This is a genomic window from Acidovorax sp. BoFeN1, assembly GCF_003345135.1.
GTDB classification, from domain to species: Bacteria; Pseudomonadota; Gammaproteobacteria; order Burkholderiales; family Burkholderiaceae_C; genus Acidovorax; species Acidovorax defluvii.
This window is the reverse complement of sequence record NZ_QOZT01000016.1, coordinates 1-56590: the sequence shown is the minus strand read 5'-3', so window position 1 is coordinate 56590 and position 56590 is coordinate 1. Positions and strand designations below refer to the sequence as shown.

48 protein-coding genes are annotated in these 56590 nt (G+C 65.3%); 19 read left to right on the top strand and 29 right to left on the bottom strand.

What is annotated here, in order from left to right; genetic code table 11:
- A partial coding sequence (locus tag DTW89_RS06320; RefSeq protein ID WP_147277633.1) for a DUF3108 domain-containing protein occupies positions 1-755 on the top strand: 755 nt, incomplete at its 5' end.
- A 210-nt stretch (positions 756-965) separates the two neighbouring features.
- Entirely contained in the window at positions 966-1262 is a 297-nt protein-coding gene (locus tag DTW89_RS06315) for a BTH_I0359 family protein (protein WP_024813163.1), read from the top strand.
- Between the two features lie 71 nt (positions 1263-1333).
- Here the strand turns inward: DTW89_RS06315 and DTW89_RS06310 are convergent, their stop codons facing one another.
- The 16 genes from DTW89_RS06310 to DTW89_RS06235 all read right to left on the bottom strand — a co-directional run bounded on the left by DTW89_RS06310 (position 1334) and on the right by DTW89_RS06235 (position 22093).
- A complete protein-coding gene (locus DTW89_RS06310; RefSeq protein WP_114655315.1) occupies positions 1334-2401 on the bottom strand; it encodes an AbrB family transcriptional regulator in 1068 nt (355 codons plus the stop codon).
- Between the two features lie 125 nt (positions 2402-2526).
- Positions 2527-3114: a hemerythrin domain-containing protein gene (locus DTW89_RS06305; protein ID WP_114655323.1), complete on the bottom strand. Its 588-nt coding sequence runs from the start codon at positions 3112-3114 to the stop codon at positions 2527-2529.
- An 8-nt stretch (positions 3115-3122) separates the two neighbouring features.
- Positions 3123-3536: a ribonucleotide reductase subunit alpha gene (locus DTW89_RS06300; RefSeq protein ID WP_114655314.1), complete on the bottom strand. Its 414-nt coding sequence runs from the start codon at positions 3534-3536 to the stop codon at positions 3123-3125.
- Positions 3537-3571: 35 nt separating this feature from the next.
- Positions 3572-4243, bottom strand: coding sequence for a nitroreductase family protein (locus DTW89_RS06295; protein ID WP_114655322.1), 672 nt, complete (start codon positions 4241-4243; stop codon positions 3572-3574).
- Positions 4244-4258: 15 nt separating this feature from the next.
- Positions 4259-5590, bottom strand: a complete 1332-nt coding sequence (locus DTW89_RS06290; protein WP_236637052.1) for an NnrS family protein — start codon at positions 5588-5590, stop codon at positions 4259-4261.
- A complete protein-coding gene (locus DTW89_RS06285) occupies positions 5587-8019 on the bottom strand; it encodes an adenosylcobalamin-dependent ribonucleoside-diphosphate reductase (protein ID WP_114655312.1) in 2433 nt (810 codons plus the stop codon). Before DTW89_RS06285 ends, DTW89_RS06290 begins: the two co-directional genes overlap by 4 nt.
- Before the next feature lie 56 nt (positions 8020-8075).
- A complete protein-coding gene (locus DTW89_RS06280) occupies positions 8076-8756 on the bottom strand; it encodes a carbonic anhydrase (RefSeq protein WP_024813170.1) in 681 nt (226 codons plus the stop codon).
- A 24-nt stretch (positions 8757-8780) separates the two neighbouring features.
- The gene (locus tag DTW89_RS06275) at positions 8781-9719 is read right to left on the bottom strand and encodes a peptidylprolyl isomerase (RefSeq protein WP_024813171.1); all 939 of its coding nucleotides are present in this window, start codon (positions 9717-9719) and stop codon (positions 8781-8783) included.
- A 25-nt stretch (positions 9720-9744) separates the two neighbouring features.
- Entirely contained in the window at positions 9745-10479 is a 735-nt protein-coding gene (gene narI, locus DTW89_RS06270; protein ID WP_114655311.1) for a respiratory nitrate reductase subunit gamma, read from the bottom strand.
- Positions 10476-11177 carry a nitrate reductase molybdenum cofactor assembly chaperone gene (gene narJ / locus DTW89_RS06265; protein ID WP_114655310.1) on the bottom strand — a complete coding sequence of 234 codons (702 nt, stop codon included), beginning with the start codon at positions 11175-11177 and terminating at the stop codon, positions 10476-10478. The genes narI and narJ overlap by 4 nt, the downstream gene beginning before the upstream one ends.
- A 20-nt stretch (positions 11178-11197) precedes the next feature.
- On the bottom strand, positions 11198-12721 hold the full coding sequence (gene narH, locus DTW89_RS06260; protein WP_114655309.1) for a nitrate reductase subunit beta: 1524 nt from the start codon (positions 12719-12721) through the stop codon (positions 11198-11200).
- Between the two features lie 20 nt (positions 12722-12741).
- Positions 12742-16542: a nitrate reductase subunit alpha gene (locus DTW89_RS06255; protein WP_114655308.1), complete on the bottom strand. Its 3801-nt coding sequence runs from the start codon at positions 16540-16542 to the stop codon at positions 12742-12744.
- Positions 16543-16576: 34 nt separating this feature from the next.
- Complete coding sequence (locus DTW89_RS06250) at positions 16577-17989, bottom strand: NarK family nitrate/nitrite MFS transporter (protein ID WP_114655307.1); 1413 nt, start codon at positions 17987-17989, stop codon at positions 16577-16579.
- 17 nt (positions 17990-18006) lie between these two features.
- Positions 18007-19299 carry an MFS transporter gene (locus DTW89_RS06245; RefSeq protein WP_114655321.1) on the bottom strand — a complete coding sequence of 431 codons (1293 nt, stop codon included), beginning with the start codon at positions 19297-19299 and terminating at the stop codon, positions 18007-18009.
- A 158-nt stretch (positions 19300-19457) separates the two neighbouring features.
- Entirely contained in the window at positions 19458-20168 is a 711-nt protein-coding gene (locus tag DTW89_RS06240) for a response regulator (RefSeq protein ID WP_201740955.1), read from the bottom strand.
- 17 nt (positions 20169-20185) lie between these two features.
- A complete protein-coding gene (locus DTW89_RS06235; RefSeq protein ID WP_114655305.1) occupies positions 20186-22093 on the bottom strand; it encodes a type IV pili methyl-accepting chemotaxis transducer N-terminal domain-containing protein in 1908 nt (635 codons plus the stop codon).
- A gap of 72 nt (positions 22094-22165) precedes the next feature.
- Between DTW89_RS06235 and DTW89_RS06230 the strand changes: the two genes are divergently transcribed.
- Positions 22166-22993 (top strand): ChaN family lipoprotein, encoded by an 828-nt coding sequence (locus DTW89_RS06230; protein ID WP_114655304.1) that lies wholly within the window; start codon positions 22166-22168, stop codon positions 22991-22993.
- Between the two features lie 11 nt (positions 22994-23004).
- Here the strand turns inward: DTW89_RS06230 and DTW89_RS06225 are convergent, their stop codons facing one another.
- Positions 23005-25668 carry a sensor domain-containing protein gene (locus DTW89_RS06225; protein ID WP_114655303.1) on the bottom strand — a complete coding sequence of 888 codons (2664 nt, stop codon included), beginning with the start codon at positions 25666-25668 and terminating at the stop codon, positions 23005-23007.
- Between the two features lie 51 nt (positions 25669-25719).
- Between DTW89_RS06225 and purU the strand changes: the two genes are divergently transcribed.
- From purU to DTW89_RS06210, 3 genes are all read left to right on the top strand, one after another.
- A complete protein-coding gene (gene purU / locus DTW89_RS06220; protein WP_024813182.1) occupies positions 25720-26568 on the top strand; it encodes a formyltetrahydrofolate deformylase in 849 nt (282 codons plus the stop codon).
- Positions 26569-26767: 199 nt separating this feature from the next.
- On the top strand, positions 26768-27673 hold the full coding sequence (locus DTW89_RS06215; RefSeq protein ID WP_114655302.1) for a LysR substrate-binding domain-containing protein: 906 nt from the start codon (positions 26768-26770) through the stop codon (positions 27671-27673).
- A 287-nt stretch (positions 27674-27960) separates the two neighbouring features.
- Positions 27961-29466: an FAD-linked oxidase C-terminal domain-containing protein gene (locus tag DTW89_RS06210; RefSeq protein WP_024813184.1), complete on the top strand. Its 1506-nt coding sequence runs from the start codon at positions 27961-27963 to the stop codon at positions 29464-29466.
- 807 nt (positions 29467-30273) lie between these two features.
- On the opposite strand, the gene DTW89_RS06205 is transcribed toward DTW89_RS06210, so the two are convergent.
- The 9 genes from DTW89_RS06205 to trpE all read right to left on the bottom strand — a co-directional run bounded on the left by DTW89_RS06205 (position 30274) and on the right by trpE (position 36626).
- Positions 30274-30993 (bottom strand): uracil-DNA glycosylase, encoded by a 720-nt coding sequence (locus DTW89_RS06205; RefSeq protein ID WP_114655319.1) that lies wholly within the window; start codon positions 30991-30993, stop codon positions 30274-30276.
- 225 nt (positions 30994-31218) lie between these two features.
- Entirely contained in the window at positions 31219-32019 is an 801-nt protein-coding gene (trpC, locus tag DTW89_RS06200; protein ID WP_111866317.1) for an indole-3-glycerol phosphate synthase TrpC, read from the bottom strand.
- 26 nt (positions 32020-32045) lie between these two features.
- Entirely contained in the window at positions 32046-32597 is a 552-nt protein-coding gene (locus DTW89_RS06195; RefSeq protein ID WP_114655301.1) for a hypothetical protein, read from the bottom strand.
- Positions 32598-32653: 56 nt separating this feature from the next.
- Positions 32654-32812, bottom strand: a complete 159-nt coding sequence (locus DTW89_RS19495; protein WP_201740954.1) for a hypothetical protein — start codon at positions 32810-32812, stop codon at positions 32654-32656.
- 65 nt (positions 32813-32877) lie between these two features.
- Positions 32878-33093, bottom strand: coding sequence for a hypothetical protein (locus DTW89_RS06190; RefSeq protein WP_111866321.1), 216 nt, complete (start codon positions 33091-33093; stop codon positions 32878-32880).
- Positions 33093-34127 carry an anthranilate phosphoribosyltransferase gene (gene trpD, locus DTW89_RS06185; RefSeq protein ID WP_114655318.1) on the bottom strand — a complete coding sequence of 345 codons (1035 nt, stop codon included), beginning with the start codon at positions 34125-34127 and terminating at the stop codon, positions 33093-33095. The genes DTW89_RS06190 and trpD overlap by 1 nt, the downstream gene beginning before the upstream one ends.
- Before the next feature lie 84 nt (positions 34128-34211).
- Positions 34212-34796, bottom strand: a complete 585-nt coding sequence (locus tag DTW89_RS06180) for an anthranilate synthase component II (protein ID WP_114655300.1) — start codon at positions 34794-34796, stop codon at positions 34212-34214.
- 4 nt (positions 34797-34800) lie between these two features.
- Positions 34801-35130, bottom strand: coding sequence for a chorismate mutase (locus tag DTW89_RS06175; protein WP_087747810.1), 330 nt, complete (start codon positions 35128-35130; stop codon positions 34801-34803).
- Positions 35127-36626, bottom strand: coding sequence for an anthranilate synthase component I (gene trpE / locus DTW89_RS06170; protein WP_114655317.1), 1500 nt, complete (start codon positions 36624-36626; stop codon positions 35127-35129). Before trpE ends, DTW89_RS06175 begins: the two co-directional genes overlap by 4 nt.
- A 354-nt stretch (positions 36627-36980) precedes the next feature.
- Here trpE and DTW89_RS06160 point away from each other — a divergent pair, with 354 nt between their 5' ends.
- Together DTW89_RS06160 and DTW89_RS06155 are read left to right on the top strand one after the other, a co-directional pair.
- Complete coding sequence (locus DTW89_RS06160) at positions 36981-37568, top strand: chalcone isomerase family protein (protein WP_111866327.1); 588 nt, start codon at positions 36981-36983, stop codon at positions 37566-37568.
- Positions 37569-37789: 221 nt separating this feature from the next.
- On the top strand, positions 37790-39445 hold the full coding sequence (locus tag DTW89_RS06155) for a methyl-accepting chemotaxis protein (protein WP_114655316.1): 1656 nt from the start codon (positions 37790-37792) through the stop codon (positions 39443-39445).
- Positions 39446-39458: 13 nt separating this feature from the next.
- On the opposite strand, the gene gph is transcribed toward DTW89_RS06155, so the two are convergent.
- Both gph and rpe read right to left on the bottom strand, forming a co-directional pair.
- Positions 39459-40148 (bottom strand): phosphoglycolate phosphatase, encoded by a 690-nt coding sequence (gph, locus tag DTW89_RS06150; RefSeq protein ID WP_442858098.1) that lies wholly within the window; start codon positions 40146-40148, stop codon positions 39459-39461.
- A gap of 25 nt (positions 40149-40173) precedes the next feature.
- A complete protein-coding gene (gene rpe / locus DTW89_RS06145) occupies positions 40174-40857 on the bottom strand; it encodes a ribulose-phosphate 3-epimerase (protein ID WP_114655298.1) in 684 nt (227 codons plus the stop codon).
- A gap of 29 nt (positions 40858-40886) precedes the next feature.
- Between rpe and apaG the strand changes: the two genes are divergently transcribed.
- The 5 genes from apaG (at position 40887) to thiL (ending at position 46891) form a co-directional block, all read left to right on the top strand.
- On the top strand, positions 40887-41294 hold the full coding sequence (gene apaG, locus DTW89_RS06140) for a Co2+/Mg2+ efflux protein ApaG (protein WP_114655297.1): 408 nt from the start codon (positions 40887-40889) through the stop codon (positions 41292-41294).
- Positions 41291-43270, top strand: a complete 1980-nt coding sequence (locus tag DTW89_RS06135; RefSeq protein WP_114655296.1) for a site-specific recombinase — start codon at positions 41291-41293, stop codon at positions 43268-43270. The genes apaG and DTW89_RS06135 overlap by 4 nt, the downstream gene beginning before the upstream one ends.
- Positions 43271-43438: 168 nt before the next feature.
- Positions 43439-44695: a cation:proton antiporter gene (locus DTW89_RS06130; RefSeq protein WP_114655295.1), complete on the top strand. Its 1257-nt coding sequence runs from the start codon at positions 43439-43441 to the stop codon at positions 44693-44695.
- Entirely contained in the window at positions 44685-45806 is a 1122-nt protein-coding gene (locus DTW89_RS06125; RefSeq protein WP_024813250.1) for a YbdK family carboxylate-amine ligase, read from the top strand. Before DTW89_RS06130 ends, DTW89_RS06125 begins: the two co-directional genes overlap by 11 nt.
- A 104-nt stretch (positions 45807-45910) precedes the next feature.
- Complete coding sequence (gene thiL / locus DTW89_RS06120) at positions 45911-46891, top strand: thiamine-phosphate kinase (RefSeq protein WP_114655294.1); 981 nt, start codon at positions 45911-45913, stop codon at positions 46889-46891.
- Here thiL and DTW89_RS06115 read toward each other — a convergent pair.
- Positions 46873-47553 carry a TetR/AcrR family transcriptional regulator gene (locus DTW89_RS06115; protein ID WP_114655293.1) on the bottom strand — a complete coding sequence of 227 codons (681 nt, stop codon included), beginning with the start codon at positions 47551-47553 and terminating at the stop codon, positions 46873-46875. The genes thiL and DTW89_RS06115 overlap by 19 nt on opposite strands.
- 151 nt (positions 47554-47704) lie before the next feature.
- Between DTW89_RS06115 and DTW89_RS06110 the strand changes: the two genes are divergently transcribed.
- The 6 genes from DTW89_RS06110 to DTW89_RS06085 all read left to right on the top strand — a co-directional run bounded on the left by DTW89_RS06110 (position 47705) and on the right by DTW89_RS06085 (position 56498).
- Positions 47705-49450, top strand: a complete 1746-nt coding sequence (locus tag DTW89_RS06110; protein WP_114655292.1) for an alpha/beta fold hydrolase — start codon at positions 47705-47707, stop codon at positions 49448-49450.
- A gap of 2 nt (positions 49451-49452) precedes the next feature.
- On the top strand, positions 49453-50907 hold the full coding sequence (locus tag DTW89_RS06105; protein WP_114655291.1) for an efflux transporter outer membrane subunit: 1455 nt from the start codon (positions 49453-49455) through the stop codon (positions 50905-50907).
- Between the two features lie 20 nt (positions 50908-50927).
- Complete coding sequence (locus tag DTW89_RS06100) at positions 50928-52001, top strand: HlyD family secretion protein (protein ID WP_114655290.1); 1074 nt, start codon at positions 50928-50930, stop codon at positions 51999-52001.
- Between the two features lie 3 nt (positions 52002-52004).
- Positions 52005-54782, top strand: coding sequence for a ribosome-associated ATPase/putative transporter RbbA (gene rbbA, locus DTW89_RS06095; RefSeq protein WP_114655289.1), 2778 nt, complete (start codon positions 52005-52007; stop codon positions 54780-54782).
- A gap of 2 nt (positions 54783-54784) precedes the next feature.
- Entirely contained in the window at positions 54785-55915 is a 1131-nt protein-coding gene (locus tag DTW89_RS06090) for an ABC transporter permease (protein ID WP_114655288.1), read from the top strand.
- A gap of 97 nt (positions 55916-56012) precedes the next feature.
- Positions 56013-56498, top strand: a complete 486-nt coding sequence (locus DTW89_RS06085; RefSeq protein ID WP_114655287.1) for a universal stress protein — start codon at positions 56013-56015, stop codon at positions 56496-56498.
- The last annotated feature ends 92 nt before the right edge of the window (positions 56499-56590 follow it).

Sequence of the window (56590 nt, the reverse complement as noted above, 5' to 3'; positions counted from 1 at the left end):
GCCCCGCTCCTGCCACGGCCCCCGCCACAGCCCAGGACAGCGGCACGGGCGCAGGCGTGGACATCAGCCCGCCCGGTGGCGGCACGGGCCGCATGGCCAGCACGGCCGCGCCCGCCGTGCGCCTGCCCGCGCCGGTGCGCCTGGCGTTTGACGTGAGCGGACAAGCAAAAAAGTTCAATTACAACGCGCGCGCCGAGCTGCTATGGAAGCACGACGGCAGCCGTTACGAAGCTCGGCAAGAGATCAGCGCCTTTCTGGTGGGCAGCCGCTCCCAGAGCAGCGTGGGCCAGGTTACGCCACAAGGGCTGCAGCCCGAGCGCTTTGCAGATCGTTCGCGCAGTGAACAGGCGGCCCACTTTGACCACGCCCAGGGCCGCGTTACCTTCAGCGCCAACACCCCGCAGGCGGCCGTGGGCCCCGGCGTGCAGGACCGCTTGAGCGTATTCATCCAGCTCGGTGCGCTGCTGGCGGCCGACCCGGCGCGGTTTGTGCCCGGCACCCAGGTCACCCTGACCACCGTCAGCGCCCGCAGCGCCGACCGCTGGACTTTCTCGATCGAGGGGCAGGAAACGCTGGACCTGCCCGCCGGCCCCACCCCGGCCTGGAAGCTGCTGCGCCTGCCGCGCCGCGACTACGACCAGATGGCCGAGCTGTGGCTGGCGCCCGATCTGGGCTACATGCCCGCGCGCATCCGCCTCACCCAGGCCAATGGTGACTTTGCCGATCTGCGCCTGCGCAGCAGCGGGCCGCCCTGATCACCGGCACATGGGCCGTTGAACGCAAATCCACGCGCTGGGCGCTGCAGTGCGCGCTGCTTGCGAACGCCGTTGCATCGAAAAGCCCCCACGAACCCGGCGCAGTCCGTTTTTCGTGAAATACTGCAAAGCATCAGGTGCCGTGAGCCGTGGGACTTGAACTCTGCCCACCCGCTGTCATCTGATTCATATATCGACTGGGGGAACTCCATGCAAATGCTCTACGACTCTGACTCTTTTGTGGTGGTCCACATGCTGCCCGATGCCGTCGAGCAAAAAGGGGGGCCACTCAATGACACCGCGCCGCCAGCACCGCAGCTGGCCCGCCACGGCTTCGAAATTGTGGACAAGCGCTCGGGCAAAGAGGTGTACCTGGACGGTTCCTGGGCCGAAATGTTCCAGCAGCAGATCCTGGCCTGGCAACGCGACACCCCAACCCAGGAAGAAGTGGAAGACGCACTGGACCGCTATGCCGGTCTGGCGCAAAACCCGGTGGTGGTGCACTGAGAAGGTGTGATCGAAAAAAAGGGGCATCGCCCCTTTTTTTCTGCCCGATGCCGGTCGCCTTGCGTCGCCACTCAAGCCGTCGGCGGGTAAATGCGCCGGAACAAGGGCTCCACCAGCACCAGCACGGCAATCAGCCGGCACACCTGAAACGCCGTGACCACCGGCACGCCCAGTTGCAGCACCTTGGCCGTGATGGCCATTTCCGTGATTCCCCCCGGTGAAGTGCCCAGCAGCAGCGTGACCCAGGGCAGCCCGGTGGCCCGCGCCAGCAACCAGGCAAACAGCGCACATACGCCCATCAGCACCAGCGTGCCCCCGGCCACCGTGGCCAGCCAGCGCGGTGCGGTGCGCAAAAAGTCGGCGCGAAATCGCACGCCCAGGCTCACGCCAATCACCAGTTGGGCCGCGTTGACCAGCCCCTGGGGCACCGCCGACAGTGCGACGCCCGCCATGGCCAGCCCCATCGACACCACCAGCGCGCCCATGAACCAGGGGTTGGCGCGGCCCAGCCGGTCCATGACCAGCGCACCTGCACCAGTAAGAAGGGCCAGCAGCGCCAGCCCCGGCCAGCTCACTGCGCGCACGGTGGGCGGCAGGATATCGAGGCCATGCAGGCCGCTCCACTGCAGCGCAAAGGGAATGGTCACCGTGACGATCAGCAGGCGCAGGCTGTGGCTGGCGGCCACGAGGTCGGTGCGGGCATTTTCGCGCTCGGCCAGCAGCGTCATTTCAGACGCCGCGCCAATGGCCCCCGAGAAATAGCTGGTGGCCCGCATCATCGACGCCGGCACGCCATGCATGCGCGGCGCATGAACCCGGTACAGCCAGACACCAAACAGCCAGCCCAGCACCAGCGCCCACACAATGCCCAGCGCGATGGCCCACCACAGGCTGGCCACCAGCGCCACCACCTGCGGCGTGAAATAAAGTCCCAGCGAGGCGCCAATCGACCACTGGCCAGCATTGCGCAGCGGGGCCCAGCTTTCGGTGGGTGCGCCACCGATGGACAGCAGCGAGGTGACCAGCAGCGGGCCGATCATCCAGGGCAGCGGGGTGTGCAGTGCCACACAGGCGGTGGCGGCAGCCCAGGCCAGGGCCAAGGTGATGGCCACGCGGGCAAAAAGCAGGGGGTTGAGCATACGAGCCCGCCAGTATCCGGCCACCACGCCCCCACTCGTCCGGTGCGCCCATGCCCTTGGGGTATGGCAGGCGTCGCTTTTTGCGAAACAATTTTGAGTCAAATTGTGCTCTAACGCTTGCCCAGTCAGCGCAAGCAGCTATCTTTTTTGAATCTTTGACGCGCTGGCGGTGGCGCCTTGCGTCGGGCAGCCATTTCGTTGCCCATGGCCTGCAGCGCAGGCGCTGCCAGCAGGGCTTGTGCCGAAGGGTAGGCCACGGTTTCCTCGTCGGCGATGTGCCGGTCGTACCGGGCCGTGAATTGGTCAAACGCTGCACCATCGGCATCGCTGAACCCCTTCAGATCGCCATCGACCAGGGCCTGAAGCGCCTTGCGTGCATCAGCCCAGTCGGCGGCCATGCAGGCATGGTCGTCCTGCAGGCGCCGCACCAGCGCAGCCACGTCAGGGGAGCCTTGCGCCAGGAGCAGCGGAAACACATGCAGCTCCTCGTCTTCATGGTGCAGGGGCGCCGCGATGTCAAAGTAGCGCAGCACGTCGCGCGCGGCCTGCTGTGCGGGCACATCTGCGCCGTGCTCCAGCACATGGGCGCGCAGCCGCTGCAGCAGGGCCAGCGTGCGCTGCACGCGCTCGTGGCATGCCTCCAGCATGGCAAAGGGCTGCTCAAACCCCACCGAAGGGGCATTGAAACCGGGCAAGGCGGAGGTCGTGCCCATCTCGGCGCTCACCCGAACCGGACCGGCTGACCCTGCCGGTCAAACGGAATGTAGGCACCATGCGCGCCGCCCTTGATGGCATCGACCATGCGCTGCAGGGGCGCCTCGGCATCGGCGCTGCTGGGGGCCTGGTTCAGCGTGCCCGACAGGGCTGCAGCGAACACCATGGCCCAGTCGTGGCCGGGGGCAGTGAACTGGCGGGCCTCTTCCACCAGGGCACTGAACGAGGGCAACTCCTGTGGGGTTTTGTCCACACACATCAGCGGCACCAGGGCGCCGCCCTGCCCGGCTTCAAAGCGCGCGCGCTGGGCGGGGGTGGCATCGTCGGGCAATTCAACCGCTGCAAACACAAACAGAAGACGCTGGGGTTCGGGCTGCATGAGCGCGGCTTGCAGCAGATCGTCGAAGCTGGAAATATCCATGGAAAAAATCTCGCAATGAAAGAAGTTGGCAAGGGTCAGAATCCAGGCACCACGCCCCGATCCGCGTCCAGCGTGCTGACGTAGTCGCTTGGCACGGGCCGCGCACGCGCCGCCTTGCGCGACAGCACGGTGCCAATGCTGATAAAGCACAGGGCCTGCTCGCAAGCCGACAGCCGAAACAACGCCCGCAGGCTGGCCGCCTTGAGGGCTTTGCCGCTGGTCAGCGCCGAGCCATAGCCCTGTGCGGTGGCCATCAGCAGCATGTTCTGCACTGCGCACCCCGCTGAAAGCAGCCGCTCGGCCAAGTCAATCTCGGGGTCGCCGCGTTCGCCATCCACCACCACCAGCATCAGCACCGGCGCACGGAAGGCTTTTTCGCGCGCCTGGCCGCACTGCTCGGGCGTGGCGCCGGGATCACGCTCCAGCAGCGCCTGCGCAAACACCTCGGCCAACAGGGGGCGCGCTGCATCAGGTACCAGCACAAAGCGCCAGGGCAGCAATTGGCCATGGTCGGGCGCATGGGCGGCGGCATTGACGATGCTGGCCAACTCGGCGGGCGCCGGGCCGGGGGCACCCAGCCGCTTGGGCAGGATGGTCTGGCGTGACTGCATCAGCGCCGTGGCCATGGCGGCCACTGCGCCGTCGTCCGAGACAGCGGGGTGCGCCGCAACGGGCACGTTGTTCAATGGAACGGGCGTGTCAGCCATGGGCAGATCCATGCATCAGCCCGGTCGCCCATCGGCACGCAGGCAACCGTACCAACGCCCCAGCCGCAGCCCCCAGACTCCCATGGTGCCAGCCCACAGGCCGGCCGCCACGGGCAACAACCACGGCAAAGAGAGCCCGGCGATGCCCGGAACAGACGCTGCGATGCGCAGCAGCGCAGCCGCCTGCAGGCACCAGAACAGCGACCAGGCAATGCGGTCGGCCACCAGCGCGCGGCCGCTGTGGCCGCAGGACACACGCGTGACCATGGCCAGCATCAGCGAGGCGAGGCAGCCCATGGTCAGCGCGTGCAGCGCTCCCAGTGCCAGCACTCCCATGCCCAGCGTGCCCACCAACCACTGCGACACCCCACCCAGCAGGAACGCCACACCCAGCCACAGAAAGCCGATGTGCAACATGGCCAGCAACTTGTTCTTCAGGCTTTGCACCAGCCCCCACACCCAGGCCAGCCAGACCAGTACGCCGCCCACCATCAATTGCAGCGTGCCGTGCACCAGCAACCATGCCGTGCCAGCCGCGCTGGACGGCACTCCAGCCAGCTCCAGCCAAGCAGCCAGCACCTGCAGCGCCGCCGCCGCCAGCATCAGCCACAGCACCCAGAACGGGCGCCAGGCCTGAACCATGGGCATGGCACTGGAGGTAAAAAACGGAATCATGCGGTGCGCCACGGTGACATAGACCACCACCACAAAGCCCCAGAGCCCCGTGAAGATCCACGCGCGCGCTGTCGCATGCGCTTCGAAAACCAGGCTGAGCAACAGCCCTGCCAGGCTGACACACCCCACCACACAGGCGGTGCCGATCACTCGGGCATGGAGCTGATCCTCCGCCTGGCTGTGCCGGATACGCCCCCAGAACTGCACGGTCATCCAGACCAGCCCGGCACAGGCCAGTGCCAGCCCTGCCCATGCCACACCTGCGTGCAGGTGCGCGCCCGCCAGCCACAGCAGCCAACCCGCCGCCAGCGAGAACAGCGGCACGCGCAGGTCCCGCGCCAGCGGGGCCTCCACGCTCAGCCATTTGGGGCCGGCGGTGAAAAGGAATCCCGAAAAGAACAGCGGAATAAAGCCGAACGCCATGACCGCCGAATGCACCAGCGTGGGTGATATCACCGAGGGCAAGGCAAGCCAGCCGGTGGACCGGTCGAGTTGCACCAGCGCCCACCACAGGCCCGACGCCACCAGCACCACCATGGCCAAAAAGAAACCGAGGCGGTGCGGCGCCAGCATCAGGTAACGCACGCGCCAGCGCTTGTCCATGTTTGCCAGCGCCTGCGCGGAAGGTTTACCGGACGCCACCCGCACCGGAATCACGGGCCGGGTTGTCACCCACAGGTCCCCAGGTGGCCGCACTGCGTGCAGTAGTCGCAGCCATCCTTGCGGATGACGGCGTGCGCACCGCATTCGGTGCACTTCTTGCCCGCCATGGCGGGCGGCATGCCACTGACCTGCGATGCCGGCTCCTCCAGGGGCAGCACCTGCTGCACCGGATCGGTCACGCGCCGCGCCAGGATGTTCTGGACGGCATAGGCCATGGCCGCCACCTCGGAGTCGTGCCACATGGGCACGCGGGTGCCGTCATCCTTCTGGTGCGTACCCAGGCGCACGGGGCCGCGGTCCCATGCCACCTTGCGCATGTCAGAAAGTGCCCGCTCCAGAAAACCGCCACGCGCCGCCAGGGACAGCAAACGCATGCTGGCAGTGATCCACTGCTGCGACTCGCCACTTTGGCCCACCGGCATGAAGAACTCAATGGCGCGATCGACCGTTCCCGAGCCAACGCCCGTGGGCACCGGGAGGAACGAGACAATGAGGTACAGCGTCTTGTGGCCCTCTTGCGTCCAGTACTCCACCTTCTCGGCCACCGCGGAAAGCCCACCCTTGGGCCGGCTCTCGATCACCGTGCGCATGGGATCCACTGACGGGGTTGCAGGCGCAGCCACCGGTGCAGGCTCTGCCGCATGGGTTTCGAGCACCGAACCCAGGATGGCATTGGGCCGGTAGGTGGCCAGCCCCTTGAGTCGGGCGCGCCAGGCCTGCAGATACAGGTCCTTGAAGTCATCGTAGGGGTAGTCGGCCGGGATGTTCACGGTCTTGGAGATGGCCGTGTCCACAAAGGGCTGCACTGCTTCCATCATGGCGATATGCCCTTCGGCAGGCATGGCCAGCGCCGAGATGAAATAGTCGGGCAACGCATCCACGTCGCCGCCCAGGTCGCGGTAAAGACGCCAGGCATGGTCTTCCACCGCGTACTCGCTGGTGCTGCCGTCGGCCTCGCGCTTCTTGCGCTTGTACATCCAAGAAAACGGTGGTTCGATACCGTTGGAGGCGTTGTCGGCAAAGGCCAGGCTCACGGTACCCGTGGGGGCAATCGACAGCAGGTGGCTGTTGCGGATGCCGTGCTTGCGAATGGCTTTCTTGATCGGCTCTGGCAGGCGGCTGGCAAAGGTGCCGGCCGCCAGGTAGGGCTCGGCCTCGAACTTGGGGAAGGCACCCTTTTCGCGGGCCAGCTCCACCGAGGCGAGATAAGCCGCATCGCGCATGGATTGCGCAATGCGCGCCGCCATCGCGCGCCCTTCCTGCATGTCGTAGCGCAGGCACAGCATGGCCAACGTGTTGCCCATGCCGGTAAAGCCCACGCCAATGCGGCGCTTGGCCATGGCCTCGTCGCGCTGCTGCGGCAGGGGCCAGAAAGTCACATCCAGCACATTGTCGAGCGCGCGGACCTGCAGGGCCACCACTTTCTCGAAGGCCTCGAAGTCAAATGCCGGCAACCCGTCAAATCCGAACGGGTGGCGCACAAACCGCGTCAGGATGACAGGGCCAAGGTCGCAGCAACCATAGGACGGCAGGGGTTGCTCGCCGCAGGGGTTGGTGGCGGCAATGTCTTCGCAGTAATTGAGGTTGTTGTCCTCGTTGATGTGATCGAGAAACAGGATGCCCGGTTCGGCAAAATCGTAGGCCGACTTCATGATGGTGTCCCACAGCGCCCGCGCCTGCACGGTGGAATAGACCCACATGCCATCGGCGCGCTGGTAGGCGCCCTGCGCCATGGCCACAGCGCCCGGACGCGCACGGTGCACCAGCTCCCAGGGTTGGCCCTGCTGGACAGCCTCGATGAAGGCATCCGACACCCCCACCGACACATTGAAATTGTTCCAGCGCCCGGGTGTGCGCTTGGCCGTGATGAACTCGTGCACATCGGGATGATCGATGCGCAACACACCCATCTGCGCACCGCGCCGCGCCCCCGCGCTTTCGACGGTGGAGCACGACTGGTCAAACACGTTCATGTAGCTGCACGGGCCCGAAGCCACGGATGCCGTGGCCTTGACCTGGGCGCCCTTGGGCCGGATGCGCGAAAAATCGTAGCCCACGCCACCGCCGCGGCGCATGGTTTCGGCAGCCTCGCGCAGGGCTTCATAGATGCCGGGAAAGCCCTCATCGTCCACGCCCTGAATGCAATCGCCCACGGGCTGCACAAAACAGTTGATGAGCGTGGCCTGGATGTCGGTACCGGCCGCGCTCATGATGCGCCCCGCGCCGATGGCACCCGCATGCAGGTTCTCCAGGAACAGCGTTTCGTACTTTTCGCGCAGGTCGGGCGCTTCTACCGAGGCCAGGGCGCGGGCCACGCGTCGGTAGAGGTCTTCGGCGCTGGTTTCGCCGGTTTTGAGGTATTTTTCACGCAGCACATCCAGGCTGATGGGCTGCAACGAAGAGGTGGAATTCATGGGGGGATTGGGTTCGCGCTTCATGGTTTCGGATGATTGGATATTCGCCTTCAGGTGGCCTGCGATCCGTCAAGAAGGAATCAAAGCTCGTCCAAAAGAACCTGCCCGTCATGTTCCACATAGGGGTGGTACGGCCCCGTACCACTGTTGTCAGCCAGCGACGCGGGCACAAAGCCCCCCGTCTTGACGTCAAACACATGCACTTCCCCCTCCTCGATCACGTAGTGCCAGCCGTGCAGGCTGATATGACCTGCCTGCACTCGGCTACGGACCATAGGATATTCCATCAGCCGCTCCAGCTGCAAAATAACGGCCCTTTGCTCGGTGCGACGCAACGCTTCCGGTCCGGGTTGCACCGGCAGCAGGGCCTCGCGGCCCAGATCGAGCCAGCGTTCCAGGTTGGGCGCCTCAGGCGACACTTCACCATACATCGCCTTGATAGCCCCACAATGACTGTGGCCACACACGATGATGCGCTGAACTTTCAGGTTGAGCACCGCGAATTCAATCGCCGCCGTGGTGCCGTGGTGGCCATGCGATCCGTCGTAAGGCGGAATGAACGCCCCCACATTGCGCACAAGAAACAGCTCGCCGGGCCCTGCCCCGGTCAGCAGGTAAGGAACCAGTCGGGAGTCAGAGCAGCCGATGAAAAGCGTGGTGGGATGCTGCCCCTCGTCCACCAAGTCCTGGAACTGCTGGCGGTATTGGGGGAAAGCATCGTCATGGAACCGACGCAGGCGATCGAGCAACTCATCCGGCATGACATTCGCCCATACCCTTGAAAACTACTGAACCAGCGGCGAATCCGCCGCATCCAGCACCACGCCCTCCACCACGGCGGCGCCCGCCAGCAACTGAAGGTATTGCCGCAGGGCGTTGACCCAGGCCTGCTGGCGCAAGGTAAGACCAATCGCCTGCCGCACCTCTTCAAACGAAGGCTGCTGCCCCGCCTCGCGGGCCACCACTTCGACCACATGCAGGCCGAAACGGCTATGCACCAGCCGTGCGAGCACACCAATTTCGGCACTACCGAACACTTCCCGGGCGAACTCGGGCGCGCAGTCGGCCCGGGTCAGCCAGCCCAGGTCGCCACCTTGCTGCCCGCTGGGGCAGTTGGACCATTGTTTGGCAGCCTCTGCAAAGCGCACACCGCCGTCGTCTGCACAACGCAGGTCAATCAGCATTGCCTCTGCGCGCAGGCGCAGCTGTTTCACATCCACTCCGGGCGTCACGGCAAAAAGCACATGGCGCAGCTGTGCACGCTCGCCATGGGCGTGCGCGGCAGGATGGGCCTCATGGTAGCGACGGCACGCCTCTTCGGAAGGCTCTGGAATGGGCAGCTCCCGCTCCAGCAATTGCTCGATGGCGGCGGAAGCCGCAGCGCTGGTGGCACCGTCGGTACCCGGCATGTCATCTGACGACAGCAGGCCCGCTTGCTGGGCCGCCTGGCGCAACAGCTCTGTGCACGCACGCTGGCGCAGCGTTTCCTCATCCAGCAGCTGCCCCACTTCATGCAAGGCAATGCCGTTGATGGCGGCCAAGGGCATCACCTGCGCCACGCCTGCCGGCGCCTGTGAAGACTGGGCCACGGGTGCCGCCTCCATGGCCGTTGCCAGGGCTTCGTACGCCACGGCCTGTTCGGCGGTGAGCGTGCTTGCGCCCGTTTCCTTTTCGTTTCCGGTGGAGGCGCAGCCGCAGCCTCCCGATCCACATCCATGGCTCATGTTGTGCTCCTTGACAGTGTGGACATCAGGCGCGGCGCTGGTCATTGGGCTGCATGTGGCCTTGCGGCAAATTCATGCGGCGCGCACGCACCAGCTGATAGGGGCGCAGCACATAGGCCAGCGTGCCAAAACCGCTCCACACATGCACCAGGCGGGTGAACGGGAAGATCAGAAACACCGTCATGCCCAGGGCCATGTGCGCCTTGAACACCCAGCCGGCGTTGGCCAGCAGCTCGACGGCGCCCGTGCGGAAGGTGACGATGCGCTGCGCCCATTCCGCCAGCAGCATCATCATGGAGCCGTCCAGGTGCTGGGCCGACAACGGAATGGTGCCCAGGCCCAGGGCCAGCTGCACCCACAGAATCCACAGCAGCGCAATGTCACTGGTCTTGGAGGTGGCGCGGATGCGCGCGTCCGACAGGCGGCGGTGCAGCAAAATCGACACGCCGATGAAGCCCAGGACGCCGGCAATGCCGCCCACGATCATGGCCATGAGCTGCTTGGCACCGGCGCTCATGAAGGGCTCGTACAGGGCGTGCGGGGTGAGCATGCCCACGAAGTGGCCAAAGAACAGCACGAGCACGCCGACGTGGAACAGATTGCTGCCCCAGCGCAGGCTGCCGGTGCGCAGCAGCTGTGAGGAATCTGACTTCCAGGTGTACTGGTCGCGGTCGAACCGCGCCCAGCTGCCAATGAAGAACACAGCCAGGCAAATATAGGGATAGATGCCAAACAACAGGGTATCAAGCCAGGCGGTCATACGGAGACTCCTTCTGCTGCCCGCTCGGCGCGGGGGGTACGAACAAAATGCACAGGTTGCGGCTGGTCAGGCTTGGCCTGGCCCTGGGTGCTGCAACCACCAAACGCTTCGGGCTCTGCCCAAACTTCGTCCATGGGGGGCTCTGGGGTGAGCGCCACGGACTGCACGCGCTGGCCCGAGACTTCGAGCACGGCGGCAATGATGCTGGCGTAGGGGCTGTTGCGCGCCACGAGTGCGCTGAACAGTGCGTTGAGGATGTGGGCCATCTCGCCCAGGAATTCCCTGGCCACTTCGGGGGGCTGGGTGGAGGCAAACTCCAGCACCACAGGCAGGTGGTCGGGCAGTTCATCGGCTTCGAATTGCAGGCCCGCCTTTTCGTAGGTCTGCATCAGGTCGATGAGCGCCGGTCCCCGGTCGCGCGAGTCCCCGTGCACATGCTCGAACAGGTGCAGCGAGGTCTGGCGGCCCCGGTCGAAGTTGTCCACGTAGCGGGCTTCGACCTCCAGCGGGTCCAGCGCCGCAAGGTGCTGGCACACGGCTTCGAGCTCGGCCATGCGCTCGGTGCTCAGCGCCTGCTCCGCCTGCAAGGCATCGATGAGTTGCGGCATCACGCTGCGCAGCTGCGCATCGGGGTAGCTCAGCAGGTAGCCCAGGGCGCGCAAGGTCAGGCGCACGGAGGTCGGGTTCTTCTTGAACATGGTGATTCCTTTGCCTGCGCTCAGACCGTCGCTTTGATGGGGATGGTGCGCGGCTTCTTGCCACCAAACATGCTGACTTCCGTCGCGCCATCCGAGCAGCCGTTGCCGAACGAGAAACCGCAGCCGCCCCGGATGTCAAACGCGTTCTCAGCGTACTCGCGGTGGGCCGACGGAATCACGAAGCGGTCTTCGTAGTTGGCGATGGCCATCACCTGGTACATCTCCTCGACCTCGGCCAGCGACAGGCCTGCCTGCTTGAGCACAGACAGGTTCTGGCGCTGCTCCACATGCTTGTCGCGCTGGTAGGTACGCATGGCCAGCATGCGCTCCAGTGCCCGCACCACAGGGCCGGTGTCACCGGCGGTCAGCAGGTTGGCAAGGTACTGCACCGGAATGCGCAGTTGCGACACGTCGGGGATGTCGCCATTGACCCCTACATGGCCCGCGTTGGCGGCGGCCGTGATGGGCGAGAGCGGCGGCACATACCAGACCATGGGCAGCGTGCGGTACTCTGGGTGCAGCGGCAGAGCCACCTTCCAGTCCACGGCCATCTTGTAGACGGGGCTGTTGCGGGCGGCTTCCATCCAGCTGTCCGGGATGCCGTCGATGCGCGCCTGCTTGATGACGTCAGGGTCGTTCGGGTTCAGGAAGATGTCGAGCTGCGCCTGGTACAGGTCGCGGTCGCGCTCCACGCTGGCGGCTTCCTGGATGCGGTCTGCGTCGTACAGCAGCACGCCGAGATACCGGATACGGCCCACGCAGGTTTCCGAGCACACGGTCGGCTGGCCCGCTTCGATGCGCGGGTAGCAGAAGATGCACTTCTCGGCCTTGCCCGATTGCCAGTTGTAGTAAATCTTCTTGTAGGGGCAGCCTGAGACGCACATGCGCCAGCCACGGCACTTGTCCTGGTCGATCAGCACGATGCCGTCTTCCTCGCGCTTGTAGATCGAGCCGCTGGGGCACGATGCCACGCACGCCGGGTTCAGACAGTGCTCGCACAGGCGCGGCAGGTACATCATGAAGGTGTTTTCGAACTGGCCGTAGATGTCCTTTTGCACATCGTCGAAGTTCTTGTCCTTGCTGCGCTTACTGAACTCGCCGCCCAGGATTTCTTCCCAGTTCGGGCCCCATTCGATCTTCTCCATGCGCTTGCCGGTGATCAGGCTGCGCGGACGGGCCGTGGGCGCAGCCTTGCTCTCAGGCGCCGACTGAAGGTGGTCGTAGTCGAACGTGAAGGGCTCGTAATAGTCGTCGATCTGCGGCAGGTTGGGGTTGGCGAAGATGCGCATGAGCAGCTTCCACTTGCCGCCCTGGCGGGGGGCGATGGAGCCGTCGGGGTTGCGTACCCAGCCGCCGTTCCACTTGTCCTGGTTTTCCCATTCCTTGGGATAGCCAATGCCGGGCTTCGTTTCAACGTTGTTGAACCAGGCGTACTCCACCCCGGGGCGGCTGGTCCAGACGTTTTTGCAGGTGACCGAACAGGTGTGGCAACCAATGCACTTGTCCAGGTTCAGCACCATGCCGATTTGTGCGCGAATTTTCATCGTTTTTCTCCTTGCGGGGCTCAGGCGTGTGCGCCGGTGTCAGACACTTCGTCGTCCAGCCAGTCCACGCGGTCCATCTTGCGCACCAGCACAAACTCATCGCGGTTGGTGCCAATGGTTCCGTAGTAGTTGAAGCCGTAGCTGTATTGCGCGTAGCCGCCAATCATGTGGGTGGGCTTGAGCACAATGCGCGTGACCGAGTTGTGGATACCGCCACGGGTGCCGGTGATCTCGGAGCCGGGGGTGTTGATGATCTTCTCTTGCGAGTGGTACATCATCACCATGCCGGGGTTCACACGCTGGCTCACCACCGCACGGGCTGCAATGGCGCCGTTGGCGTTGAACAGTTCGACCCAGTCGTTATCCACAATGCCAGCGCTGGCCGCGTCGTCTTCGCTCAGCCACACCACCGAACCGCCCCGATTGAGCGTGAGCATCATCAGGTTGTCGCTGTACGTGCTGTGGATGCCCCACTTCTGGTGCGGCGTGATGAAGTTGAGCGCGATCTCGCGGTTGCCGTTGGGCTTCTTGCCTTCAACTTCGTGCAGCGTCTTCAAATGCACCGGTGGGCGATAGCTGACAAAACCTTCGCCGAAGTCACGCATCCAGGGGTGGTCCTGATAGAACTGCTGACGACCGGTGAGGGTGCGCCATGGGATGTACTCGTGCACATTGGTGTAGCCCGCGTTGTAGCTGACCTTCTCGCTCTCCAGGCCCGACCAGGTGGGCGAACTGATGATCTTGCGCGGCTGCGCCTGGATGTCGCGGAAGCGGATCTTCTCGTCCTCGCGGTGCAGCGCCAGGTGCACGTGGTCGCGCCCGGTCTGCTTGCCCAGGGCCTCCCAGGCCTTGCAGGCCACATGGCCGTTGGTTTCGGGAGCCAGCATCAGCACCACTTCGGTGGCGTCAATATCGCTCACGATGCGGGGCATGCCCTGCGTCACGCCCTCTTCCTTCACACGGCCGTTCAGGTCGCCAAGCTGGCCGACTTCGGTTTGCGTGTTCCAGCCAATGCCCTTGCCACCGTTGCCGGCCTTGTCCATCAATGGGCCCAGGGCTGTGAAGCGTTTGTACAGGTTGGGGTAGTCGCGCTCGACCACCGTGACCTGCGGTGCCGTCTTGCCGGGGATGAGCTCGCAGTCGCCCTTCTTCCAGTCGCGCACGCCATAGGGCTGGGCCATTTCGCCGGCCGTGTCGTGCATGATGGGGGTGAGCACCACATCTTTTTCGACGCCCAGGTGGCCCACACTCACTTCGCTCACCGCCTTGGCAAAACCCTTGTAGATCTCCCAGTCACTCTTGGCCTGCCAGGCAGGGTCCACTGCGGTGGACAGCGGGTGAATGAAGGGGTGCATGTCGCTGGTGTTGAGGTCGTTCTTCTCATACCAGGTGGCCGTGGGCAGCACGATGTCGGAGTAAAGGCAGGTCGTGCTCATGCGGAAGTCGAGCGTGACCAGCAGGTCCAGCTTGCCTTCGGGCGCATTGGCATGCCACTGCACTTCTTCGGGCTTGGCTTCGTCGCGGCCCAGGTCCTTGCCCTGCACGCCGTGCGTGGTTCCCAGCAGGTGCTTGAGGAAATACTCATGCCCCTTGCCCGAGGAGCCCAGGATGTTGGAGCGCCACACGAACATGTTGCGCGGCCAGTTGTCGGGATGGTCCGGGTCCTCGCAGCTCATTTGCAGGCTGCCGTCCTTGAGCGACTGCACCACATAGTCCTTGGCGTCCATGCCCTTAGCCGCAGCGTCCTTGGCCACCTGCAGCGGGCTGGTTTTGAGCTGGGGCGCCGAAGGCAGCCAGCCCATGCGCTCGGCGCGCACGTTGTAATCAATCATCGAGCCGCTGTAGGACTTCTTGTCCGCCAGGGGCGAGAGGATCTCTTCCATGCCCAGCTTTTCGTAGCGCCACTGGTCGGTGTGGGCATAGAAGAAGCTGGTGCTATTCATCTGGCGCGGTGGGCGAATCCAGTCGAGCGCAAAGGCCAGCGCCGTCCAGCCCGTCTGGGGGCGCAGTTTTTCCTGGCCCACATAGTGCGCCCAGCCGCCGCCGCTTTGGCCAATACAACCGCACAGCATCAGCATGTTCATGATGCCGCGGTAGTTCATGTCGCAGTGGTACCAGTGGTTCATGGCCGCACCGATGATCACCATGGACTTGCCATGCGTCTTGTCGGCGTTGTCGGCAAACTGCCGCGCCACGGCAATGATCTGCTCGCGCGGCACACCGGTGATGGATTCTTGCCATGCGGGGGTGTAAGGGCGGTCAGCGTCGTAGCTGCCGCCGGCTTCTTCACCAGGCAGGCCGCGGTCGATGCCGTAATTGCCAGCCAGCAGGTCGAACACGGTGGCCACCATCACGCGGCCCTGGGCTTCGTGTCCGGCCAGTTCCAGGTGACTCACCGGCACGCGGCGCACCATCACATCGCCACCTTGCTCGTTGGCCGTGAAGTTAGGCGTCTGCACACCGCCAAAGTACGGGAAGGCCACGTCAGCCACGTCGTAGGCCTGCTCGCCATCTTCGATCACCGAGAGCTTGAGCTTGACAGTGTTGCCGGTGCGCGCTTCCTTGTTCTCCAGGTTCCACAGGCCCTCGTCGGCGCGGCCATCAGCGCCCCAGCGGAAACCGATGGAGCCATTGGGCAGCGTGACCTGGCCCAGTTCGTCGTAGCCCACGGTCTTCCAGTCGGGGTTGTTGGACTGGTCGAGCTGGCCGGGAAAGTCGCTGGCGCGCACATAGCGGTCGGGCACCATCACCGTGCGACCATCGGGCAGCGTCTTTTCCTTCAGCACCACCAAGAGCGGCAGGTCGGTGTAGCGGCGTGCGTAGTCGTCAAAGTAGGTGCTGCGGCCCTTACCGCCGTCCTTGAAGTAGAACTCCTTCAGGATCACATGACCCATGGCCATAGCCACGGCAGCATCGGTGCCCTGCTTGGGGTGCATCCACAGATCACCGAGCTTGGCCACTTCAGAGTAATCGGGCGTGATGGACACGACCTTCGTGCCCTTGTAGCGCACTTCGGTCAAGAAGTGCGCATCGGGCGTGCGTGTCTGGGGCACGTTGGAGCCCCAGGCAATGATGAAGCTGCTGTTGTACCAGTCGGCCGATTCGGGCACGTCGGTCTGCTCACCCCAGACTTGCGGGCTGGACGGGGGCAGATCGCAATACCAGTCGTAAAAGCTCATGCAGACGCCGCCAATCAGGCTGAGGTAGCGGCTGCCGGCGGCGTAGCTGATCATGCTCATCGCCGGAATGGGCGAGAAACCGATGATGCGGTCAGGGCCATGCTTCTTGATCGTGTAGACGTTGGCCGCCGCGATCATCTGGTTGACCTCATCCCAGGTGCTGCGCACAAAGCCACCCAGGCCGCGCTGCTTTTGCCACTCGCGTTTGGCCGATTCGTTTTCAACGATGTTCGCCCAGGCATCCACCGGGCTCTTGGCCAGCAGGAGGGCGGCGCGCCAGTGCTTGAGCAGGCGGCCGCGCACCATGGGGTACTTCACACGGTTGGCGCTGTACAGGTACCAGCTGTAGCTGGCGCCGCGCGCGCAGCCACGGGGTTCGTGGTTGGGAGGATCGGGGCGGGTGCGGGGGTAGTCGGTCTGCTGGGTTTCCCAGGTGACGATACCGCCCTTGACGTAAATCTTCCACGAGCACGAACCCGTGCAGTTCACGCCGTGGGTGCTGCGCACGATCTTGTCGTGCGCCCAGCGGTCGCGGTAGGCGTCTTCCCAGGTGCGGTCTTCACCGTTGGTTTGGCCGTGGCCCTGCGCAAAGGTCTCGCGCGGTTGCGAAAAGTACGTAAGACGATCGAGGAAATGGCTCATCGGGGGCTCCTTTTTCTATCGGTTCGGTGGGCGGTCAGCAAGGCATCTCGGCATGCTTGCGGGCGTAGTACCACCAGGTGATCACAATGCAGATGACATAGAAGGCAACGAAGGCCCACAACGCTGCTTCGGGACCACCCGTCAGCGCAATGGAGCTGCCGTAGCTCTTGGGGATGAAGAAGCCACCGTAGGCGGCCATGGCGGCCGTGAACCCCAGGGTGGCGGCACCCAGGGTGTTGCCCTCCTTGTTGGCCTGGGCAACGGCGGCGGCATTGTTGCGGTCCACGCCCTGCATCGCTTCGGCCAGAAAAATCACCGGAATCATGCGGAAGGTGGAGCCGTTGCCGATCCCCGTGGTCAGGAACAGCACCAGGAAGCACACAAAGAAGCCTGCAAACTGACCTTCATTTCCCGCCGAGGGCAGGAAGAACGTGACACCCACCACGGCCAGCGCCATGACGATGAAGTTCCACAGCGTGACGCGCGCGCCACCCAGCTTGTCTGCCAGCCAGCCGCCAAAAGGCCGCACCACAGCACCGACCAGCGGCCCCAGCCAGGCATAGGCCAGCGGATTGATGCTGGGGAACTGGCTCTTGATCAACAAGGGGAACCCGGCGGCATAGCCAATGAACGAGCCGAACGTGCCGAGGTACAGCACGCACATCAGCCAGTTGTGCTTGCGCCGGAAAATGGCGGCCTGCGTGGCAAACGACGCCTTGGCGTCGGCAATGTCGTTCATGCCAAACCATGCGGCCAGCGAAGCCAGCGCGATCCATGGCACCCAGATGAAGGCGGCGTTCTGTGTCCACACCTGCACGGTCTGGCCGTTCTTCACGATCGTCTGCGCATCGCCACCAAAAATGCCGAAGATGCCTGCCGTGACCACCAGCGGGCTCAAAAACTGCACCACCGACACGCCCAGGTTGCCCAGGCCCGCATTCACCCCCAAGGCCGAGCCCTTGCGTTCTTTCGGAAAGAAGAAGCTGATGTTGGCCATGCTGGAGCTGAAATTGCCGCCGCCCAGGCCGCACAGCAGCGCCAGGATGAGCATGGTGGGGTAGGCCGTGGTGTTGTCCTGTACCGCAAAGCCAATGCCGATGGCCGGGATCAGCAGCGAGGCGGTGGAGATGGCTGTCCAGCGGCGGCCGCCAACCAGCGGCACCATGAACGAGTAGAAGATGCGCAGCGTGGCGCCCGAGAGCGCAGGCGCTGCGGCCAGCCAGAAGAGCTGGTTGGTCGAATACTTGAAGCCCAGGCCCGGCAGGCTCACGGCAACCACGCTCCAGACTTGCCAGATGGCGAAGGCCAGGAACAGCGCAGGCACCGAGATCCAAAGGTTGAGCTTGGCGACGGCTTCGCCCTCCCGCTCCCAGAACGATTTGTCCTCGGGGGCCCAGATGGTGAGCAGACGCCCCTGGCGGCCGCTGCTGTGTTGGTTGGCAGACATGGTGATACCTTAAAAATTTAGCGGACGGCTTGCTGCGCCGAAGCACTTGCCGGGTCCATCACATCGGTGCGGCGCACTTCGGTGAAGTACATCCAGATCAGCGATACCCAGACCACGCCATACATCAGCATGAAGGCGCTGGAACGAACGCCAGTGAAGTCCATCAGGGCGCCAAACATGATGGGCAGCACGAAGCCACCAAGACCACCCGCCAAGCCCACGATGCCGCTGATGGCGCCAATGTTTTTCGGATAGTCATCGCTGATGTACTTGAAGACACTGGCCTTGCCGAAGGCAAAAGCCACGCCCAGCACACCCATCAGCGCGGTGAAGGCATAGACGTTCAAACCGATGTGAAACGTGGTGGGGCCATTGACCGTGAGGATGGTGAAATCGGTCTGCGGATAGCTCAGCAGGAACAGGCAGATCCAGCTCACCCACATCACCCACCAGGTGACGCTGTGGGCGCCATACTTGTCACTGAGCACGCCGCCAATGGCGCGCAGCACACCGCCGGGCAACGAGAAGCAGGCCGCCAGCAGCGCTGCCACACGGATATCCAGGCCATATTCGCCCACGTAGTACTGCACCATCCACAGCGACAGGGCCACGTAACCACCAAACACAATGCTGTAGTACTGGCAGTACTTGATGACCTTGGGGTCCTTGAGCGCCTTGAGCTGGTCGGTGAACTTGACGTTACTGGGCACCAGATGGGCCGGGTCGCTGTAGCTGAACAGCCAGAACAGCACCAGGGTACCCAGCATGATGGCGGCGTACACCTGCGGCACCATGGCCCAGCCAAAAGCCACCAATAGAACCGGCGCCACGAATTTGTTCACGGCAGCGCCCGAATTGCCCGCGCCGTACACCCCCATCGCCATGCCCTGCCGGTTCTTGGGGAACCAGCGCGCCACATAAGGCGTGCCCACCGAGAACGAACCACCCGCCAGCCCGACAAACAGGCCAATCGTGAGGAAGTGCCAATACTCGGTGGCATAGCTCATGAACCAGATCGCCGGCACGGTGAGCGCCATCAGCGCGGTCATGACGATCCGGCCGCCAAATTTATCGGTCCAGATGCCCAGTGGCACGCGCACCAGCGAGCCGGTGAGCACCGGCATGGCCGTGAGCAGGCCGAATTGCGTGGAGCTCAGGTTGAGCATCTTCTTGATCGGGATGCCGATCACCCCGAACATCATCCACACCATGAAGCAGACGGTGAAGGCCAAGGTGCTTACCAAAAGCACAGACCAAGCCTGCCGGGTGCGTTGCGGACTTTCGCCCGCCGAAAGCGATGCGTTTGCCATGGACATTCCCTATTGTTCCTGTATGGCATGCATCGTCCCGCGAAGGCAGGGTTTTGCCTATCCCTCTTCAGGATGTGTCAGCAGGGTAAAAAGGACGAGGGGATTGCAGCACCATAGTTCGAAAGAACTACGAGGGAGTAGAAAACAGAGGGTGCGGCCTACCGCTGGCGATCCGAGGCGTACACGGCGGCCTGCACGCGCGAGCTCAGGCCCAGCTTGCGCAGGATGTGCTGCACATGGATCTTCACCGTGGTCTCGGCAATGTCCAGTGCCCGCGCGATCTCCTTGTTGCTGGAGCCCCGGGCAATCTCGCGCAGCACGTCTTCCTCGCGCGGCGACAGCGGCGTGCGCTGCTCTACCGTATCGGGGGCCTCCGGATGCACCTTGCCTGGCACAGGCGACTCCAGGGCGTCCACCTCCGGCCCCCCCTGCGACTGGAAGGCGGCCACCAGCTTGCCCATCAACTCGGGGCTGACCACGGGTTCTCCGGCAGCAGCGCGGCGAATGGCCTGCGCCAGCAAATCCCCGTCGATGGTCTTGAGCAGATAGCCCTGTGCGCCATTGCGCAGCGCCATTGACAGATCCTGCGCGTCTTCGCTCACGGTCAGCATGAGCACACGCGAGGATGGTGACACCTCACGCAAACCCCGAATGGCGTCCACCCCCGTCACACCGGGCAAATGGTTGTCGAGCAGGATCACATCCGGGCGCAGTGCGGGTGCCAGACGCATCGCCTGCGCGGCATCGCCCGCCTCGCCCACCACCTTCAGGCCGGGGTCCTGCCCCAGCAAGGCCACCAGGCCACGGCGAAACAGGTTGTGATCATCCACGACAAGCAACGTCACAGGCGGCAAAGCAGGCATAGGCATCAATGGGCTCAATCGACTCAATGGGCAATGGCAGGCGCAGGCATTTCTCGGGGTTCCTGCGCGGCGGACATGGTGGGAAGCTCGATGCACACGCGCACGCCCACACCCGGTGCCGACTCGACTTGCACCATCGCACCGATGCGGTGTGCACGCTCGCGCATGATGCCCAGGCCTACGTGCACAGAGTCGGGCGGCACCGCCCCCACATCAAAACCGATGCCATTGTCCTGCACCTCGAAGCGCCAGCGGGGATGCCGATAAACGCGCAACTCCACCCGGGTCGCACCCGAATGCTTGCGCACGTTCGACAAGGCCTCCTGCACCATGTGCAGGACCTGGATCTGCACGTCGGGTGCCAGCGGCAGGCCGTGGCCCGCCATGGTGAGGGTGGCGGCGATCCCGGTCTGGTGCTCGAACTTGGACAAGGTGGCACGCAGGGCCGCCTCGATGTCTTCTTCGCTGGTGCGCGTGCGAAAGTGCACAAGCAGTTCGCGCACATCCGAATAGCACTCCCGCACGCCCACATCGAGCTCGCCCATGCTGCGGTCGCGCGCCACGATGTCGCCCTTGGCCACAGCGTCGCGCAGCAGCTGCGTCTGGATCTTCAGGAAAGCCAGCGACTGCGCAATCGAGTCATGCAGCTCGCGCGCCAGCAGGCTGCGCTCTTCCGAGACGGCGGCCTCGCGCTCCAGGGCGTTGGCGCGCAAACCCTCCATGGCGCTGGCCAGATGGCGCGTCATGGCTTCGAGAAGATCGCGCACCTCGTCCGTCAGCTCCACCGAAGAGCGAAAGAACAGGTTGACCTCGCCAAGCAACCGCTGCTGCATCTGCACCGGCACAGCCACCATGGTCTGAAAGCCAGCGTCGCGGCAGTGCGGAAACGCGATCATGGTGGCCGCCATGATGGGAATGACGCGGGTGCGTGCATGGCTTTGCGGCTGGCCGCACATGCAGGCGCCCGTGTGCAGGCAATGCTCCTGCTCGGTCATGATGCGCGGCATGCCGTCGCCGGCCAGGAGCACGTAGCGTTCATTGGCCTCGTCCGACCAGCGCACCGCGGCCGCATCGGCACCCGCCACCCTGCGGATCTGCTGCACAAAGCCCTGCGCCAGCGCCTCCAGCCCGGTTGCCGTGGAGGCCAGCGCGCTGACCTCGTAAAGCGCCGCCAGGCGCTGGTTCTGCACGGCAATGCTGGCCGTTTTCTCGCGCACCTTTTGCTCCAGGTCCTCGTGCGAGGCCTTCAAGGCATGGGCCATCTGGTTGAAGCCCGCCGAGAGCTGGCCGAATTCGTCGTCGGTCTCCACCGGCAGCCGTGCCCCCCAATCGCCCTGGTGCAGACGTGCCAGCGCCTGCTGCAGTTGCGACACCGGGTTGAGCACCAGCTGATAACTTACCGCCATGAAGGTCACCGCGGCAGCAATTGCCACCGCCATCATGAATAGTTGAAAGACATGCAGCACAGCCGTCCAGCCGGCGATCTGTCGTTCTATGGCCTCGACAAAACCGTCCACTTGCTGCACAAAGCTGTCGGCCTGGGCCAGCGACCGCGCCCGGTCTGGCGGCAAGCCCATCGCCAGTTCCCCGCGCATTGTTCCCCAGGTGGTACGGATTTCCTCAAAGCGCGCCAGCGTTTCCTCCCCCCAGGGCACAGACAGGGGACGCGACGGATCACCCGTTCGCAGCAACTCCAGGCTGGCGTCAAACTGCCGCGCATGCCGTCGCATATCGTCAGGCGATTCAGTCTGCTGCACCAGCACCATGCGCAACATGTTCATGCGCAGGCGCCCGGCCTCATTGACGGCCGCAGCCCCCCCTTCGAGCTGCCAGGCCACCCACAACGTCAACCCGATGGACGCCAGGGCTACCAGCAGGAACCCCGCGCCCATGGCCAGCAGCTTGAAGGTCAGCGGGGACTTGGTGCGCATGGGCGCAGTGTAAAAAGGAAGGGCCGCCTTTTTCTTGACACAAGTCAAGAAAGGGTCGCGTAGCATGGCGCCATGTGGCCTGCATTGTCCAAATTCCTGTGGCGGCTGGGAGGCGCCCTTACCGCCCTGTCCCTGGCCGGCTGCGCCAGCCGCCCCGCCGTGCTGCCTGCTGCCCTGTGGCCGGCGCCGCTGGACACCGGGCACCGCACCGACGTGCTGCTGCTGGGTGAGCAGCACGATGCCCCCGAGCACCAGCGCCTGCAGCGCGACACGGTGCTATGGCTGGCGGCGCGTGGGCAGCTGGCGGCCCTGGTGCTGGAGATGGCCGAGCGCGGCCACAGCACCGCTGCGCTGCCGCGCGATGCTTCCGAGGCGCAGGTGCAGGCGGCCCTGCAATGGCAGCACGCGGCCTGGCCCTGGTCCGCTTACGGCCCCGTGACCATGGCCGCCGTGCGCGCCGGGGTGCCCGTGCTCGGCGGCAACCTTCCGCGCAGCGCCATGGCGGCGGCCATGCAGGAAAACCACTGGGACGACCACCTTGCCACCGCCGCCCGCCAGCAACTGCTCGATGCCCTGCAGCAGGGCCACTGCGGCCTGCTGCCTGCGGCGCGGCTGCCCGCCATGGCGCGCATCCAGATCGCGCGCGATGCCAGCCTGGCACGGGCCGCCCAGGAGGCCGTGCGCCCGGGCCAGACCGTGTTGCTGGTGGCGGGCGGCGAGCATGTGCTGCGCCACCGGGGCATTCCCACGCACTGGCCGGCCGGCCTGACTGCAAAAGTGGTCTCAGCGCTTACCGATAAAGTGCAAGCAGCTACAGAAACAGGAATCGATATGGTCATCACCACCGCACCTTTGCCCCCCTATGACGCGTGCGCGGCGTTGCGCCCGCCGACGAAGTAGCGCGCCCGCGCCTACCTGACCTGCTGGGCCCGCACCAGGGCGGCAAACACCTCGGCCGGAACGGGGCGGCTGCAGTAATACCCCTGGAAACTGTCGCAACCGCGCTCACGCAAGAAGGCCAGTTGCTCGGCCGTCTCGACGCCCTCGGCCAGCACCCTGAGGCCCATGCTGTGGCCCATGGCGATGATGGCCGCGCTGATGGCCATGTCGTCCGCGTTTTGCGGAATGTCGCGGATGAACCCCTGGTCGATCTTGAGCACGTCGATGGGAAACCGTTTGAGCTGCGCCAGCGATGAATAGCCGGTGCCGAAATCGTCCACCGCCAGCCGCAGGCCCAGGTCGCGCAGGCGCCGCATGGTCAGCAGCGCCTGGTCTTCGCGCTCGGCCAGCGCGCTCTCGGTGATTTCCAGCTCCAGCTGGGCGGCCGGAAATCCGGTTTTCCGCAACGCCGACGCCGTGCAGTCCGCCAGATCGGTCAACTGAAACTGGCGCGGCGACACGTTCACCGCCAGCGTCAGTGCGGGCAGCCCCTCATCGCGCCAGCGCTGCCCCTGCCGGCAAGCCTCGCCGATGATCCACTCCCCCAGGGGGCCAATGATGCCCGACACTTCGGCCACGGGGATGAAGCGGCCGGGCGCAATCATTCCCTCCTCGGGATCGTTCCAGCGCACCAGCGCCTCCGCGCCCTCGATGCGTCCCGTGGCAATGTCGATCTGCGGCTGGTAATGCAGCACCATGTGTCCGTGCGCCAGCGCCTGGCGCAGGCGCGACTCCAGCGCCAGCCGGTCGCGCGCGGACTGGGTCATTGCTTCGGTGTAGAAACACCAGGCCCCACGCCCCAGCGCCTTGGCTCCGTACACCGCGGCATGGGCCCCCTGCAGCAGGGTCTGGGCCGTGGCGGCATGTTCGGGAAACATGCAGATGCCCACGCTCGCACCGGCCACCACTTCGAACCCATCGGGCGAGCGCCAAGGCTCCGCCACCGTGGCGATCAGTTGCCGTGCCACCGCCGCCGCGCCATCGGCATGGCGCAGGTGGCGCACCACCACGGCCAGTTCGTCCCCCGCCATGCGACCCAGCAGGTCGCCCGGCCGCATGGCTGCCTGCACGCGGCGCGCGATGTCCTTGAGCACCTGGTCGCCAATGGCATGGCCATAGCTGTCGTTGACATCCTTGAACCGGTCCAGGTTCAGGTGCAGCACGGCCATGTGCTCGCCGCTGCCGCGGGCCTGCACCACCGCGTCTTCCAGCTGTCCGCAGAACCACAAGCGGTTGGACAGGCCGGTGAGTGCATCGTTGTGCGCCAGAAACTCCATGCGCTGGTGCTGCGCCTTCTCATCGGAGATGTCGGTGAACATGCACACATAGTGCGTTGCCGTGCCAGCGGCATCGCGCACCACACTCATGGAGATGTGCTCTGGAAACACCTCGCCGTTCTTGCGCCGGTTCCAGATTTCACCCTGCCAGCGCCCGGTGCGCTTCATCGACTCCCACATCGCCTCGTAAAACGCCCGGTCATGCCGACCCGACTTGAAGATGCGCGGCGTCTTGCCCAACAGCTCGTCTTCCGCGTAGCCCAGGAGCCGCGTGACCGAAGCGTTCACCGACAGGATGCGGTTGTGCGTGTCCGTCACGATCACGCCTTCGCTCATGTGGTCCATCACGGTGGATGCCAGCCGCTGGCGCTCATCGACCTGGCGCTCGCGGGTCAGATCGGTCAGGATGCCCGAGAAACGATCAGGCTGCCCCGCCTCGTTCAGGTGGCGCACCCCCCGCGCCATGAACCAGCGATAGCTGCCGTCAAAGCACCGCAACCTCGCCTTCTCGACAAATGGCTCGCCCGAGGCCAGGGCGTAACGCACAGCCAGGCGTATGCGCTCGCGGTCGTCGGGATGCAGCCGCTCGCGCGGGCGGAAATCCCGCGCAAAATCATCGCCTGTGTAGTGCAGCATGCGCGCCACGCTGGGCGAAAAGACGGTGCGCGACCGCACCAGATCGCGGTCCCACATACCGCCCCCGCTGCCCTCGACCGCCAGGCGAAGGCGTGTCTCGCTGCGCTCAAGGGCGGTGCGCGCGGCCTGGATCTCGCCCATTTCTTGCAACACGCAGTCCAGGTGGGCCGGTTCGTCGCCCTCCTCGGGCACGTAGGTCACGGTGTTGAGCATATGCACCACATGCCCGTCAGACGGCCGGGTGTAGTGCCGCGGCCCCAGGTAGTGGTCAATCTCGCCCGCCAGCAGGCGTGCCAGCTGCTGCGTGGCCTGTTCCGGGTCGTCGGCCTGAACGATCTTGCGGATATTCTGGGCCTGCAATTCGGCCAGCTCCATGCCCAGCATTCGGCACAGGCAGCCATTGGCCCACAGAATGTGCCCATCCAGTGCCACGCGCGCCATGCCCACCGGCGCGTGGTGCACTATCTGCGCCAGCTCGCGCGCCGCCGCCGAGCGTTGCCGCTCCACCTTGCGCATGCGCGCCAGCAGCCAGCCGGCCAGGGCACTGGTGAAGAGCACATACGCCCAGCCCTTCCAGGTCTGAAAATGCGCAATCTGCTCGGGCGTGCCAGCCCATTGGGCCAACAGCGCATCGCCCGCGAACACCCATGCAAGGCCAAAGGCGAGGTACAGCGCCACTCCCCACCAGGGGGTGAGTTTCGCGACGAAACACGGGATGTACATGAAGTTCCTTATTCCGACACCTGCGGGCCTTGCTGCGACAATCGCACAGCTATGACCCACGCTTACATCCTTACTCTCTCGTGCCCCGACCGCCTGGGGCTGGTGCACGCCGTCTCTGGTTTCCTGCTGGAGCATGGCGGCAACATCGAAGAAGCCGCCCAATACAACGACAACGCCACGGGCCTGTTTTTCATGCGGGTGCAGTTTGCCTGCGACCAGCACGACCACGCCACCCTGAAGACCCGCCTGGCCACCTTTGCAGAGCCCCACCAGATGCGCTGGAGCCTGCATGCCACGGCCCAGCCCGTCAGAACCGTGCTCATGGTCAGCAAGGAAGGCCATTGCCTGAACGATCTGCTGTTTCGCTGGAAGAGCGGCCTGCTGCCCATCGACATCCGCGCCATCATCAGCAACCACCGCGACTTCTACCAACTGGCAGCCAGCTACAACGTGCCGTTCCACCACATTCCCCTCACCGGCACCACCAAGGCGCAGGCCGAGGCCAAACAGTACGAGATTATCGAGGCCGAAGGGGCCGAACTGGTGGTGCTGGCTCGTTACATGCAGATACTTTCACTTGATCTGTGTCAAAAACTAGCCGGACGGGCCATCAATATCCACCACAGCTTCTTGCCAAGCTTCAAAGGTGCCAAGCCGTATTACCAGGCACATGACCGTGGCGTGAAGCTCATCGGCGCCACTGCCCACTACGTCACCGCCGACCTCGACGAAGGCCCGATCATCGAGCAGGATGTGGCCCGCGCCGACCACACCGACACCGTGGAAGACCTCACCGCCCGCGGCCGCGACACCGAAAGCCAGGTGCTGGCCCGCGCCGTGAAGTGGCACAGCGAGCACCGCGTGCTGCTCAACGGCCACAAGACCGTGATCTTCCGCTAGAGATATGGAACACCCCCCTGAGTCGCTTCGCGCCTTCCCCCCGCTCTCGCGGCGCTGCGCGCCGCAGGCAGGGGGACGCCGCCAGTGCACGCCAGTGAAACGCCGCCTACGCGGCATGGCGGCCCTTGCGCGGCGGCCTTCGCTTGAGCCGGGCCTGTCTCAGGCGCCACGGGCAGCACACATTCCAGGGGTTTGCTAAATGGCCACGGCAACACCGTCCTCTTTCCTCAGCAGCGCGGCGCGGCGCATTCCGCCCATCCAGTGCCTGCTGACGTTTGAAGCCCTGGCCCGCCTGCGCAGCGTGACGCAGACGGCCGAAGAGCTGTGTGTCACGCCCAGCGCCGTGAGCCACCGGGTCAAGCAGCTGGAGCAGATCCTGGGCGTGCGGCTGTTCGGCCGCGCCGATTTTTCGCTGACCACCGAAGGCAGCGCCTACCTGGCCCATGTCCGCGAAGGGCTGGGCGCGCTGCAGCGCTTTCCGGGCCAGGTAGCGGCGCCGGGGCGGCGGCGGCTCAAGCTGGCCGTCACGCCCACGTTTGCGCGCACCATCCTCATCCCGCGCCTGCGCCAGTTCACCGAGGCCTACCCCGAGATCGACCTGGCCTTGCAGGTGTCCATTCCGCTGCTGGACGTGGTGGCCGAAGACGCCGACCTGATGGTGCGCTTTGGCGCGGGCCACTATGCCGACGTGGAGCATGTCGAGATTGCCCGCGACGTGGTCACACCCCTGGCCTCGCCCGCCTTCGTGCGCGAGCACGGCCCCTTTGACCGTCCCGAAGACCTGGAAGGCGTGCCCCTGTTGCGCAGCCCGCTGGAACCCTGGCGCACCTGGTTTGCCGCCACCGGCCTCGATTGGGCCGAGCCCAGCGAGGGCTCGCAGTTCAACGACATCGGCCTTATGTGCGACGGCGCCGCAGCCGGCATGGGCGTGGCGCTGGTTCGCCTCAAGCTGGGCGCGCCCTGGCTCGAAAACGGCACGCTGGTGCGCCTGTTTGCCACCGACACCGCCAGCCCGCACGCGCACTACCTGTGCTGGCGCACCGGCACCATGGACCGCTGGGAATGCGCCGCGTTTGCCGAGTGGCTGCGCAAGACCATGGCGTAGTAGAGGCATCCCCCTGAGTAGAGGCATCCCCCTGAGTCGCCTTTGGCGCCTTCCCCCTTCTCTCGGCTGCGCCGGGAAGGGGGACGCAGCCCTCGCTGCGGGGCGGCCCTTGCTCGGCTGCCCTCGCCCGAGCCGCGCCCTCCTCCACCAAGTTCAGGCAAAAATCAGCCCCAGCGCTTGTCCATCAAGCGCTAGAAGCTATCAATTAGTGAGCATTTCGGTATTTTTCACAAACACCTGCAGAAAACCTCACACCCCGCCCGTCCCCATCCCCTACAGTGGCGACCATGAACACCGACAGCATGTCCGTTGCCGCCCCTTCGCCCGCCGAGCGCTCTGCGCGCCAGGCTGAAGTCGTGCAGGCCCTCACCCGCGTGGTGCCCCAGCATTCCCTGCTCTGGCACAGCGAAGACACCACGCCCTACGAATGCGATGGCCTCACCGCATACCGGCAGCGCCCGCTGGTGGTGTGCCTGCCCGAAACCGAGACGCAAGTGCAGGCCGTGCTCAAGGTGTGCCACCAGCTCCAGGTGCCCGTGGTGGCGCGCGGTGCGGGCACGGGCCTGTCGGGCGGCGCCATGCCGCACGCCATGGGCGTGACGATGTCGCTGGCCCGCTTCAACCGCATCCTCGACCTGAACCCCGAAAGCCGCACGGCCGTGGTGCAGTGCGGCGTGCGCAACCTGGCCATCAGCGATGCGGCGGCGCCCTATGGCCTGTATTACGCGCCCGACCCCAGCAGCCAGATCGCCTGCACCATCGGCGGCAACGTGGCTGAAAACTCGGGCGGCGTGCACTGCCTCAAATACGGCCTCACGGTGCACAACGTGCTCAAGGTCAAGGGCTTCACGGTGGAAGGCGAGCCCGTCGAATTTGGCAGCGCGGCGCTCGACGCACCCGGCTACGACCTGCTGGCCGCAGTGATCGGCAGCGAGGGCATGCTGGCCGTCACCACCGAGGTCACCGTGCGCCTCATCCCCAAGCCCATGCTGGCGCGCTGCATCATGGCCAGCTTTGACGACGTGCGCAAAGCGGGCGATGCCGTGGCCTCCGTCATTGCCGCCGGCATCATTCCCGCCGGGCTGGAGATGATGGACAAGCCCATGACGGCCGCCGTGGAAGACTTTGTGCACGCAGGCTACGACCTGACGGCCGAAGCCATCTTGCTGTGCGAAAGCGACGGCACCCCCGAAGAGGTGGAGGAAGAAATCGGCCGCATGAGCGAGGTGCTGCGCGCTGCGGGCGCCACCGCCATCTCGGTCAGCCGCGACGAGGCAGAGCGCCTGCGTTTCTGGAGCGGGCGCAAGAACGCCTTTCCCGCCAGCGGCCGCATCAGCCCCGACTACATGTGCATGGACTCGACCATCCCGCGCAAGCGCCTGGCCGACATCCTGCTGGCCATTCAGGAGATGGAGAAAAAATACCAGCTGCGCTGCGCCAACGTGTTCCACGCGGGCGACGGCAACCTGCACCCGCTGATTTTGTTTGATGCAAACGACGCCGACCAACTGCGCCGCTGCGAGCTGTTTGGCGCCGACATCCTGGAAACCAGTGTGGCCATGGGAGGCACGGTGACGGGCGAGCACGGCGTGGGGGTGGAAAAGCTCAACAGCATGTGCGTGCAGTTCAGCGCCGAAGAAAACGCGCAGATGTTTGGCCTGAAATACGCTTTCGACCCGGCTGGCCTGCTCAACCCCGGCAAGGTGATCCCCACGCTGAACCGGTGTGCGGAGTACGGGAAGATGCTGGTGCGGGGCGGGCAGATCAAGCACCCGGAGTTGCCGCGGTTTTGAGGGCGGTGCGGGCTGACAATTTGAGCCTATTTGGCTGCTGGCGCTTATACACAAAGCGCTAGTAGTTATTGTTTTTATAGCTTGTAGTGTGCCTTTGCCGAGTGCGGGGGCCGGGTCTCGCCCCGGCGGGCGACTCACTTTCTTTTGCCTCGCCAAAAGAAAGTAAGCCAAGAAAAAGCGACCCTACAGGCTGCGTCCCTTCGCTTCGCTGCGGGCAACCTGCGGTGCTCAGTTTTGTCGGGGTCTCGCTAAACTCGCGCCGCTTCGCGTCACTCAAACAGACGCGAGCCCTCATCCGCCAAAACCTGCGCTCCTCGGCGCATCCTGAAGGAACCCGCAAGCGGACACCCACTCGGGCCATTGCTGCGCTCGGCCCACACCGCCCGGGCGCAAGCGCCACGCGCTGCGCAGACTGGGCCGAGCGCAGCAATGGCCCGTGTGGCTGTTTGGCTGTCGGGCTGTTCGGCTGCCCACCCCCTTCTGGCTGCGCCTGCGGCGGGGCGTTTGCGGGGTGGCATGGGCGCCTTCGCGCGCATGCTTCGTGATCTGACTCGCCGTGGTTGTCCGAGCGCAGCGCGCCAGCGCAAAGCGAGTTCCACGGCGCACCCCGCAAACGCCCCGACGCAGGTTTGCCCCGCAGGGGTCGCAGACTGCAGGGTCGCCTTTCTTTTGGGTACTTTTCTTTGGCGAAGCAAAGAACAAGTACCTCGCCCGCCGGGGCGAGACCCGGCCCCCGCCCTTAAGAGCACAGCAAAAACTATAAAAACATAGCTAAAACCGCAGACCCATCAAGCGCAAAGCACGAAATCAGCCCTCAACCTGCCCCTCCCGAAACCCCCGCGCCAATCCAAAATGCCCGCAGCCAATGAAAGGCACCGGCGGCCGCAACGCCGACAGCGGCGAGGGATGGTTGGCACACAACACCAGGTGCCCCCGGTCCGCAGGAATGACGGCACGCTTGCTTTGCGCATGCGCGCCCCAGAGCATGAACACCACCGGTCGGTGCCCTTCGGCCACATGGCGGATGACGGCGTCGGTCAGCACCTCCCAGCCCTTGCCCGCGTGGCTGGCGGGCTGGCCTTCTTCCACCGTGAGGGTCGTGTTGAGCAGCAGCACGCCGCTCGTCGCCCACTTGGCCAAACTGCCGCCGGGCAGCGGAAACGCGGGCGGCGGCGTGCCCAGGTCGCGCTGCAGTTCCTTGAAGATGTTGCGCAGCGACGGAGGCAGCGCCACGCCGGGTGCCACCGAGAACGCCAGCCCCTCGGCCTGGCCCCGGCCGTGGTACGGGTCCTGCCCCAGGATGACCACTCGCACCTCATCGGGCGGCGTGAGTTCCAGCGCGCGCAGCGGGCGCGGCGGAAAAATGACGGCCCCGGCCTCGAGCCGCGCCTGCAGGAAAGCCCGCAGCTTGCCGCCCACCGCTCCCTCAAAAAATGCCTGCACCAGCGGCTGCCAGCCCGGCGCCACGGGCCAGTCGGCGGGGTCAGCGCTTAGCAGTTGCGTCGGCGCCAGTGCGGCGTCGTTCAGTACAGAAAATTGAGTCAAATCGGCCTCCAGCGCTTATTAAGCAAGCGCGAGCAGCTATAACTTTTGCAGTCAATGGCGCCCCCGTTCTGCAACACCCGCGATCCCTGGCACTGACGCAGCCCAGGCCAGCGGCCACCGTGCAAGGGCCGCCCCGCCGCACGGGTGGCGTCCCCATGCCCGCAGCGATGCGAGAGCGGGGGGAAGGCGACTCTGGGGAAGTTAATTTCAAGCAAACAGCTTGGCCAGCTCCAGCCCCGGCTCGGGGGCGCGCATGAAGGCCTCGCCCACCAGGAAGGCGTGCACACCGGCGTCGCGCATGGTTTTGACGTCGGCAGGCTTCAGGATGCCGGACTCGGTGACCAGCAGGCGATTCTTGGGAACGTCGGCGAGCATGCCCAGCGTGGTGTCCAGCGTGACCTCGAAGGTTCGCAGGTTGCGGTTGTTGATGCCGATCAGCGGCGTCTTGAGCTTGAGCGCCCGCTCCAGCTCGGCGCGGTCGTGCACCTCCACCAGCACGGCCATGTCCAGCCCGCGCGCGATGGCCTCGAAGTCTGCCATCTGGGCATCATCCAGGCAGGCGGCGATCAGCAAAATGGCGTCGGCACCCATGGCGCGGGCCTCGTACACCTGGTACGGGTCCACGAGGAAGTCCTTGCGCAGCACAGGAAGCTGACAGCTGGCGCGGGCCTGTTTGAGGTAGTCCACGCTGCCCTGAAAAAACTGCTTGTCGGTCAGCACCGAGAGGCAGGCCGCGCTCACCTTGCCGTCGCCGTCGGCGTAGCTTTGGGCAATGTCGGCGGGAATGAAGTCGGCGCGGATCACGCCCTTGCTCGGGCTGGCCTTCTTGATCTCGGCAATCACCGCCGCCTGGCCCTTGGCGATTTTTGCGCGCAACGCGCCTTCAAAGTCGCGCGTGAGCACGCGGCTCTCGGCGTCGGCGCGCATGGCGGCCAGGGGCAGGCGCTTTTGGGCGGCGGCGACTTCTTCGTGCTTGACGGCGACGATTTGGTTCAGGATGTCAGACATGGTTTAAGAGGGAAATGGTGGAATGGTCAACGGGCATGGGGCACGTCTGAACCCGCGAGCAGTGGTGCGCCCGAGCGGCGGATCCGCAGGCGCTCTGCCAGCGTGTTCACGCAGCGGTCAAGAATGCGCAGGTTGCGCTGAAACGGCCGGGAAGTCAGATGCACCAAGGTCAATGCGGCCACAGGTCCACGGCGAACATGCCGCAGTTCCAGCAAGAAGGTCGCACCAGTTTCTCTGGTGGCGGCCGGATAGCAACCCAGACTGTATTGGGCAGGGTCAATTTGAATGCGCTCGCGTTGGGCAAGACCTACCGGTGTCAGGCTGCCCTGCTGAAAATCAACGATCCACCCCCGGCGAACCTGCTTGCTTCGCCATTGCAGATGCATCGCCAGCACGACCAAACCCGTGCAAAGGAGCGCAACAACCCAGAATGCGGGGCCTTCCTTCAGACCGGTCATCCACAACACGGATGCGCTGCAAAACAGACCCGACAGCGCAGTCGTTAGGATGATTTCGCGTCTGGAAGCAGCCGACTCCAGGTTTTCGGGCAGCCATACCCTTGGCTGCATGGCCAGCATCCCGGCCCACACCGGCAGGGATGTGGGCCTGATCGGAAGGCGGAGTGGTAGCGGTGTCAAGGCGCATCCTTTGGCGGCACCGACTGATCGGCATCCACTGCCGGAGGCTCCGGCGTCTTGAGCACCCGCACAAAAACCCGGTGCATGACGAACCCGGCCACGACGAAAAGCGCCGAGACGCCCAATGCGATCCAGGTACCAGGGTCCTGCCACATGGTGCGCGTCCGGGATCAGGCCGTCGGCGCGGGGGTGCGCGCGACGATGCGCTTCAGAACATCGTTCATGGTGTCTGGTGGTCTTGCGGCCGTGGGGTGGCAGCCGAGGCGCCTGGCGCGGCGGGCTTTGACGATGACGGCTGTGGGGCGCTGGTCTCAGCCGGGGGGCGGCGCAGCGTGCGGTGCAGGGCCAGCGCAAACAGCACAAACCCGACCACCATCACGGCCGTGATACCCAGCCAGACCCAGGTGCCGGGGTAGTTCCAGATAGATGTTTCCATTACAAGACTCCCAGTGAATGGGTGAGCGTTACCAATTGATCGAGTTTGGCGAGTGCCGCGCCCGAGGTCAGGGCTGCGCGGGCGCGGGCCAGGCCGTCGGGGATGGAGCTGGCCACGCCAGCGGCATACAGCGCGGCACCGGCGTTGAGGCAGACGATGTCACTGGCCGCGCCAGGCTTGCCATGGAGCACGTCGAGCATCATGGTGCGCGACTGCTCGGGGGTTTCCACGCGCAGCTGGCGGGTGCTGCTCATGGCCAGGCCGAAGTCTTCGGGGTGCACTTCGTATTCTCGGATGGCGCCGTCCTTGAGTTCACCCACCAGGGTAGAGGCACCCAGGCTGATCTCGTCCAGGCCGTCGCGTCCATAGATCACCAGCGCGTGCTGCGCGCCCAGGCGCTGCAGGGCACGCACCTGGATACCCACCAGGTCTTCATGGAACACGCCCATGAGGATGTTGGGGGCGCCCGCGGGGTTGGTCAGCGGACCCAGGATGTTGAAGATGGTGCGCACGCCCAGCTCTTTGCGCACGGGCGCCACGTTCTTCATGGCCGGGTGGTGGTTGGGCGCGAACATGAAGCCGATGCCCACCTCGGCAATGCACTGGGCAATGGCTTCGGGCGACAGGTTGATGTGCACGCCCAGGGCTTCCATGGCGTCGGCGCTGCCGCTCTTGCTGCTCACGCTACGCCCACCATGCTTGCTGACCTTGCCGCCCGCCGCCGCGATGACAAAGGTGGCGCAGGTGGAGATGTTGAAGGTGTTGGCGCCGTCGCCGCCCGTGCCCACGATATCAACCATGTGCGTGGTGTCTGGCACATGCACCTGGGTGGAAAACTCGCGCATCACCTGCGCGGCGGCGGTGATCTCGCCAATGGTTTCCTTTTTCACGCGCAGGCCGGTCACGATGGCGGCCGTCATGACGGGCGAGAGCTCGCCGCGCATGATCAGGCGCATCAGGTGCAGCATCTCGTCGTGGAAAATTTCGCGGTGTTCGATGGTGCGCTGCAGCGCTTCCTGGGGGGTGATGGGCATGGTGTTCTTTCCGGTGTGCGTTTCAATGAAATTGGCCGAAAGTCCAATACAGGCAAGCGGCAACAGCTATCTAAAAAATAGCAATCAAACTGCCTGCTCCAGAAAATTGCGCAGCATGGCGTGGCCGTGCTCGGTGAGGATGCTCTCGGGGTGGAACTGCACGCCTTCAATCGGCAGCGTCTTGTGGCGCACGCCCATGATCTCGCCGTCCTCCGTCCAGGCGGTGATTTCCAGCACCTCGGGGCAGGTGGCACGCTCGATGGCGAGCGAGTGGTAGCGGTTCACCGTGAACTGCGCGGGCAGCCCGGCAAACACGCCTTTTTGCGTGGTGGTGATGACGCTGGTCTTGCCGTGCATGAGCTCTTGGGCCCGCACGATGCTGCCGCCAAACGCCGCGCCAATGGCCTGGTGGCCCAGGCACACGCCCAAAATGGGCAGCTTGCCGGCAAAGTGCTGGATGGCAGCCACCGAGATGCCGGCCTCTGCGGGCGAGCAGGGGCCGGGCGAGATCACGAGGCGATCGAGCTGGCCGGCGTTCAGGCGCGCTTCGATCTCGGCCACGGTGATTTCGTCGTTGCGGAACACCTCCACCTGCGCGCCGAGTTCGCCGAAATACTGGACGATGTTGTAGGTGAAGCTGTCGTAGTTGTCGACCATCAAAAGTTTCATGGCCTCACCCCTCCTGCGTGGCGGTTGGGCGCAGGCGCGCGAACTCGCGGTGTTCATGGGCGATGTAGGCCTCCATCATGCTGCGGTAGATGGCCTCCATCACGTCGGGCTCGCCGCCCTCGATCTGGGTGCGGGCGCGCACGCGGTCCACGATGGCCTGGATGCGTTCTTCGTCACGCACCTGCGACGCATCCTGCTTGATGCGCGCGGCCTGGGTCATGTAGCCGCCGCGCGTTACCAGCAAAGGCACCAGCACGTCGTCCAGCGCATCGATGTGGCGGCGCACATCGTCCATGGTGGTGCAATGCTGCACGTTGTTGATGGCCTGGGTCATTCCAGCCCCTCCTCGACAAGTTCGGCGGCGCGCATCAGGGCGCGCGCCTTGTGTTCGGTTTCCTTCCACTCCAGCTCGGGCACCGAGTCGGCCACCACACCCGCGGCGGCCTGCACATACAGCGTGCCGTCCTTGATGATGCCGGTGCGGATCGCAATGGCCACGTCCATGTCGCCCGCGTAGCTCAGGTAACCGCAGGCACCGCCGTACACCCCGCGCTTGACGGGTTCGAGCTGATCGATCAGCTCCATGGCATGCACCTTGGGCGCGCCCGTGAGGGTGCCTGCGGGGAAGGTGGCCTTGAGCACATCCATGCTGGTCATGCCCTCGTTCAGCAGGCCTTCGACGTTGCTCACGATGTGCATCACGTGGCTGTAGCGCTCGACCACAAAGGCTTCGGTCACCTTGACGGTGCCCGTCTGGGCGATGCGCCCGATGTCGTTGCGCGCCAGATCGATCAGCATCACATGCTCGGCACGCTCTTTCGGGTCGTTGATGAGTTCCACCTCGGCGGCCTTGTCCTTCTCGGGCGTGGCACCGCGCGGGCGTGTGCCAGCCAGTGGCCGGATGGTGACTTTGGTGCCTGCATCGGTGTGCTCCTGGCGCACCAGGATCTCGGGGCTGGCGCCCACCACATGGAAATCTCCAAAGTTGTAGAAATACATGTACGGCGAGGGATTCAGCGAGCGCAGCGCGCGGTACAGGCTCAGGGGGCTTTCCGTGTAGCGCTTGTGGATGCGCTGGCCCACCTGCACCTGCATGAAATCACCGGCGGCAATCAGCTCCTTGGCCCGGTCCACGGCCGCAAGATAGTCGGCCTTGGCAAAGCTGCGCTGTGCGGGGTGGTTTTCGGTGGCTTTGACCACCGGGGCACTCACCGAGTATTTAAGCTGGTCCTTGAGATCGCGCAGCCGCTTTTTGGCCTTCCCATAGGCTTCGGGCTGGGCCGGATCGGCATAGACGATCAGGTAAAGCTTGCCCGAGAGGTTGTCGATAACAGCCAGCTCTTCGCACTGCAGCAAAAGGATGTCGGGGGTTTCCAGCGCATCGGGCGGGCAGGTGGTTTCGAGCTTTTTTTCGATGTAGCGCACCGTGTCATAGCCAAAGTAACCCGCCAGGCCACCACAAAAGCGCGGCAGGCCCGGGCGCAGGGCCACCTTGAAGCGCTTTTGGTAGCTCTCAATGAAATCGAGCGGGTTGCCGCGCGCGGTTTCCACCACCTGGCCGTCGGTCACCACCTCGGTTTTGGCGTCTGCACCAAAACCGCTGGCGCGCAACAAGGTTCGGGCGGGCAGACCAATAAAGCTGTAATGGCCAAACCGCTCGCCGCCCACCACCGATTCCAGCAAGAAACTGTGCTTGCCGCCGTCTTTGCTGTGCGCAAGCTTCAGGTAAAGCGAGAGCGGGGTTTCAAGGTCCGCAAAGGCTTCCGCCATGAGCGGGATGCGGTTGTAGCCTTCACCGGCCAGGCTTTTGAATTCAAGTTCCGTGATCACGGGGAGAGCTCCCAGCTGAGGCAGCGCGTTGTACAAAGCGCCGCTGTTCATTCGACAGGCCCCGGCGGGGCCACGGGTGCACGCTGGGAAAGAGGCCCAGGTGCCATCAGGCGTTCAAAAAGACAGGCTTACGCCAGGGCCAGGCTCCCCGGTCGCTGCAACCTGTAATGAACACGTGGTGTATGAACATGGGCAAAGTGTAGCAAATGCGCGCCTCCAGGCCGACGAAAACGCGCACAGCCCTTGCCAGGCCTGTCCCTGGGAAAACCCCGATGCACGCCAGCGCCCACCAGCGCACAATTTGTTGCATTAAATGAACGGTCGTGCTTTTTCAGGATTTCTATGCGCAAAACAATGCATGCCCTTTTACTCGCAGCCGGCCTGTGCTGGGGTGCTGCAGCCACAGCTGCCGTCGCCGTTGAGCTGGCTGGCGTCAAGGTGGAGGATTCCGTCACCGTCAGCGGCACCAAGCTGCAACTCAACGGGGCTGGCATCCGTTACAAAGGCCCGTTCAAGGTGTATGTGGGCGACCTCTACACGACGCGCCGGGTGTCTTCGCTGGACGATCTGATTGCCGCACCCGGTCCCAAGCGGCTGTCCATGACGTTTTTGCGTGACATCAACTCCGCAGAGTTCGGCAAGTTGCTGACGCGCGGAATGGAAGACAACGTGAGCAAGCAGGAACTCTCCAAGATCATTCCCGGCATGATCAAAATGGGAGACATCTTTGCGGCCAACAAGTCGTTTGCGCCCGGCGATGTCTGCTCACTCGAATGGGACCCCGCCAAAGGACTGAGCGTCTACGCCAAGGGCAAGTTGCAGGCCGAGCCTTTCAAGGACCCTGCCTTTTATCGCGCCCTGATGTCCATCTGGTTTGGCAACACGCCGGCCGACTGGAAGCTCAAGGACGAGCTGCTGGGCGTCAAGCCGCAACCACAGTGACGCGCTTGTTGCGCCCTGGACTGAGCCTGCCCCCAAGGCAGGTTTTTTTACGCTTGGCCGCCCCGTTCGCCTGTCCGAAAGGCTTAAAGGATTGCACTAACAACCCGGCGACGCGCCCCGCACCACCCAGCTCCTGAAGCATTTTTAGCCGCAACACCAACGCCTGGGCAGGCTTGGTGGACCGCCCCCACCGCAGCCCCCTATCGCTTATCAAGGCCACCATGAAACTCAGCAACCTTCCCGTCGGCCTGCGTCTGGGCCTTTCTTTCGGCGCCATTCTGGTCATCACGGCGCTCATTGCGGCCATGGGCATGTGGCGCATTTCCAGCCTGCAGATGGCCAGCGAGAGGGTGGCCACCCAAGAGATTGAACAGCAGACGCTGGTGGAAGACTGGGCATCCGACATCCGGCTGAACTGGGTGCGCACCGAAGCGTTCCTCAAGGCCATCGATCGCGACTACATGGAAAAGCTGACGGCCGACACCCAGACCACGGCCACCAGCATGGAGAGCAAGGTCAAACGCATTGAGGGCCTGGTGCAGGATGACCAGGCGCGCGCCCTGCTGACAGCCATTGCCGCGGCGCGTGCCGCCTACAGCGACAAACTGAACGAGATCCGTGAACTGCACCGCGGCGGCGAGCCCAATGTGCCCGCCATGGTGGACACAGACCTGCGTCCCCTGGCCGACAGATACCTCGGGGCACTGGACGATCTGCGCAAAACCATGGCCACGCAGCTGGCCGACAGCCAGCGCGACACCAGCACCCTGGCCCGAGGCAGCCAGATGCTGCTGGGGGTGGGCACCCTGGTCGCGGTAGCGCTGGGCGCCTTGCTCGCCTGGACGGTGACACGATCCATCGTGCGTCCCGTGCAACTGGGCAGACAAGCTGCTGAGCGCATTGCCAACGGCGACCTCACCTGCCCCATTGCCTGCGACAGCCGCGACGAAACCGGCCAGTTGCTGCAGGCGCTGGCCACCATGCAATCACGCCTGGCGGCCATTGTGGGCAATGTGCGCAACAGCGCCGAGGGGGTTGCAACCGCCAGCGTGGAAATCGCCACAGGCAACAACGACCTCTCTGCCCGCACCGAGCAGCAGGCCAGCGCCCTGGAAGAAACCGCAGCCTCCATGGAAGAACTGGGTTCTACCGTGCGCCAGAACGCCGACAACGCGCGCCAGGCCAATCAGCTGGCCATGAGCGCGTCAACGGTGGCCGTGCAGGGTGGCGACGTGGTGGCTGAAGTGGTGGACACCATGAAGGGCATCAACGACAGCAGCAAGAAGATCGCCGACATCATTGGCGTGATCGATTCCATTGCGTTCCAGACCAACATCCTGGCGCTGAACGCAGCGGTGGAGGCCGCCCGCGCAGGCGAGCAGGGCCGAGGTTTTGCCGTGGTGGCCGGCGAAGTGCGCAGCTTGGCGGGCCGCAGTGCCGAGGCCGCCCGGGAAATCAAGAGCCTCATCGGCGCGAGCGTGGAACGGGTGGAACAAGGCACCCGGCTGGTGGACAAGGCCGGCACCACCATGACCGAAGTGGTCGCGTCCATCCGCCGCGTGACCGACATCATGGGAGAGATCAGCGCCGCCAGCAGCGAGCAAAGCTCGGGCGTCTCGCAGGTGGGCGAGGCCATCACCCAGATGGACCAGGCGACCCAACAAAACGCGGCCCTGGTGGAGCAAAGCGCCGCAGCCGCAGACGGTCTCAGGCTCCAGGCCGGGCAACTGGTCGACGCCGTTGCAGTGTTCAAGCTGGCCTCTGGCCTGCACACGCCCCTGGCGGCACCGGCGCAGCGCCGCCAGGCCGCTACGGCGGCAGCCCCCGCAGGGCACATTGGCTACAGCGGGCAAGCCGTCATCGGGGCAGGCGCCTGACGGGCACCCCGGCTCACGCCAGCAGCAACTCCAGCGAAGCCACGTACCCGTCTGCATCCACCGCCTGCGCCGGCAGGCCGTGGTTGTAGCCGTAGGTGACCAGCACCACAGGGCAGCCAGCAGCGCGAGCGGCCTGCGCATCGTTGGACGAGTCACCCACCATCAGCGTGCGGGCAGGCGCGGTTTGCAGGGCCTCGCAGGTTTTCAGCAACGGCAACGGGTCGGGCTTTTTTTTGTCAAAGCTGTCACCCCCGAAAACCTGCTCGAAATAGCCCTCCAGCCCCTTGGCGCGTAGCAACGGCAAAGCAAACGAAGTGGGCTTGTTGGTCAGGCATGCCAGACGCAGGCCAGCATGGCGCAGGGCCTGCAGGCCTGCCTCCACGCCGGGATAGACGCGCGCGTAGTGTCCATTGATGGCCAGATAGTGCCCCTGGTAGCTGGGCCAGGCATGGGCGTAGAGCGCTTCAATTTCAATAGCTGTAGGCGCTTTACCCATATGCTCTAACACGTGATTGAGCACTGAACGCAGCAAATGTTCAGAGCCCTTGCCCACCATGCGTTCGATGTGCTGCGCCGCAATGGGTGGCAGTTCCAGATCGCCCAGCATCCGGTTGAGGGCTTCGGCAAAGTCGCCCAAGGTGTCCACCATCGTGCCATCCAGGTCGATGATGGCGGCGTCGTAGCGGAGGTGGCTCAACTCCATGGCATTCATCACTCGCCCCGCAGCTTCAGCCAGCAAGCGCCCCGCGCATCGCGTCCACCACGCCCTTGTAATCGGGCTTGCCAAAAATCGCGCTGCCCGCCACAAAGGTGTCGGCACCCGCATCGGCCACGCGGCGGATGTTGTCGGCCTTGATGCCGCCATCCACTTCGAGACGGATGTCCTTGCCCGAGGCGTCGATGCGCTTGCGCACGGCTTCGATCTTGCGCAGGGCCGAGTCAATGAAGCTCTGGCCGCCAAAACCGGGGTTCACGCTCATGATGAGGATGAGGTCGATGTCGTCGATCACCCAGTCCAGCACATCCAGCGGTTCGGCCGGGTTGAACACGAGGCCGGGTTTGACGCCCTTGCTGCGAATGGCCTGGATGCTGCGGTGCACATGGCCCGAGGCGTCGGGGTGAAAGCTGATGTAATCGGCGCCCGCGTCGGCAAACGCGGCAGCCAGGGCGTCCACGGGCTGGATCATCAGGTGCACATCAACGGGCACCGCCACGCCGGCAGCCGTTTTGGCATGCGGCTTGAGGGCCTGGCAGACCATGGGGCCAAAGGTGAGGTTGGGCACGTAATGGTTGTCCATCACGTCGAAGTGAATCCAGTCGGCACCGGCGGCAATGACGCTGCGCACTTCTTCGCCCAAGCGGGCGAAATCGGCTGAGAGGATCGAGGGGGCAATGCGAAAAGGTCGGCTCATTGTCCGATTGTCGCAGTTACCATTCGCCCATGCCCAAGTACCAGTTTGAAGTGGAAGTACAGCCAGAGTACCTGCCGGAGCAGTCCTCCCCGGACTCTGGCGTCTTCAGCTTTGCCTACACCATCACCATCACCAATGCAGGCGAAGCGCCCGCCCAGCTGATCTCGCGCCACTGGATCATCAGTGACGCCCGGGGCCACACCGAAGAGGTCAAAGGCCTGGGCGTGGTGGGCCAGCAGCCTTTGCTCAAACCGGGCCAGTCGTTCCAGTACACCAGCGGTTGCGGTCTGCGCACCGCCAGTGGCACCATGCACGGCACGTTTTACTGCGTGGCAGAAGACGGCGAACCATTCAGCAGCCCGATCCCCTTGTTCGTGCTGGAGGCGACCGCCCCCGGAACCTCGGGTCAGCCCATGAACGGAAGGGTGCTGCATTGAAGCGGCCGGCCCCGGATTTGGCGGAGCTGCTGGCGGCCCTGGACCCGCACGCAGGACTTGGGCAGCGCCATGTATGGCTGATTGACCTGCTCGATTGGGTGCGTGGCGCGCGCGATTCGGTACCGGGTTCCACGTCCCGGGTCCAACTGTTTCTGGAAGCGGTCGAGGCGCGCCCCGATGTGCAGCGGCAGCTGCAAACCTGGTGGGCCACCCTGGTGGAGTCGGTGGACATCACCACGCTGCTGGCTGATTTTGGCTTTGCCAAGGACACGGCACTGCTCAGCGAAGCCGCAGAGCGACTGCGCAACAAGCTGCTGCCGCACAGCCCCGAAACCATTGACGCATCGGAGCTCTTCGTTCTGGCCCTGCCCAGTGCTTTCGATGCAAAGTGGCTCGGCGCACTGGACGAAGCCACGCTGAACCGGCTGGTAGCCCTGCTGACGCCACAAAGCCCTCAGGGCGCATCGCGCTGGCAGCACGCACTGCTGGACGCCATCACCTACTGCGCGGGGCAGATCCTCTCGACCGGCTTTGCGCCGGGGTTGCGCCTGCGCATGAGCGAATCGGCCCGCGAGTCGCAACCCTTTCATGCGCTGATCCGTGATGTGGAAAGCCTGCGCGTGGAAGTGTTGCATGCGCTGCGCACCCCCGACCGGCTGCAGGAGGCAGCCCGGCGACTGCGCGAGCGCCTGGAAGCCTGCCGTGCCGCCGCTGCCACCGTTTACACGCACTTTGAAGACAACGGAATTTCCGTGGACCTGGTGTTTCGGCTGCGCCAGTTGCGTGCGCGCATCCTGCGGGTGCGCGAGTTGCTCGACTGCCTGCTGTCCCCCCAGCCCGCCGTCACGGCGGCCCGCCTTCTGGCGCATCTGGTAGAGGTGGGGCAAGAGCGGCGCAGCCTGCGGGCGCTGCTGGCATCCAACTCGTCACTGCTGGCCGCCAAAGTGGCCGAGCGCAGCGCCGAGACGGGCGAACACTACATCACGCGCACGGTGGTCGAATACCGCTCCATGGTGAAGAAAGCCGCTGGCGGCGGCGCCGTGATGGCCTTCACCACGCTGGCCAAGTTTGCCCTTTACGCAATGGCGCTGTCGGCATTCTGGGGCGGCTTCTGGGCGGGGGCGAACTATGCCTTGAGCTTTGTGCTGGTGCAGTTGCTGCACTTCACCGTAGCCACCAAACAGCCGGCCATGACCGCCCCCGCCATGGCGGCCAAGCTCAAGGAGCTGGCCTCGGGCGAGGCCATTGAGTCGTTTGTCGATGAAGTCACCCACCTGGTGCGCTCACAGGTTGCAGCCGTGCTGGGCAATGTGCTGGTGGTGTACCCCCTGGTTCTGGGCCTGGCGCTGCTGATTGCATGGGCCAAGGGCTCGCCCGCCATCAGCACGAAAGAAGCCGGCCATGTGCTGGAGTCGCTGCATCTCCTGGGGCCGTCGCTGCTGTTCGCAGCATTCACGGGCGTGCTGCTGTTTGCCTCCAGCATCATCGCGGGCTGGACCGAAAACTGGTTTGTGCTGCACCGGCTCGACTCGGCCGTGCGCTACAACCCGCGCATCACGGCCCGGCTGGGCAAGGACCGCGCGGCGCGCTGGGCGCACTTTCTCCGCGAGAACCTGTCCGGCTTTGCCGCCAACATCTCGCTGGGCTTCATGCTCGGCCTGGTCCCGGCGTTTGCGGGGTTTTTCGGACTGGGGCTGGACGTGCGCCATGTCACACTGTCGTCGGGTCAACTGGGCGCGGCCACTGCTGCATTGGGCTGGGACATCGTTCAACAGAGTGCGTTCTGGTGGGCCGTCGCCACCATCCCCCTGCTGGGTGCGCTCAATGTCAGTGTGAGCTTTTACCTGGCTTTCCGCCTGGCACTGCGTGCCCACAACGTGAGCGGCGTGGACCGTTCACGTATCTATGCAGCAATGCGGCACCGCTTATTCAAGGCGCCGCTGAGCTTTTTCGTGCCTGAACGCCGGGCCGCCTGAGTCGGGCACCCCCGGCCTGCGAAAACACGGACGCTCCTGTCCTACAGGAGGTGCGCGTTTCCGCAGGTAAATTCAGGCAACTGCTGGGAAGGTCCGCGGCGTATCCATGCGCCCTGCCAGCCTTCCCTCCCACCGGGCGCTGCCCGTCTGATGGAGAGGACCCATGACATGAACGAAATCCTGAGCTTCTGGGCGCAGTGGCTGCGCCCTTCGGCCGGGTTACCCACCGTGCAATGGTCGCTGTTGCTGGCGGTGGCCGCCATCGCGGGTTATCTGTGCCAGCGCCACACGGGCCTGCCCAAAGTGGTGGGCTACTCCTTGGTGGGCACCGCAGCCGGTCTGGCCGGTTTCAGCGGAGCGGTGTGGCCACTGCAGGGCATCGGGCTCTTTTTGCTGGAACTGGGCATCTCCATTGTGCTGTTCGAATGCGGCGGGCGCATTCCGCTGCGCTGGTTTCGCCACAACCCCATGGTGCTGGTGCAGAGCATTGCCGAATCGGCGCTGACGTACTTCGCCGTCTATTGGGTGTTGGTGTGGCTGGACATGCCCGCGCATGTGGCCGGCCCGCTGGCCCTGGTGGCGCTGGCGGCTTCGCCCGCGGTGCTGACCCGCGTGGTGGCCGACACTCGCGCGGCAGGCCCGGTGACCGAGCGCGCCATCGTGCTCGCCACCCTGTCCACCCTGTATGCGCTGACGCTGGGCAGCGCCCGCGCCGAGCAGATCAACCGCCAGAGCATCACGCTGCTGGACACGGTGTATCCCGTGATGGTGGTGCTCGGTGTATCGATCATCGTCGCGGCCGTGCTGTCGCTGGTACTGCGCATGGCCTTGCGCTTCATGAGTCCCACCAGCGAAAACACCTCCATGCTGCTGCTGGCCCTGATCGCCGCCGCCACCGCCGTGGCCGCGCACATGGGTGGCTCTGCGCCCCTGGCGGCCCTGCTGGGCGGCATGCTGCTCAAGCAGCTCAACCCGCGCCCGTGGGCCTGGCCGCGCCAGCTGGGCAACGCCTCGTCGCTGCTCACCATGCTGATGTTCGTTCTGGTGTCCACGGTGGCGGCGCAGGCCGACTGGAGCGGCCCCGTGGCCGGCGTGGTGCTGGCACTGATCGCCGTGCGCCTGGTGGCCAAGGCCGTGGGCGTGGGACTGGGCAATGTGGGCAGCGGCGCGAGCTGGCGCCAGGCGCTGTGGGTGGGCTGCGCCATGACGCCCATGTCGTCCATCGCGTTGCTGATCGCCTCGCAGTTCGTGGTGGCATCGCCCTCCACGGGCCACCTGATCGCCCGCGTGGCACTGCCGGCCATTTTGCTGATGGAAGTGCTGGGCGCCGTGATCGCCACCGTGGCCATCTACCGCGCCGGCGAGAGTTCCAAACCTTGGGCCCCGCTGTCGCGCGGCGGCAATGGAGACCGCAGTGAGTCTTGAAGCCTTTACCCATTCCGAACCGCTGACGCTGGGCGTCGAGCTGGAACTGCAGCTCGTCAACACCCACGACTACGACCTGGCCCCCTACGCCGAAGACATGCTGCGCCTGATGAGCAAGGTGCCGCTGCCTGGCAGCGTGGTGCCCGAGATGACGAACAGCATGATCGAAATCTCCACCGGCATCTGCCATTCGGCCAGCGAGGTGCTGGGGCAGCTCAGCCCCATCCGCGACGCGCTGGTCAAAAGCGCGGACAAGCTCAACATTGCCGTGGTGGGCGGCGGCACGCACCCGTTCCAGCAGTGGCACGAGCGGCGCATCTACGACAAGCCACGCTTTCAGGAGCTGTCGCAGCTGTATGGCTACCTTTCCAAGCAGTTCACCATCTTTGGCCAGCATGTACACATTGGCTGCCCCGATGCCGACGCCGCGCTCCTGATGCTGCACCGCATGTCGCGCTACATCCCGCATTTCATTGCGCTGTCGGCCTCCAGCCCCTACGTGCAGGGACAGGACACGGCGTTCGACTCGGCGCGGCTCAACTCGGTGTTCGCGTTTCCCCTGTCGGGCCGCGCGCCGTTTGCACTGACCTGGGACGATTTCACCACCTACTTCAACAAGATGACCCGCACCGGTGTGGTCAAGAGCATGAAGGACTTTTACTGGGACATCCGCCCCAAGCCCGAGTTCGGCACCATCGAGATCCGGGTGTTCGACACGCCACTGACCATCGAGCGTGCCGCCGCGCTGGCTGGCTTCGTGCAGTCGCTCGGCGCGTGGTTCCTGAACGCGCAACCCTTCATGCCCCAGGAGGACGACTACCTCGTCTACACCTACAACCGCTTCCAGGCCTGCCGTTTTGGCATGGACGCCGTGTATGTCGACCCTGCCACCGGCGACCACATGCCGCTGCGCGACCATATCCGCATGACCATGGACCAGATCGCAGGACACGCGGCCATGCAAGGCGCTTCCAACGCCATGCACATGCTGCGCACCGAAACCGAAGCCGGACAGAACGACGCCCGCTGGCTGCGCGAGCGCCAGCGCGAAGAACAGCTGCTGGCTGAAGTCAGCCGCCAGGCCGCATTGCGTTTTCGAGGCACCAACTGACCCGCCCGATGCCACTGTGCACAAGGTGCGGCGGCGGGTAACCGGCCAAGCCTGCGCCACCGCGCCGATGCCCGGATGCGCGACACCCCGCACAATCCATACCCATGGGTGAATTCGATCTGATCGCACGCTATTTCACGCGGCCTGTGCACCGCGCCACGCTGGGCGTGGGCGACGACTGCGCGCTGCTGGCGCCCGCCCCGGGCATGCAGCTGGCTGTCTCCAGCGACATGCTGGTGGAAGGCCGCCACTTCTTTGTCGACGTGTCCCCGGAGCGCCTGGGCCACAAGGCGCTGGCAGTGAACCTGTCGGACCTGGCGGCCTGCGGCGCACGCCCACTCGCGTTCACGTTGGCGTTGTCGCTGCCCAGGGTGGACGAGGCCTGGCTTGCAGGCTTTTCGCGCGGGCTGCTGGCCCTGGCCGACGCGCACAGCTGCGAGCTGGTAGGCGGCGACACCACGCAAGGCCCGCTCAATATCTGCATCACCGTGTTTGGGGAGGTGCCCGCAGGCCAGGCCTTGCTGCGCAGCGGCGCGCGGCCCGGCGACGACATCTATGTCAGCGGCACGCTGGGCGATGCCCGGCTGGCGCTGGAGGCATTGCAAGGGCACATCACCCTGCCCGCCGATGTGCTGGCCGCCGCCCGCCTGCGCCTGGAGCAACCCACACCCCGCGTGGCACTGGGCCAGGCGCTGCGCGGCGTGGCCAGCAGTGCCCTGGATGTGAGCGACGGGCTGCTCGGCGACCTGGGCCACATCCTGCGCGCCTCGGGAACAGGTGCCTGCATCGATACCTCAATTACTACTTATTTGATAGCTATTAGCGCTTTACCTATAAGCGCTAGAGGCAAATTTGACCCTGAACTGCTCCACCAGTGCACTCTGGCCGGGGGCGATGACTACGAACTGGCTTTCACCGCCCCGGTGGCCCGGCGCGCCGCAGTGGCCGCTGCATCACTGGCCAGCAGCACACCCGTCACGCGCATCGGCCGCATCGAGGCCGAACCCGGCCTGCGGCTGGTGGACGCACAAGGCCAGCCCGTGGTGCAGCGCTACGCATCGTTCGATCACTTCGCCGCGGGCTGAAGCGGCGGCAGGATTCGGGATGCAGGGTCCAGCAGTTCGCACAGCAGGGCGACATGGCCCTGGCGGTAATGCGCAAGTTCTTGTGGGTCCGCATCGCCCAGCACCACCTGCGACAGCAGGGCATGCACCACCGGCGACACCACCAGCCACGGCTCTTGCGTGATCACGCTGGGAACCCACCCCTCCTGCACGGCGTGGGCACGCAGAATGTCGCCCAGCAAAGTCAGATGGGGCTGCACCACGTTGCGCTTCCATAAGGCAACGAGGTGCGGCACACGCGCACTTTCAGCCACCAGCAGGCGCAGCGTGGCCACCGCGCCAGGGCGGCCCAGCGAGTCATAGAGCTTGTCCACCACCCACTGCGCCAGCGGCCGTATGCCGTTGCCCAGCACCGGCATCTGCCCAAAGTCGGGTGGCGCGAGCGAACGGGTCAGCAGTGCCTCGAACACTTCCTCCTTGCCCGCGAAATGGGCGTAGAGGCCGCCTTTGGAGAGCCCGCAGCGGCGCGCGATGTCATCCATCCGGGCTGCGGCAAAGCCCCGCTCGGAGAATTCGACCAGCGCGGCGTCCAGAATCTGCAGCACACGCACCTCGGGGGGCAGGCGCTGTCGCAGCGGCACGACGGCCGGGGCCGCGCCTGAGGGTGGCAGTTGCTGGGTCATCGTTTTGTCTCGCGTTCTGGCTATACTCCGCATTATTATCCACCGACCAGTCGGTAAGCAGATAAAATTGATACATCTCAAGTCACTCATCGTCTGGCCTGCGTAAAGTGCAACGGCACCATCGGCCCGCTTTTCATCTGGGACTCCATTCATGCCAACCCCTGCGAACACCTCCCTGTCCATGGCCGAACGGCTCGACCCCACCGTGCACGCGGCTATTGCGCGCAGCGTTGCGTCGCTGTCCCACGCCTCCGCCCTGATGGCGGGCAGCGACTGGGCCCTGCATCTGGCCGCCTCACCAGGCAAGTGCATGGACCTGGCGCACCTGGCGCTGCGGCAGGGGCAGGAATTGGCCGCCTATGCCCAGGCACGAATGGCTGCCGGCCCTGACAAAAAAGCCCGCCATGCCGTGGCGACCCCTGCCCAGGACCGGCGTTTTGCCGACCCCGCATGGCAGCAGTGGCCGTTCAACCTCGTGCACCAGTCCTTTGTGCTCACCGAGCAATGGTGGGCCGCCGCAACGCATGGCGTCTGGGGTGTGGACAAGCACCACGAAGACATGGTGGCCTTCGCGGCCCGGCAGTTTCTCGATGTGTTCTCGCCCGGCAACCAGCTGGCCACTAATCCCGTGGTGCTGAACCGCACGCTGGCGCAAGGTGGTGCCAACCTGGCGCGTGGCGCGCTCCATCTGCTGGACGACGCCCGGCGCCATGCCGCAGGCATGCCGCCCGCTGGCGCCGAGAATTTTGTGGTCGGCCGCGACGTGGGCATCACCCCCGGCAAGGTGGTGCTGAAGAACCGCGTGATGGAACTGATCCAGTACACGCCCACCGCCAAAGCCGTGCACCCCGAGCCGATCCTGATCGTGCCGGCGTGGATCATGAAGTACTACATCCTCGATTTGTCGCCCCACAACTCGCTCATCAAGTATCTGGTGGACCAGGGGCACACGGTGTTTTGCATCTCCTGGATCAACCCGGGCGCAGAGGACCGTGACCTGGGCATGGATGATTACCTGGACCAGGGTTTTCACGCCGCACTGAACGCTATCAACACCATCGTGCCCCAGGCCAAGGTGCACGCCGCCGGCTACTGCCTGGGTGGCACGCTGCTGGCGATTGCGGCCGCCGCCATGGCGCGCGACGGGGATGAGCGCCTGGCCTCCATGACGATGTTCGCGGCGCAGACCGACTTCACCGAGCCAGGCGAACTGGCCCTGTTCATCGACAACAGCCAGATCAGCCTGCTGGAAGCGGAAATGGCCGAGACCGGCTACCTCACGGGGGCCCAGATGGCCGGCGCGTTCCAGATGCTGCGCTCCTATGACCTGCTGTGGTCGCGCCTGGTCAACGAATACCTGCTGGGCGAGCGGGCCCCCATGAACGACCTGATGGCCTGGAATGCCGACACCACGCGCATGCCCGCCAAGATGCACTCGCAGTACCTGCGTCGGCTGTTCCTCGACGATGACCTCAGCGAGGGCCGCTACCCGGTGGGCGGCAAGCCCGTGACGCTGGGCGACATCACCTTGCCCACATTCATGGTGGGCACCGTCACCGACCACGTGGCGCCCTGGCGCTCGGTCTTCAAGCTGCAGCAGCTGAGCCCCGCCGAAAACACCTTCGTGCTCACCAGTGGCGGCCACAACGCAGGCATCGTCAGCCCGCCCGGCAACCCGCGCCGGCATTTCCAGATGCTGACCCGCCCGGCAGGCGGCAACTACCTGCCGCCCGACGCGTGGCTGGCCGCTGCCACGGACACACCCGACTCCTGGTGGCCCGCCTGGCTGGCATGGCTCAAGGCGCGCTCGGGCACCCCGGTCAAACCGCCCCGCGCAGGCGCTACCGCCTACCCTCCCGTGGGTGACGCCCCCGGCTCCTACGTGCTGGAAAAATAGCCATGGCCATGCCCCCTGCAACGGCCCGCCGCGCTGCTTGTGCCTTGGCGGCCGCCGCCACGCTGGTGCTCGCCGGTTGCGCATCGATGGCGCCGCCGCTTGAGACGCCCACCCTGCCAGTGCCCGCGCACTACACCATGCCGGGCGCTGACACCGGCACCCCGGCCGCCACCACCGGCTGGCGCGACTATTTCACCGACCCGCGCCTGCAGGCCCTGATTGCGCAGGCGCTGGAGAACAACCGCGATCTGCGCACCACCGCGCTGCGCGTGCAGGAGGCGCGGGCCGCCTATGGCATCCAGCGCGCCGACATGCTGCCCACCCTGGGGGCCCAGGCCGGCATGGACCGCTCGCGTGTGCCAGCCGACCTGAACCTGACGCGCCAGCCCTTGCTGGGCAGCCAGTACCAGGCTGGCGTGGGCCTGGCCAGCTGGGAAATCGATTTCTGGGGGCGCGTGCGCAGCCTGAACGACGCGGCCCTGCAAAACTACCTGGCCAGCGATGCGGCCCGGCGCGCCGTCACGCTGGGTCTGATCGCACAGGTCGCCCAAAGTGAACTGGCGCTGCGTGAGCTGGAGGAGCGCCTGCTGCTGGCGCACCAGGCCATCGCCAGCCGCAAGGAAAGCCTGCGCATATTTCAGCGGCGCGTGGACGTCGGGTCCGCATCGCGGTTGAACCTTACCCAGGTGCAAACGCTGCTCTCGCAGGCCGAGGCACTGGGCGCCCAGCTGGAGCAGGCCCGCGCTCAGCAGGCCAACGCCCTGGCGCTGCTGGTGGGTGCGCCGGTGGGGCCAACACCTGCCACCGTGCGCCTGGACACCCTGCAGATGCCGCCACTGCGCGTGGGCCTGCCGTCCGACCTGCTGGCCCAGCGCCCGGACATCATGGCGGCCGAGCACCAGCTCAGGGCGGCCAGCGCGCAGATCGGCGCAGCGCGAGCGGCGTTTTTCCCGCGCGTGGCCCTCACGGGCTCGCTGGGCACCGCCAGCGCCGAACTGGGTGGCCTGTTTGACAGCGACAGCCAGGCCTGGACGTTCTCGCCCAGCATTTCGCTGCCCCTGTTCAACGCCGGGCGCCTGCGCAACAACCTCAACCTGACCGAGGTGCGCCGCGACATTGCCGTGGCCAACTACGAGAAAACCGTGCAGGGCGCGTTCCGCGATGTGTCCGACGCGCTGGTGGCGCGCCAGTCTCTGGCTGGCCAGCTGGCGATTGCCCAGAGTGCGCAGGCCGCCCAAAGCGAGCGCGCGCGCCTGTCCCAGTTGCGCTACGACCATGGCGCCGCCGCCTTCCTGGAAGTGCTGGATGCCCAGCGCGACCTGCTGGTGGCCGAGCAGCAGGTGGTGCAGATGCGCCGTGCCCTGTTGTCCAGCCAGGTCAGCCTGTATGCCGCGCTCGGTGGTGGCGCGCTGGCCGCGCCCGCCACCGACATCACGCCAACACGTCCCGCTCCCTGAGCCAGCACCCTTCAAGCACCATGAACTCCACCCTCAAGAACCGGCTGATTTTCCTGGCCATTGCGGTCGCCGTGGTGGCCGCAGGCGCCTACGCCTGGACCACGCTGCGCCCACAGGGCCCCGGCGACGGCCTTGTCAGCGGCAATGGCCGCATCGAAGCCACCGAAATCGACGTGGCGGCCAAGCTGGGCGGCCGCGTGCAGAGCATTGTGGTCAAGGAGGGTGAATTCGTCACCGCCGGCCAGACCCTGGCCCACATGCAGATCGACACGCTCGAAGCCTCACGCGACGAAGCCCGGGCACGCCAGCAGCAGGCCGTGGCCGCCGTGGCCAGCGCCCAGGCCCAGGTGGCCGTGCGCGAAAGCGACCGCCAGGCCGTTCTGGCCCTGGTGGCGCAGCGCCAGAGCGAGCTCGATGCGGCGCAACGGCGCCTGGCACGCTCGCAGACGCTGGTGCGCGAAGGCGCGTCGTCGGACCAGGAGGTGGATGACGATCGCGCCCGTGAACGCAGCCTGCAGGCGGCCGTGGTGGCGGCCAAGGCCCAGGCCGACGCCGCCCAGGCCGCCATCACCGCCGCACACACCCAGGTGGCCAGCGCGCGCGCCGCCGTGACGGCTGCAGAAGCCTCGGTGGCGCGCATCAAGGCCGACATCGACGACAGCGCGCTGGTTGCCCCGCGCAGCGGCCGCGTGCAATACCGCATTGCCCAGCCCGGTGAGGTGATCGGCGGTGGCGGCAAGGTGCTCAATCTGGTGGACCTGTCCGATGTCTATATGACCTTCTTTCTGCCCGAAACCGTGGCAGGCCAGCTGGCATTGGGCAGCGAGGTGCGCATCGTGCTCGATGCGGCGCCGCAACTGGTGATTCCGGCCCAGGTGTCGTTCGTGGCCAGCACCGCGCAATTCACCCCCAAGACCGTGGAAACCGCCAGCGAGCGGCAAAAGCTGATGTTCCGCGTCAAGGCGCAGATTGCACCCGAATTGCTGCAAAAGCATGTGCAGCTGGTCAAGACCGGTTTGCCCGGCATGGCATGGCTCAAGCTCGACGCGTCCACCCCCTGGCCGGCGCATCTGGCCGTGAAGCTGCCGGAGTAGGGCGTGGCAGCAGCTTCCCCCTGCGTGGCCCAGCTGGCCGATGTGGGCCTGCGCTATGGCAAGACCGTGGCGCTGGCGGGCATCCAGCTGGACCTGCCGGCCCAGCGCATGGTCGGGCTTATCGGGCCGGACGGCGTGGGCAAATCCAGCCTGCTGGCACTGTTGGCGGGCTCCCGGGCTCTGCAGCAGGGCAGCCTGCAGGTGCTGGGCGGCGACATGCGCAGCAAGCAGCACCGCAATGCGGTCTGCCCGCGCATTGCCTACATGCCGCAAGGCCTGGGGAAAAACCTGTACCCCACGCTGTCGGTGGAAGAAAACCTGCAGTTCTTCGCCCGCCTGTTTGGTCACAACGCAGCCGAGCGGCGCCGGCGCATCGATCACCTCACGCACAGCACCGGTCTGCAGCCCTTTCTGGCGCGCCCGGCAGGCAAGCTTTCGGGTGGCATGAAGCAAAAGCTGGGGCTTTGCTGCGCACTGATCCACGACCCCGACCTGCTGATACTGGACGAACCCACCACCGGCGTGGATCCGCTGGCGCGTGCCCAGTTCTGGGATTTGATTGCCAGCATCCGCCTGGAGCGCCCGCAGATGAGCGTGGTGGTGGCCACCGCCTACATGGACGAAGCCCAGCGCTTTGACTGGCTGGTGGCCATGGACGATGGCCAGGTGCTGGCCACCGGCACACCCCACGAATTGCTGGAACGCACCGGCACCCGCAACCTCGAGGCCGCCTTCATCGGGCTGCTGCCCGAAGCCAAAAAACGCGGCCACCAGCCCGTGGAGATCACACCGCTGGCGCTGGGCGACAACGCCGAGGTCGCCATCGAGGCGCAAGGTCTGACCATGCGCTTTGGCGACTTCGTGGCCGTGGACCATGTGGATTTCCGCATCCGCCGCGGCGAGATTTTTGGTTTTCTCGGCTCGAACGGCTGCGGCAAGTCCACCACCATGAAAATGCTCACCGGCCTCTTGCCGGCCAGCGAGGGCGATGCCTGGCTGTTTGGCCAGAAAGTGAACCCCAAAGACATCGAAACCCGCCGCCGCGTGGGCTACATGTCGCAGGCGTTCTCGCTGTATAGCGAGCAGACCGTGCGGCAGAACCTGGTGCTGCACGCGCGCCTGTTCCATGTGCCCGAGGCCCAGGTGCAGGGGCGCGTGCAGGCCATGGTCGAGCGCTTTGGCCTGCACGACGAGATCGACAGCCTGCCCGACGCCCTGCCTCTGGGGCTGCGCCAGCGTCTGTCGCTGGCGGTGGCCATGGTGCACCAGCCCGAGCTGCTGATCCTGGACGAGCCCACCTCGGGTGTTGACCCGGTGGCGCGCGACAACTTCTGGCGCCTGCTGATCGAGCTGTCGCGGCGCGACCGGGTCACGATCTTCATCTCCACGCACTTCATGAACGAGGCCGAGCGCTGCGACCGTATCTCGCTCATGCACGCCGGCAAGGTGCTGGTCAGTGCCAAGCCGGCAGACATTGCCATGCAGCGCGGCGCGGGCTCGCTGGAGCAAGCCTTCATTGCCTACCTGGAAGACGCCTCGGGCACCCGGCGGGCCGTGCCCGCTGAAAGCACGCCAGCGCCCGCTACCACGGCCACCTCCACCGAAGCTGCACCCGCACGGCACACCGAGCCCCCTGCCGCGCCGCCGAGCCGGAGTTTCTTCAGCCTGGGGCGCGCCCTGAGCTACATGTGGCGCGAAACGCTGGAGCTGCAGCGCGACCCGGTGCGCGCCACGCTGGCGCTGCTGGGCACCGCCCTGCTGATGTTCATCATTGGCTACGGCATCAGCATGGACGTCGAAGACCTTAGCTATGCGGTGCTGGACCAGGACCAGACCACGCTGAGCCAGAACTACACGCTCAACCTCGCGGGTTCGCGCTACTTCATCGAAAAGCCGCCCCTTCGCAGCCACGCAGAGCTGGACCAGCGCATGCGCAGCGGCGAGCTGGCCCTGGCCATCGAGATTCCACCGGGCTTCGCGCGCGACCTGCAACATGGCCGATCCGTGCAGGTGGCGGCCTGGGTCGATGGCGCCATGCCCATGCGCGCGGAAACCGTGCGCGGCTACGTCGGCGCCATGCACCAGATGTGGCTGGCCGACCAGGCAAAACACCGGCTGGGCGTGCAGCTGGCGGCGGCCAGCTCGGTCGAGACCCGCTTTCGCTACAACCCCGATGTGAAAAGCCTGCCCGCCATGGTGCCAGCCGTTATTCCGCTGCTGCTGATGCTGATACCAGCCATGCTCACGGCGCTGTCGGTGGTGCGCGAAAAGGAGCTGGGCTCGATCATCAACCTGTATGTCACGCCCGTCACGCGGGCCGAGTTTCTGCTGGGCAAGCAGTTCCCCTACATCGTGCTGGCCATGTTCAACTTCCTGCTCATGACCGCGATGGCCGTCACGGTGTTTGATGTGCCACTCAAGGGCAGCTTTGCCACGCTGGCGCTCGCGGCACTGGTGTTCGTGGTGTCGTCCACGGGCATTGGCCTGCTGGCCTCGACCTTTACGCGCAGCCAGATTTCGGCGATGTTCGTCACCATGATCGGCACGCTGATCCCGTCCGTCCAGTATGCGGGGCTGATCAACCCGGTGTCTTCGCTCGAAGGCGTGGGCGCCTTTGTTGGCCGCATTTTCCCGGCGACGCATTTCCTGACCATCAGCCGGGGCGTTTTCAGCAAGGCACTGGACCTGGGCAGCCTGCTGCCTTCGTTCTGGCCCTTGCTGATCGCAGCGCCGGTGATCGTCGGCACAGCCATACTGCTGCTGCGCAAGCAGGAGTCCTGAACATGCACGCCGCTTCCCTTGCCAACGTCTGGCGCCTGGGCATCAAGGAACTGTGGAGCCTGGTGCGCGACCCCATGATGCTGGTGCTGATCGTCTACACCTTCACCGTGTCGATCTACGTGGCCGCCACGGCCATGCCCGAGAGCCTGCACAAGGCCGCCATCGCCATCGTGGACGAGGACGACTCGCCCCTTTCGGCGCGCATCGTGGGCAGCTTCTATCCGCCGCAATTCATCACCCCGCGCCTGATCACGCTGGCCGAGATGGATGCCGGCATGGACAAAGGCAACTACACCTTCGTACTCAACATTCCGCCCAACTTCCAGCGCGAGGTGCTGGCCGGTCTGGCCCCTGCGGTGCAGCTCAATGTGGATGCCACGCGCATGAGCCAGGCCTTCACCGGCAGCGGCTATATCCAGCAGATCGTGGCGGGCGAGGTGGGCGAGTTCGTGCAGCGCCACCGCGGCAATGCGCAGCTGCCGGTCGATCTGAACGTGCGCATGCGCTTCAATCCCAATCTGGAGCAGGCCTGGTTCGGCTCGCTGATGGAGATCATCAACAACGTCACCATGCTGTCCATCATCCTGACCGGCGCGGCGCTGATCCGCGAGCGCGAGCACGGCACCATCGAGCATTTGCTGGTCATGCCCGTGACGCCCGGCGAGATCATGCTGGCCAAGGTCTGGTCCATGGGGCTGGTGGTGCTGATCGCAGCGCTGGTGGCGCTGGTGGTGGTGGTGCAGGGCGCCCTGCAGGTGCCGGTGCAGGGCTCGGTGCTGCTGTTCATGGGGCTGGCGGCGCTGCACCTGTTTGCCACCACCTCCATGGGCATCTTCCTGGCCACCGTGGCCCGGTCCATGCCGCAGTTCGGCATGCTGCTGGTGCTGACCCTGCTGCCGCTGCAAATGCTGTCGGGCGGCGTCACGCCGCGCGAGAGCATGCCGGAATTCGTGCAGCAAGTGATGCTGGCCGCGCCGACCACGCACTTCGTCACCGCCGCACAGGCCATCCTGTACCGCGGTGCCGGCCTCGACAAGGTGTGGCCGCAATTGCTGGCCATATTGGTAATTGGCGGCGTGCTGTTCACTGCCGCCCTGGCCCGTTTTCGCAAAACCATCAGCCAGATGGCCTGACCTTTTTTTTCCGTTCCCCGGCGGGCTGTGCCAGACTGGTTTCATCCGCTTTCACCTGTTTTTGCCCCTATTTGCCCATCTTTGCAAGAGGCCCCTCATGTACGAAAAAATCCTGGTTCCGTTTGACGGCAGCCCCACCTCCGAACAAGCCCTGAAAGAAGCCGCCGGCCTGGCGCTGAAAATGGGTGCGCAGGTGCGGCTGCTGCACATCATCGATCCCCTGACACACGCGGTCGGTTTTGTGCGCCCAGAGGTCTACCAAAGCGACTTTCTCCCCGCCGCCATGAAGGGGGCCGAGACCATGCTGCGCAAGACCTGCGATCAGCTCACCGCGCAGGGCATCCAGGCCGAAATCCGGCTGCTGGAAAACCTGGACGCCCAGGTGGCACCGCTGGTGATCGACGAAGCCCGGCAATGGGGCGCCCGCCTGATCGTGCTGGGCACCCAGGGGCGGCGAGGCCTGGCGCGCATGTTCCTGGGCAGCGATGCCGAGCAAATTGCGCGCACCTCCCCCGTGCCGGTGCTGCTGGTGCGCCTGCCTGCAGCCGCGCCCGCCAACACGCAGCCCGGCGCGTCGGCCTGAGCGTGCAGCCGGCGCGGAGGTTGTGCCGTTGCGCCCGCCGCCGGGGCAAACGCGGCTGCTAGCATTCCCCCTTCTGATGCACCCCCCGAGGT

Bases quoted from the DNA above. Each gene is read 5' to 3' on its own strand.
- DTW89_RS06105 (WP_114655291.1), top strand. From the start codon at position 49,453: ATGGCCATGCCCCCTGCAACGGCCCGCCGCGCTGCTTGTGCCTTGGCG.
- DTW89_RS06180 (WP_114655300.1), bottom strand. From the start codon at position 34,796: ATGAAACTTTTGATGGTCGACAACTACGACAGCTTCACCTACAACATC.
- DTW89_RS06280 (WP_024813170.1), bottom strand. From the start codon at position 8,756: ATGCCGGATGAGTTGCTCGATCGCCTGCGTCGGTTCCATGACGATGCT.
- DTW89_RS06235 (WP_114655305.1), bottom strand. From the start codon at position 22,093: ATGCGCACCAAGTCCCCGCTGACCTTCAAGCTGCTGGCCATGGGCGCG.
- DTW89_RS06160 (WP_111866327.1), top strand. From the start codon at position 36,981: ATGCATGCCCTTTTACTCGCAGCCGGCCTGTGCTGGGGTGCTGCAGCC.
- DTW89_RS06130 (WP_114655295.1), top strand. From the start codon at position 43,439: ATGAACGAAATCCTGAGCTTCTGGGCGCAGTGGCTGCGCCCTTCGGCC.
- DTW89_RS06310 (WP_114655315.1), bottom strand. From the start codon at position 2,401: ATGCTCAACCCCCTGCTTTTTGCCCGCGTGGCCATCACCTTGGCCCTG.
- DTW89_RS06210 (WP_024813184.1), top strand. From the start codon at position 27,961: ATGAACACCGACAGCATGTCCGTTGCCGCCCCTTCGCCCGCCGAGCGC.
- rpe (WP_114655298.1), bottom strand. From the start codon at position 40,857: ATGAGCCGACCTTTTCGCATTGCCCCCTCGATCCTCTCAGCCGATTTC.
- narH (WP_114655309.1), bottom strand. From the start codon at position 12,721: ATGAAAATTCGCGCACAAATCGGCATGGTGCTGAACCTGGACAAGTGC.
- DTW89_RS06295 (WP_114655322.1), bottom strand. From the start codon at position 4,243: ATGGCTGACACGCCCGTTCCATTGAACAACGTGCCCGTTGCGGCGCAC.
- purU (WP_024813182.1), top strand. From the start codon at position 25,720: ATGACCCACGCTTACATCCTTACTCTCTCGTGCCCCGACCGCCTGGGG.
- DTW89_RS06190 (WP_111866321.1), bottom strand. From the start codon at position 33,093: ATGGAAACATCTATCTGGAACTACCCCGGCACCTGGGTCTGGCTGGGT.
- DTW89_RS06195 (WP_114655301.1), bottom strand. From the start codon at position 32,597: ATGCTGGCCATGCAGCCAAGGGTATGGCTGCCCGAAAACCTGGAGTCG.
- DTW89_RS06110 (WP_114655292.1), top strand. From the start codon at position 47,705: ATGCCAACCCCTGCGAACACCTCCCTGTCCATGGCCGAACGGCTCGAC.
- DTW89_RS06115 (WP_114655293.1), bottom strand. From the start codon at position 47,553: ATGACCCAGCAACTGCCACCCTCAGGCGCGGCCCCGGCCGTCGTGCCG.
- DTW89_RS06275 (WP_024813171.1), bottom strand. From the start codon at position 9,719: ATGAGCCATGGATGTGGATCGGGAGGCTGCGGCTGCGCCTCCACCGGA.
- DTW89_RS06245 (WP_114655321.1), bottom strand. From the start codon at position 19,299: ATGGCAAACGCATCGCTTTCGGCGGGCGAAAGTCCGCAACGCACCCGG.
- DTW89_RS06085 (WP_114655287.1), top strand. From the start codon at position 56,013: ATGTACGAAAAAATCCTGGTTCCGTTTGACGGCAGCCCCACCTCCGAA.
- thiL (WP_114655294.1), top strand. From the start codon at position 45,911: ATGGGTGAATTCGATCTGATCGCACGCTATTTCACGCGGCCTGTGCAC.
- DTW89_RS06215 (WP_114655302.1), top strand. From the start codon at position 26,768: ATGGCCACGGCAACACCGTCCTCTTTCCTCAGCAGCGCGGCGCGGCGC.
- gph (WP_442858098.1), bottom strand. From the start codon at position 40,148: ATGGAGTTGAGCCACCTCCGCTACGACGCCGCCATCATCGACCTGGAT.
- narI (WP_114655311.1), bottom strand. From the start codon at position 10,479: ATGACCGCCTGGCTTGATACCCTGTTGTTTGGCATCTATCCCTATATT.
- apaG (WP_114655297.1), top strand. From the start codon at position 40,887: ATGCCCAAGTACCAGTTTGAAGTGGAAGTACAGCCAGAGTACCTGCCG.
- DTW89_RS06305 (WP_114655323.1), bottom strand. From the start codon at position 3,114: ATGGGCACGACCTCCGCCTTGCCCGGTTTCAATGCCCCTTCGGTGGGG.
- DTW89_RS06285 (WP_114655312.1), bottom strand. From the start codon at position 8,019: ATGAAGCGCGAACCCAATCCCCCCATGAATTCCACCTCTTCGTTGCAG.
- DTW89_RS06090 (WP_114655288.1), top strand. From the start codon at position 54,785: ATGCACGCCGCTTCCCTTGCCAACGTCTGGCGCCTGGGCATCAAGGAA.
- DTW89_RS06225 (WP_114655303.1), bottom strand. From the start codon at position 25,668: ATGTACATCCCGTGTTTCGTCGCGAAACTCACCCCCTGGTGGGGAGTG.
- DTW89_RS06175 (WP_087747810.1), bottom strand. From the start codon at position 35,130: ATGACCCAGGCCATCAACAACGTGCAGCATTGCACCACCATGGACGAT.
- narJ (WP_114655310.1), bottom strand. From the start codon at position 11,177: ATGTTCAAGAAGAACCCGACCTCCGTGCGCCTGACCTTGCGCGCCCTG.
- trpD (WP_114655318.1), bottom strand. From the start codon at position 34,127: ATGCCCATCACCCCCCAGGAAGCGCTGCAGCGCACCATCGAACACCGC.
- DTW89_RS06100 (WP_114655290.1), top strand. From the start codon at position 50,928: ATGAACTCCACCCTCAAGAACCGGCTGATTTTCCTGGCCATTGCGGTC.
- DTW89_RS06315 (WP_024813163.1), top strand. From the start codon at position 966: ATGCAAATGCTCTACGACTCTGACTCTTTTGTGGTGGTCCACATGCTG.
- trpC (WP_111866317.1), bottom strand. From the start codon at position 32,019: ATGTCTGACATCCTGAACCAAATCGTCGCCGTCAAGCACGAAGAAGTC.
- DTW89_RS06250 (WP_114655307.1), bottom strand. From the start codon at position 17,989: ATGTCTGCCAACCAACACAGCAGCGGCCGCCAGGGGCGTCTGCTCACC.
- DTW89_RS06230 (WP_114655304.1), top strand. From the start codon at position 22,166: ATGTGGCCTGCATTGTCCAAATTCCTGTGGCGGCTGGGAGGCGCCCTT.
- DTW89_RS06255 (WP_114655308.1), bottom strand. From the start codon at position 16,542: ATGAGCCATTTCCTCGATCGTCTTACGTACTTTTCGCAACCGCGCGAG.
- DTW89_RS19495 (WP_201740954.1), bottom strand. From the start codon at position 32,812: ATGTGGCAGGACCCTGGTACCTGGATCGCATTGGGCGTCTCGGCGCTT.
- DTW89_RS06300 (WP_114655314.1), bottom strand. From the start codon at position 3,536: ATGGATATTTCCAGCTTCGACGATCTGCTGCAAGCCGCGCTCATGCAG.
- DTW89_RS06240 (WP_201740955.1), bottom strand. From the start codon at position 20,168: ATGCCTATGCCTGCTTTGCCGCCTGTGACGTTGCTTGTCGTGGATGAT.
- DTW89_RS06155 (WP_114655316.1), top strand. From the start codon at position 37,790: ATGAAACTCAGCAACCTTCCCGTCGGCCTGCGTCTGGGCCTTTCTTTC.